A 57,466-nucleotide genomic window follows, 5' to 3' on the forward strand; every position below is an offset into this window, starting at 1 on the left:
CCTTCGCAGGTAAATCCGAGTTTTTCGGGGCCAGTAACAAAAAATAATTCCATAACTAATCTTTGTTTCGCATCTAGTTTTCAAGGAATATCCTTGAATGTTTGGTGATGATGGCGGAGGGGTACCACACGTTCCCATACCGAACACGACCGTTAAGCCCTCCAGCGCCGATGGTACTTGGACCGCAAGGTCCTGGGAGAGTAGGACGTTGCCAAGCGAACCAAAGACACTGTAGTGACTTGATCACTATGGTGTCTTTTTTAATATGAGATTTTTACACCATTTAATTTTAATGTACATATAATAACCAACCAAGATTAAATTTAACTTTATCAGTATAGTTTAAAAATATTTTTTCTAAGATCAATTTAGAAGTTTAAGAGGATAGATAATGTGGCATAATGATAGAAAAAGCAAGGGTGGGAAGTCTATGGAGAGTAAGTTAGACTATACCTGTATAGTATGTGAAAAGCAAAATAAGAATGGCATCATGATATGTACTGAATTTATATGTAATCGTTGTGAATCTGAAATTATACGTACAGATGTAACGGATGCAAAGTATTCATTTTATATTAAAAAGTTAAAAAGAATATGGTATAAAAATATTATTTAATTACAAGTTTTTTAACTTTAAGAGCTATTCTATATAATAAGTGACCGTCTCAGATTTGGCGGTTTTTTTTTGACGTATTGGATGATATTATTTAATATAGTCATGATTTTATAAAGAACTACAATATTTCATGGAGGTAATGTTTGTAAATGGATCAACGTAAAGCTCCTATATTTGATATGTTGAAACAATACCATATGGAGCAATATGCTAGTTTTCATGTACCAGGACACAAGTTTGGACTAGATTTAAATAAAGAAGAACGATACTATTTTGAGCATATTATGCAAATTGATTATACTGAAATTACTGGTTTAGATGATCTTCATGATCCCCAAACTATTATTAAAGAAGCATTGGAACTTGCTGCAGATTGTTTTGGTTCTGAGCAAAGTTATTTTTTAATAAATGGGAGTACTGTAGGCAATCTTGCCTTGATTTTATCTGTATGTGGAAGAGATGATATCATCATCTTGCAAAGAAATGTACATAAATCTATAATTAATGGACTTATTTTAGCTGAAGCAAAAGCTGTGTTTTTACCTCCTAATATAGATCCCCAAACAGGACTAGATTTAGGTGTATCAATAAATCATTTAGAAAAAGCATTGGCTCAGTACCCTGAAGCAAAAGCTGTTCTGCTTACGAATCCAAATTACTATGGTATTGGAATGAGGTTGAGAAGGTTCGTTGATTTAGTACATAAATATCATATTCCAGTACTAATAGATGAAGCACATGGGGCTCATTATGGATTTCATCCTAAATTACCGGATTCATCATTATCCTGTGGTGCAGATGCTGTTGTTCAATCTACTCATAAAATGCTAACATCAATGACAATGAGTGGTATGCTTCATGTTCAAGGAAATAGGATTGATAGAGAAAGATTAGGTCGGTTTTTAACCATGCTGCAAAGCTCTAGTCCATCGTATCCTTTAATGGCTTCACTTGATATCAGTAGAAGATGGATGAACACCAAGGGAAGAGAGAACATAATAAACGTAAAATCCACTATTCTAACCTTTAAAAAAGAAATGGAAATGTTGCAATGGTTTGAGATTGTGGATATTGGAAAAGACTATGGAGAGGATTATACACAAGATCCTTTTAAAATTTTAATACATGATCTTACAGAAACTTTATCGGGCTATGATTTGCAAAAGTCGTTAGAAAAACGAGGCTGCATGATTGAGATGGCAGATCCTAAGTTTATATTAATCGTATGTAGTGTTTCTACAAAAAAAGATGATATAAATAGACTGCTAAAGGCATTAAAGGATTTATCAGTTCAGTTTAATTTAAAAAAGAAGGAACTGAGTAAAAATATAACGAATATAAGTAATGAAATGGCTTTCCCAGATTTAAGTCTACCTGTAAAATTGGAAAATCACTTTGAAAATACGAAGGTAGTAAAATTAGATGAAGCATTGAATTTAAGATCTGCTGAAATGATTATTCCCTATCCTCCAGGAATTCCTTTACTTTATCAAGGTGAAATCATTACACAAGAAGCGATATATAAGATAGAACAATACATAAATTCAGGAGCTCATTTTCAAGGTTCGAAAGAAATTATAAATCATCAAATATCCATTTTAAATTAACATACAAAAATTCAGTCAACAAGGAGGTTTTTTGTGAACGGTTTATTTATAACATTTGAAGGACCAGATGGTTCAGGTAAAACCACTCAAATACAACAACTAGCCAATACATTAATCAAACAAGGTTATGACGTGATTACAACAAGAGAACCAGGAGGGACAAGAATCAGTGACCTACTTAGGAACATACTCTTATCAACAGAATATCAAGAAATGAAAGATCAAACAGAAGTACTTTTATATGCTGCGTCTAGATCACAGCATGTACATGAAGTTATTGTTCCAGCATTACAACAGAATAAAATTGTGTTGTGCGATCGTTATATTGATGCGAGCATGGCTTATCAATCTGTTGGATTAGGGATTGCTAAAAAAACAATTAAAGAAATTAATCACTTTGCTAGTTCTGGATTACAACCGAAAAGAACATATATGATGGATGTAAGTGTGAAGGAAAGTAAGAATAGATTATCTCAGAGAACAAATAAAAAGGGTGAAATAATTTTAGATCGTATAGAACAAAAAGCCCATGATTATCATAAAAAGGTAAGAGAGGGTTTTTTACAAATAGCCAAGGAAAATCCAGATAGAGTATATTTGATAAATGCCAATCAACCTATTGATGTTATCTCAGAGGAAATATTAGAGGATATGACCAAATTATTAGCAAATAGAATGTCCAGTTAAAGATGGTTTACTTTTTTGGATCTCGTCATCACTCTGATGAAAATCATTAGTAGTTTAAACTATTTTAAAGTATAATAGTAGGAGGGATTAAAATGAAATTAATTATTGCAGTAGTACAAGATAAGGACAGTAACCGATTGTCTAACGCATTAATTAAATCAAACTTTCGAGCTACAAAATTAGCAAGTACTGGTGGATTTTTAAAAGCGGGTAATACCACTTTTATGATCGGCGTTGAAGATGAAAAAATAGATGAAGCAATTGGTGTCATTAAAGCAAACTGTAAGGTGAGAGATCAGTTAGTATCCTCTGTTTCGCCTGTTGGAGGAACAACTGATTCGTATATCCCATTTCCAATTGAAGTACAAGTAGGAGGAGCTGCAGTATTTGTTGTACCTGTGGAAAAGTTTGAACATTTTTAAAGGTAGGTAAAATGAATTGAAGATAAACTCTGGTTTACGTTCCTTACAAAAAAATGCATTGCTTACAGATCAAGCAAATCAAAATTCAATTACAATGAAAAATTTTTCCGAAACGTTGCAGCACCAAGAAAGATTTGCATCAAGTGAACAATTAAAGCAAGCCATTCTTCAAATAGAAATACAAGGTAAACGATTATCAAAATCCATGACCGTTCGCGAATTATTTGCATATAAGAAACTCGTAAAACAATTCATGGATGAGACTGTTCGAAATGGAATCCAGCTTAAAGATAAAATAGGCAAAGATCGACGAGGAAGAGGAAGAAGATATAAACTTTTAGAAGAAGTAGATCAATCATTGTTAGAAATGACAGACGATTTATTGCAAAGTGAAAAAGGTAGAATTGAAATATTAGAAAAAGTAGGCGAAATAAGAGGAATGTTGATCAATATATTATTTTAATGGGAATGAATATTAAGGGGTTATAACATGTCTTTTCATGAAATTTTAAATCAAAATAAGGTGAAAAAGAAACTTCAGAACGGACTAAGGATGAATAAAATTTCACATACTTATTTGTTCACAGGACCTTCAGGCACAGGGAAAAGTAAAATGGCCTTGAATTTTGCAAAGGCTATTTTTTGTATTCAAAATAAAGATGATGCTTGTGATCAATGCATTGAGTGTAAAAAATTTGAACATGGGAACCATCCACAACTTCGTCTTATAGAACCAGATGGAAATCATATAAAAATAGAACAAATTCGTGATCTACAAAAAGATTTTTCATATAAAATGAATGAAAATCAAGTGAAAATATATATATTATTTCATGCGGATCAATTAACAATACAAGCAGCAAACAGTTTACTGAAATTTTTAGAGGAACCTCAGTCTAACGTGATTGCTATTTTAATTGCAAACAATGGACATGCTATTTTACCAACGATTCGATCACGTTCACAATGGATATCATTCCAGCCATTATCTCCAGACAAGATGGCTGATCAATTAATTTCAGAAGGGTTTTCTAGAGAGTTAGTTTACAGTGCAGTACATTTAACATCTGGCCTGGAAGAAGCTAGGCAGTTTATCCAATTAAATTCGTTTGCAGAAATTAGAGGCATAATGATACAATTAGCTAAGGAAAGTTTAAATAAGTTTTCCGTTGCGAGCATTACAGCACAACAAAAAATATTTAAATCCAACCTTACAGACGAGCTGAATATACTTTTAGATTTATTTATACTATGGTTTAAAGATATCATTCACATACAAAGTGGGCGAAAGGAAAGACTTGTTTTTGAAGACGAGCTTGCTTGGTTAGAAAAAAATGCCTTCACACGTCAGATGGCCGAGTGGATTCAATGTATGGAGGTTACAGTAAATACAAAAAAGAAACTTCGATTTAATGTAAATCCTCAGTTAGCTCTTGATCAATTTATGATTCAAATTAAGGGGGGTTGAAATGTACTCAGTGATTGGGGTTCGCTTTAAAAAAGCGGGCAAGATTTATTATTTTGATCCTACGAATCATCCCGTAAAAAAAGATGATCATGTGATTGTTGAAACAGCGCGCGGTATAGAATACGGAACAGTAGTCATTGGGGAAAAACAGGTCGATGAGTCAGATATTGTACTTCCCTTGAAGAAAGTGATTCGTATAGCAAAATCAGCAGATGTTAAAGTGATGGAAAGTAATAAAAAAGATGCTAAAGAGGCTTTTTATGTTTGTTTAGATAAAATTAATCAACATCAATTATATATGAAGTTAATTGATGTAGAATATACTTTTGATAGGAATAAAATCATATTTTATTTTACAGCAGAAGGAAGAGTAGATTTTCGAGAGCTAGTTAAAGACTTGGCAAGTATTTTTAAAACACGTATTGAATTAAGGCAAATTGGAGTAAGAGATGAGGCTAAGATGTTAGGAGGCATTGGTCCTTGTGGAAGAACATTGTGTTGTTCAACATGGCTAGGTGATTTTGAACCCGTTTCCATCAAAATGGCAAAAGATCAGAGACTCTCCTTAAATCCAACGAAAATTTCTGGTCTATGTGGTAGGCTCATGTGTTGTTTAAAGTTTGAACACGATCAATATGAGAGTGCTAAAAGCGATCTACCTAAAGTTGGAAGTTTTGTGATTACCTCATTGGGTGAAGGTAAGGTTATTTCTATTAATCCAGAAAAAAGTTTAGTACAAGTTAAAATTTTCGAAATGGAAAAAGTGAAAGAATTATCACTTGAAGATGTTGTTGAACAAGAATAAATGCAGTTTTCTTAAACTGAGGTGGAATTGTGGAGAAAAAGGATATCTATGCACAGGCCAATGAACTAGAACAGCATTTAGGCGATATATATAAAGATATTGGCGAAATGAAAAAAAAAATTGTACAATTGTTGGAGGAAAATAAACGATTAAGTTTAGAGAATCAACAATTAAGAAGTATGTTGAAAACAGACCAGACTGATAAAGATAAAATAAAAGAGGAAAATCCTCCTTCTCTAGTTATAGGTGAAGGATATGATAATTTAGCTCGTTTGTATTATGAAGGATTTCATATTTGTAATGTATATTATGGACACCTTAGAACAGAAGGTGACTGTCTCTTTTGCTTATCATTTTTAAACAAATAGAATTAAATGTAAAACCGCAGGGCGTTTCCTGCGGTTTTACAAATTATAAATAATATAAGGATTTTTAAATAAAGGAACTAATTATGAAACAAAACATACCTTTAATGAAGGACGAAAGAATTGATGATTTATTAACTCAAGATTTAAAGATTATCCAAAGTGAAGAGGTTTTTAGTTTTTCGATGGATGCTGTATTACTCGGACGTTTTTGCTCTGTTCCAATAAGAGGGAATATTTTAGATTTATGTTCTGGTAATGGTGTAATCCCATTATTGTTGTCTACTAGAACAAAAGCTCAGATTACAGCAGTTGAAATTCAAAAAAAGTTAGCGGATATGGCTGTAAGAAATATAAAAATGAATGATTTATCCGATCAAATTTCTATCATTCAAGGTGATTTAAAACAGGTACATACACAATTGGGTTATGGTAGGTTTGATTTGGTTACAGTGAATCCACCCTATCTTCCAGCATTCTCAGGAAAACTAAATGATAATGAATTTATTGCTAATGCACGTCATGAAATTTTATGTACATTAGAAGATGTTATTTCAGCTTGCAATAAACTTGTTAAGAGTGGTGGTAAGGTGGGTCTAGTACATCGTGCGTCTAGACTAGCGGATATTATTGTTTTAATGAGACAATACAAAATTGAACCGAAACGTATTCGATTGATACATCCAAGGATAGGTGAAGAAGCAAACATGGTGCTTGTAGAGGGAATAAGAAATGGAAAAGCGGATATGCACATATTAAACCCATTGATTGTTTATGATAAACACAATCAATATTGTGATGAGTTAATGGAAATATATTATGGAGATGCTACAAAATGAACATACAAAAAAGTTTTTTAGAAGATGAAAAAAATAAAGGTTGCCTTTACTTAGTAGGCACACCGATAGGAAATTTAGAAGATATCTCTTATAGAGCTCTAAGAATATTACAAGAAGTAGAGTGTATTGCTTGCGAAGATACAAGACAAACGAGAAAACTTCTGTCTCACTTCCAGATTTCAACGAGATGTATTAGTTATCATGAGCATAATAAATATGCAAGTGGAAAAGAAATCGTACGCCTTATTCAGCAAGGTAAAGACATTGCGTTGGTCAGTGATGCTGGTTTACCGGTTATTTCAGATCCTGGCAATGAGTTAGTTCAGTTAGCTATAGAATCCAATCTTTCAGTAATCCCTATTCCTGGCGCAAATGCTGCATTATCTGCTCTAATCATCTCTGGATTATATACAAATCATTTTCTGTTCTATGGATTTTTACCTCGAGAAAAAAAAGATAAAAAAGAAAAAATTCAAGAAATGTTAGAGACGAGAGGAACTATTATTTTTTACGAGTCTCCACATCGATTATTAAATACACTAAACTTAATGTTAGAAGTGTGGGGAGATCGTCGTATTTCCATTGCAAGAGAAATAACTAAAAAATATGAAGAAATAGTCAGGGGATCATTAGAAGAATGTATCAGTTATATGGAGGACATGAAAGTTCAAGGTGAATATTGCATCGTTGTTCAAGGGAATATTGAAAAAGTAGAAAAGAAAGATGAATTATGGTGGAGTTTATTATCTATTCAAGAACATTTGGATCATTATATTAATCAGAGGTTTGATAAGAAGGAAGCCATGAAAAAAGTCGCGATAGATCGCAAGGTATCTAAGAGGGATATATATAATCATCTCCTTTAAGAAAAAAAATCCTGCCGTTTGATTATAATTATTTATATAACGGCAGGAGACAAAGGAGATATGAAAAGGTTAGAATTAACTAAATCTTATTCTATTATATACTAAATAATTTCTTTTGTCACTGAATTATCTTTTTTGCTAGCATTAAAAATTTCAATTAGTTCAGGAATAATTTCTTTACTGATCATTTTTCCTTTGAAATAAACTAAATCATTTGCATTACCGGTAAAAATACATGCTGGCTCATACTTTTTTAACATGACCTTTTCCCCGTCAACATATATTTCTAACGCGTCTTTTTCTGCAATACCTAAAGTTCTGCGTAGTTCAATTGGAATAACTACACGGCCTAATTCGTCAACTTTTCTAACAATACCTGTAGATTTCATAAATTTATTCCCCTCTCTTTATTATTAAACGTCAATTTTCGACAATATTTTCATCCCTTATGATACTAATGTTTGCCAAATTAGTCAATACTTCTTTAATCAAGAATTTGTAAATTTCTAAATAATGTATAGTACTTTTATATTTATGCAACAAATCTGGATTTCAGGACGAAAAAAAGTGAGTTTTTTATGTATTTAAATTCACGTTATAGTTTTTATTTGAATTCGACAAACATTCATTATAAATGTAGAAATTTGTCGAAAAATATTTAAACAATAAAAAGATATATTTCATTTTACCATATATTTATGTAGACTATGGATTAGGATTATATGAAGGGAGTTTAATAATGTTAATTGATACACATGTACACTTAAATGCAGAACAATTTAATGAAGATCGTGAACAAGTCATTGAAAGAGCGAGACAAAACGGAGTTTCAATAATGATCAATGTAGGTTTCAATCGTGAGACGATTCCAGAAACGATTGAACTGTCAGAAAAATATGACTTTATCTATGCAATAGTTGGATGGCACCCAACAGATGCCATCCACATGACTCCTGACGATTTGAATTGGATAGAATCTTTATGCAATCACAAAAAGGTAGTAGCTATAGGAGAAATAGGGTTAGATTATTATTGGGATACTTCACCAAAAGATATTCAACAGGAAGTATTTAGAGAACAGATCCGATTAGCACGTAAAGTGAATAAACCTATCGTGATTCATAATAGAGATGCACATCAAGATGTTGTAGATATTTTAGCTGAAGAGAATGCTGCTGAAGTAGGTGGCGTGATGCATTGTTATTCAGGGAGCTGGGAAATTGCCCAGAAGTGCTTGGATATGAACTTCTACATATCATTTGGGGGACCGGTCACTTTTAAAAATGCAAAACAGCCAAAGGAAGTGCTTAAAAATGTACCTTTAGATAAGTTGTTAGTGGAAACAGACTGTCCCTATTTAACTCCTCATCCTTATCGAGGAAAAAGAAATGAACCTGCTTATGTGAAATATGTTGCAGAATCAGCTGCTGAATTAAAGGATTTATCATTTGATGAAGTAGCACGAATTACAACGAATAATGCTAAAAAATGTTTTCAAATATAATTTGTATTCGTATTAAGCAGTTAAATAGAGATAATCAGTGTAAAATTTAAGATTAGGGGGTTAAAACATTTCATTTTCATGGAATTTACCGTTTTAACCCTCTAATCTTTTCTTTTTGGAGTTTTACATTCTTAGGATAAGTTAAGTATGATCTTAAAGAAACAATTGCAATAGTTTAATATATTTTTCCAACTGATTAAGAATTATTTTTTTCTTAATTGCATAATAATTATTGTTTTCACAATTTTTTGAAATTTTTGAAATACAAAGGTTTTAAGGGGGAATTGGATGAGAGTCCGTAATAAAAAAACTCTCACAGCTTTACTAGCTTCTGGTTTAATTACTGTCGTGATTATTCTATGTTGGGTTTTATATGTTTTTAATTCAAAAGAAATATATTTAGTCATTAATGATGAGGAGAAGGTTATTCAAACAAAAGAGGATGTATTAGAGGATTTATTAAAGGAACAGAATATCATAATTGAAGCAAATGATGAAATTTCAAAACCATTGGATACGATTTTAAAAGATCAGGATAAAATTATGATTAATTTCGCAGTTCCTGTATTAATAAAAGCAGATGGCCAAAGTGAACTGGTGTATACGACAGCTGATACTGTAAAAGAAGTGATTGAAGAACAAAATATTGAATTAGGCCCTCAAGATGAAGTATCTACTTCTCTAGATGCTAAAGTAATGGAAAGTTTAGAAATAAAAATCACAAGAATTGAAACAGCTATTGAAGCTGTACAATCACCGATTGCTTACGATGTTGTTACGATTGAAGATCCAACATTACAAGAAGGTAAGGAAGTCATTGTACAAGAAGGCAGTGAAGGAGTACTTCTTACAAAAACAGAAAAAGTAACAAAAGATGGTAAAATTATTTCAGAGAAAATCATTCAAGAGGTAGTTCAAATTGAAAGTACAAATCAAATTTTGGCAAAGGGAACTTTAAAGCCAATTGTTAAATTAACAAGTTCTTCACCAGATGTTGCTGAAATTACAGTAAATGGCAATACATTTGGTTACAAAAAAGTATTAAATAATGTGAAATTAACTGCTTATGATGCTGGATTGAAATCTACTGGTAAAACGAAAGAACATCCTCAATATGGTATTACTTACACAGGAACAACGGTGAAGGAAGGTCATACTGTTGCTGTAGATCCAAATGTCATTCCTCTAGGATGGTGGATTTATATCGAAGGTTATGGTTTTAGAAGAGCAGAGGATATTGGTAGTGCGGTAAAAGGTAAAAAGGTAGATATTTATTATGATGATGAGAATTTTGTGGAAGCTTTTGGTACAAAGAGGGGCTATACTGTTTATGTTATTGGTCCTAATAAACCTTAAGGGTAATTTTTTAGATTTCTAATAAAGATAGACCGTATATCCAATTGACGGTCTATCTTATATTGCTATCTAACTTTCATTTACATAATCTTCAAAGTAAACACCATCAAACCAAGCAGTACTGTTAGAATTCACTAAGAATACTAAATCAGATATTATCAAATTATCCTCATTTATTTCAACATATTGTAAATTACTAAGTTTTAAATCTACAGAATAGGTTGAACTTCCGTCTGGAGTTATTTTCATACTTACGTTGTTAGTAAGTTTAGAACTAACACGAGTACTATAACCATTATGTTCATAACTATAATCTGTATAATTTTTGTCAACAATAGAAATGTCATGTGTACTATTCATCGTGAAATTGATTTTTTGATAACTATTAGGACTACGATAATAAACAAAATCAATCATGTAATAGTCAATATTATTTTCTGTTGAAGGTGCCTTAAAGGTTAACGTACCCTCTATAAATCCTTTTCTAGGATCTTTGTCTTCAAAGGATATATTAGTTACAATTAAATCTGATTCATCTTTAACAGGTACATTATTTATATCTTTAAGATCCTCAAAACCATGAAGAGCTTCTTTTGCTATTTCAATTTTTGGAGGTTCACCCCCATCGGATGGATTAGGAGTGACTTCAATATCGTCGGGGATATGCACTATAATTTCATTACTTTTATATTCTTTTCCATAAGAATCCGCAGCCAATATGATAAAATGATATGTTTCTCCTGCTTGTACTGAATGATACAAGTATGGATTGCCATTATCAGATAATCCAATATACCTACGCATGCCAAAAGATTCATATTTACGAAAAGGATTGGAATCGCCTTCTTTAAAGGATACATAACTATATCTTTTAGGTAATTTTTCAGTATCCCATTCTATTCGGAGGGAAAGTTGTTCCTCGTTATTTAGTTCAGTAACTCTTAGATTTTTAATGAATTCTGTATCTTTTAAATATGGAAATTGTTCAGAAAACTCTGTTTCCTCCATTTTCACTTCCATTTGATTCATATAATCATTCATAAATTTTGATAAATCATCTGTTAAATTGAATGTTTTCAAAACGTCATTCTTTGTATCTTCAAATTGTACTTTCACTTTATTTACATTCTTATTAATACTTAACGCATCTGTTAAACCAACCGTTCCAACCCCAATAAACAAAATGATAGCCATCATTGTCCATCTCCAAGATGATTTCTTAAACCTTTTTATCATCAATACTCTCCTTTTTATATTAGATTTATTTTTTGACATTCCCACAGATATTGGAACCAGATTTTGTTTTGATAGTTTTGATAAAACACTAATGATGGTTTTTCCATATGCTATTTGCTCATTTTTTTTAAGGTGAGATAAAACATGGGCATCGCAAGCTAATTCACAGTCAGATCTCATTTTGTAAAAAGCGTACCAAATGAAAGGATTAAACCAATAAATAGCTTGAAGTGTTAGGGTTATCCAATTTATTAAAATATCCTTTTTTTTAAGATGAACAAGTTCATGTAAGAACACATATTTTATTTCCTCTTTTGATAAACTCTCTATCATTTCTTTTGGAAGGATCAACTTGGGACGTATCAAACCAATAATTGAAGGTGTGTTTAATGTTTTGTCATATATAATTGAAAGTTTAGCTTTAACTTTTAGTGTTTTTTTACACGATTCTAAAAGCTCTATTATTTCATGGTTTGCACATTTGGTTTTTTTGGATAACGTCCAGTGAAATCGAATATGTATTACAAGAATATAAATGAAAATAATTAGGGTTCCGATGAGCCATATATAACCTATATTTTGAAAAGTAAACTTGTGTAAGATGTTTTGTTGTACAGGCTGCTCGTAATTTGTATGATTTTTTATTCCTTGCTCTGAATTATCACTCGTCGTTGACAAAGAATTACTAATTAAGTTGTTCTCTTGTGTTAATTTAATATCATTGCTGTTGTTTGTATACATCTTACTTAGATTTTTTTCTTGAATTGTTTGCTGCGATTCTTGATTCAAAAAATTGAAGATATTTACTGGACTTTCAGGTGAGTAAGGGATTATTAATCTTATAATGACAATAAGCCATATGTAGTAATGCCAATGAGCACTTAGCTTGTCTTTAAATACTCTTTTTATTATTAGAATAATTCCAATGACTAAACTCCCCATAAGGGATAGGGATAGGATAGTTTGAAATATATGTGTTAGATTCAATTGTTTTCACCATCCTTAGTAAACTTGCAGTATCTATTCTCTTTTTTCTTCTATTATCTTTTTTAATGCTTCAATTTCTTAGTATGTCAGTTTCTCATCATTTATGAAATTAGTTATAAACATCTTTAGTGATCCAGAGTACACTTTTTTTAAAAATGAAACTGTCTCCATTTCTTTACATTCTTCCATAGTGAATAATGGGAAATATAAATGAAATCGAGTGTCCTTTTTTACTCCAACAGCTTCTTTTTTTACTAGTCTACTTATCAATGTATGAACAGTTTTTGGGCTCCAACTCATACTATTTAAATGTTGAATAATTCACTTGAAGATCTTGGTGAATAAACCCATAATACCTCCATTACTTTCCATTCTGCATCTGATATTTTGGGTAAATCCTTAATAATTATCTCCTCCTTACAATTGTAGTCTATTTACATACTACAACTGTAGTCATTGTATGTCAATAATATAATTTTTAAGTATTTAATTTGATAATTTTAGACTTTCTTGTTTAAGGAAACACATATCATATATACTTGGATGAGAAATAAAGAAGGGATCAAAAAGATGATTAGAGAAATGATTGTGGTTGAAGGAAAGGACGATACCACTGCAATACAGCGAGCAGTTGATGCAGACACAATTGAGACAGGTGGCTCAGCAATTAATAAAGAAGTGATTCAAAGGATCAAATTAGCTCAGGAACGAAGAGGCGTAATTATTTTTACAGATCCTGATCATGCAGGTGAACGAATTAGAAAAATCATTTCTTCTAAAGTAAAAGGGTGTAAACATGCTTTTTTGACTAGAGAAGAGGCAAGTTATAAAGATGATATTGGGGTTGAAAATGCTTCAATAAAAGCTATAAAAACAGCACTTGAAAATGTAAAAACAGAGTTTACGGATATAGAAGAACAGATCTCTTGGCAAGACCTTATTGATGCAGGTCTTATCATTCATTCTCAAGCTGCTAAAAGAAGAGAGGAATTGGGTAAAATATTAGGGATTGGATATTGTAACGGAAAACAATTTTATAAAAGATGTAAAATGTTTCAAATTACAAAACAAGAATTTGCCAATGGATTACGACAAATTAAGTTAAAGGATTGAATTAAGCTGATGGACAACATACGTATAGATAAAATTTCATTACCTAAAAATACAAAAGAGATTATAAAGAAATATGGTTTTTCGTTTAAAAAGAGTTTAGGTCAAAATTTTTTAATTGATCAAAATATTCTAGAAAAGATCGTAAATGCAGCAGAACTGGATCAAAGTAAAGGTGCTTTGGAGATTGGACCAGGTATCGGAGCATTAACACAATCGTTGGCTCATTCAGCTGGAAAAGTAACAGCAATTGAGTTAGATCAACGGTTAATTCCAATATTAAACGATTTACTTCAACCATATGATAATGTTGAAGTTATTCATGGTGATGTGTTAAAGCTAGATCTAAATTCTATTTTTAAAGAACATTTTAGAGATCAAACAGAGATAAGTGTAGTTGCTAATTTACCTTATTATGTGACTACCCCAATCATAATGGCTTTGTTGGAAAAACAACTGCCTATAGAAAATATTGTAGTTATGATCCAAAAAGAAGTTGCCGAAAGAATGGTTGCATCACCCGGAAGAAAAGATTACGGTAGCTTGAGTATAGCTGTCCAATATTATTGTGAACCAGAAATGGTATTAACTGTTCCAAACACGGTTTTTATACCACAGCCTAATGTTGATTCGGCAGTGATTAGATTAAAGCGACGTAAGAAACCCATTGTTCAAGTAGAGGATAGTGTATTTTTTTTCAAGGTAGTTCAGGCTAGTTTTGGGCAAAGAAGAAAAACGATAATTAACAACTTAATCTCTAATCTTTTTACTAAAGATGATAAACAAAAGTTAATTTCCATATTACAATCCTGTGACATTGATCCCTCAAGACGTGGTGAAACATTAAACATAGAAGAATATGCAAGGTTAAGTAATGTGCTTTTAAAAGTATAACTTACCCTCTGTCCTACAAGCATAAAATCACATCCCTTATTTTATACACAAAAATAACATCTACTCCATAGTATAGATGAGGAGGGGTGAGATGATGTATCGAGGAGATTTAGTAACTAGAAAGTCTTATGGTGAAGATGTTGTATTTGAAATTATAGATATAAACAGACAAAACGTATTTTTAAGTGGGGTTGAATATCGCTTGGTAGCAGACTCTCCTATTACGGATTTAAATAAAGTGGTTGATTATCGTTTAACTAAAGATTACATGAGATCTCATTCTAAAGTGGAGCAAACGCAAAAAATGATCCAGCGGTACAGAAGAGAACAGCAAGAGGCAAATTTGCATACTATGATTATCAGAAGTGAACAAGATGATGAAGCGGAATTAAAATCATACTTTGAAGTACCGGGTAAAGTGCTTCATTTGGACGGTGATTCACGTTATTTAACTAAAAGTCTTGAATTATATAATAAGTTACGAGTTCCAGTTGAAGGACATTATTTTCGTGAGAAAGATATGCCTGAACAATTGTATGAACTATTACCAAAAGTGAAGCCAGATATATTAGTGATAACTGGGCATGATAGTATGATTAAAAATCGCAGAAATAGAGATGATTATAGTTTAGATAGTTATAAAAACTCTCGTAATTTTGCTAAAGCAGTAAAAATAGCTAGAGAATATGAAAAAAATAAAGATACACTTATGATCGTTGCAGGTGCTTGTCAGTCACATTTTGAAGCTCTTTTACAAGCAGGTGCTAATTTTGCTAGTTCACCCCAACGAATATTAATTCACGCTTTAGATCCAGTTCAAATAGCCTCCAAAATTTCATATACCTCAATTAAAGATACTGTGAATATGTTAGATGTAATTAGTTACACGATTAGTGGTATAAAAGGAATAGGTGGTATTGAATCTAGGGGGAGTTATAGAATCGGGCTTCCTAATATTAAAAACAATGAAAATAATCATTGACAATAACTTTGTTTCACTGATATAATTGTTTAATTTGACTTTCCACAATCCTTTAGATATAATGGATTAGGAAAGAGGTGGTAGTTGGACATGTCAAAAAATTCATTGTCAGAAATAAAACGCAGCTTGGAGACCCATGTTGGGGCTAAAATAATGTTAAAAGCAAATGGTGGACGAAAGAAAACCATTGAAAGAACAGGTGTGTTAGAAGAAACCTACCCTTCTGTATTTATTGTTAAATTAGATCAGGAACAACATGCCTTTAAAAGAGTATCTTATTCCTATGCAGACATATTAACAGAATCTGTAGAAGTTACAGTATGCAATGATGAGGGACAAGTTAAAATTACTTACATTGAACATTAACATGTAACATATGCATGCATAGTATATATGATTTATTCATAAGCAAAACCTGTGAAGGTTTTGCTTTTTTTTGTGCTTTTGGATGACAGCTTTACCATTCAATGATTACTGGATGAATTAGGATACTGATATGTGGATATTTCCTTTACACAAGAGTATCTTATGCTCCAATTTGTCACATACTATCCTACAAAGAAGTTTTTATTTTGTTCTTAGAAGGCCAATATGTTGAGGAAGCAAAACTAAAAAATGCTTAATTTTTATGAAAGGGGTAATCATAATGGGAAGAAGACGAAGAGGAAATGTGATGTCAGAACAGTTTAAATATGAGCTTGCAAAAGATCTTGGTTTTTATGAAACTGTACAACGTGAAGGTTGGGGAGGTATAAAAACAAAAGATGCTGGAAATATGGTAAAAAGAGCTATACAAATAGCAGAACAGGTTTCTAATAAACAATCATAGTTCATGAATTAAACTAAAGCACCTATTTATTGCTTTAGTTTTTTTGTATAAGTCAATTGTACTCCAATAACACCTTCCTTATTAGGTTGAACCCGTATAATTCATTCATAGTGCTTTTTATAAAATCATTTGTTATATTATATAGAGTAATATAATTCATTTTTAAGGTGAGAGATTTGATTTATTAGCCCTTGATAGAAAGGGGTAAGATAAATAATATGTTTCCCGCCCAGTTGTATTACGTTGGAGAAATATATCATCTATTTATAAACGACGATGACACCAACAGGCCCTAAAGTACATAAAATGCACGACTAGAAGTTTAACTAACTACAGTAAGGGCCATTGAAAAGGTTCACTTTATTGTAATTGAAGAAGGTGTTTTTAATGAAAATATATGAAAAAGCTCCCGCTAAAATTAATTTGTCATTAGATGTGTTAAGAAAAAGAGAGGATGGTTACCACGAAGTTGAAATGATTATGACAATGGTAGATCTTGCAGATCGATTGGAAATGTCTGAGTTATCAAGAGATACCATTATCATTACCAGTCAGGCGGGTTATATTCCTCTAGATGAGAAAAATTTAGCCTTTCAAGCTGCGCGTTTAATAAAGGAAAAGTTTGATGTGAAAAAGGGAGTTTATATCCATTTAGATAAAAAAATACCTGTTTCAGCAGGTTTAGCTGGTGGGAGTAGTGATGCTGCCGCAACACTTAGAGGGCTAAATAGATTATGGGAGTTAAATATTCCACTAAACGATTTAAAAAAATTAGCAGAAGAACTAGGTTCAGATGTCCCTTTTTGTATTGAAGGTGGTACGGCAATAGCAAGGGGAAGAGGAGAAATATTAGAAAAAATATCATCTCCTCCTCAATGTTGGGTTATCCTTGCTAAACCTCCTATAAATGTATCTACACCTGATGTGTATAGAAGATTAGATGTAAATAAAATTAATAAACATCCATCAACGGAAGTTTTAAAAAATGCAATTGAAAACAAGGATTTTCAGCAGATTTGCCATTCCCTTGGCAATGTGCTTGAAGAAGTCACAATCCCTATGTATCCTCAGATTAATCAGTTAAAAGAAGTCATGTTACGTTTGGGTGCGGAAGGAGTTTTGATGTCGGGTAGCGGGCCGACTGTATTTGGCCTTGTTTCTAAACAATCAAAAGTGAAAAAAATATATAATGGTTTACGTGGCTTTTGCAACAACGTATATGTGGTCAGAATATTAACATAGGTTTATTATTTTAGTAAAAACACGTATAATAATGATATATTTAAAATTAATATTCGGTTAATACAGGAAGGGATGTTATGAAGAAGTTAAAAAGAAGTGCAAGATTGGTTGAAATGACCCAGTATTTATTAATCCACCCCCATTTACTCATCCCGTTAACCACCTTTGCAGAAAGATATAACGCTGCTAAATCGTCGGTAAGCGAGGATCTTGCAATTATCAAAGAGGTGTTTGAATCAGAAGGTTTGGGTAAACTTCACACATTAGCTGGGGCTGCTGGAGGAGTGAAATACATCCCTAAAATCCCTAAAGACTTATCACTTGAAATGATGAAGAAGATTTGTAAACTTCTTGAGGAACCAGGGCGAATTTTGCCTGGTGGTTATTTATATATGTCGGACATATTAGGACAACCTGTATACATAAATGAAATAGGAAAGATGTTTGCATCTATTTTTTCAAATCTAGAAATTGATGTGATTATGACCGTTGAGACAAAAGGGATTCCCCTAGCTTATGCAGTTGCTTCCTATTTAAACTTACCAGTTGTCATTGTTAGAAGAGATAATAAAGTGACGGAAGGTTCTGCTGTAAGTATTAATTACGTTTCTGGATCTAATAAAAAAATAAGAATGATGACTCTTTCTAGAAGAGCTTTAAAAGAACAATCAAAGGTACTGATTATTGATGATTTCATGAAAGCTGGCGGAACCATTCAAGGAATGAAGGATTTATTGGAAGAATTTAATGCTAAAGTTGTTGGTGTTGGTGTTTTTGTTGAGTCAAGGGAGGAAGGATTCGACGATCATTTAATCACAGACTATGTGTCTCTTGCTAAAATAACAAGTGTAGAATTAAAATCCAAAAAAATCTCTGTTTACCCAGGTAATTATTTTGATAATGAATAAAGGAGACTATAAAATGACAATACAATCTGTACATACTGATTCAGCACCAAAGGCGATAGGACCTTATTCTCAAGCTGTAAAAGTAGATCGGTTTATTTATACCTCTGGTCAAATACCTCTTGATGTGAAAGGAAACATTATAGAAGGTGGTATTAAAGAACAGACTCATCAAGTATTTAAAAATTTAGAAGCAGTATTACTCGAAGCAGGGGCATCATTGCAAAACGTTGTAAAAGCGACAGTGTTTTTAAAAGATATGAACTTCTTCATAGATGTAAATGAAATTTATGCATCTTATTTTGGTGATCATAAACCTGCTCGCTCTGCTGTAGAAGTCGCAAGACTACCAAAAGATGTATTAGTGGAAATAGAATTGATAGCTTTTGTATAACATATTTTATTGATAGAAATTTTAAAACTATTATTTTTACAGAACTTACATTTTTTATAGAAGATTTAAGTTTTTGTCACAAAAACATTAAAATTTTTAGAAAAAAAGAAGGAATTATCATAAATTTGTGGAAGTATTAACCAAGTCTTTTTAATAAAAGGTGGTGAACACAAGTGCAAATTACTGATGTAAGACTCCGCCGAGTTAATTCTGAAGGAAGAATGAAGGCGATTGCATCGATCACTATTGATAACGAATTTGTTGTTCATGATATTCGTGTTATCGAGGGGAACAATGGGATGTTTGTAGCGATGCCGAGCAAAAGAACCCCGGATGGAGAGTTTAGAGATATTGCTCATCCAATATCTTCACCAACTCGTGAGAAGATTCAGTTAGCAGTATTAGAAGAATATGACAATGCTTCTACAGAAGAAGATGGAGTAATTGAAGAGGGAGCATAAGAACGCTGTGAAAAGAGAGCTGAGTGCTCTCTTTTCACTTTAATCATAACATATAGCTTTATTATGTTATGATTAAATAAAGATTATTGATATGAACTCAATTTATTTATCTTATTTTCATATTCTATTCAGTCTTTTTTTGTATAATATAAACTGATATATAAGATCAGTTAATAGGACATGAAAGTAAGGTCAACACAAAGGAGCATAAAAAATAAATTGGTTTATAATCTTATATTATAAATGCGAAATAAAGGAAGGTTTTTTGATTTGGAACTATTATCAATTGTATTGGCAGCTGGCAAAGGTACAAGAATGAAGTCAAAGTTACATAAATTATTACACCCTGTTTGTGGGAAACCCATGGTAGGGCATGTGATAGATGTTCTGAAGGAAATCCAGTGTAATAGAATTGTCACAGTAATTGGACATGGAGGGGAAGCAGTACAATCCTATTTAGGTAATCAAGTGGAATATGCTGTCCAAGAGAAGCAATTAGGTACTGGTCATGCTGTATTGCAGGCAAAGGCTTTATTGGAGAACGAGGAAGCGACCACGATCGTTATTAATGGGGACGGTCCACTAATTACAGCAAAATCACTAACTAAATTTATAGAGGTTCATAAAGAATCGAATGCAGCAGCTACTATATTAACTGCAGAATTAGATAATCCTCATGGTTATGGAAGAATTGTTAGAGGGGACAATCAACAAGTTACTCATATTGTTGAGCAAAAAGATTGTTCACCGGAGGAAAATGAAATAAAAGAAATAAATACTGGTACGTATTGTGTAAACAATAAAAAACTGTTTCAAGCCTTAAATCAAGTAACAAATCAAAATGCCCAAGGAGAGTATTATTTAACAGATATTATTGGAATATTAAAACAACAGAAAGAAAAGATAGAAGGTTACGTTTTAAAAGATCCAAATGAATCTTTTGGGATCAATGATCGTATTCAGTTAGCACAAGCAGAAAAAATTATGAAAGATCGTATCCTTCAAGAACATATGAGAAATGGAGTTACCATTATTGATCCTTTGAATACTTATGTTGAAGCAGAGGTCTTAATCGGTATGGATACAACACTATTGCCAGGAACAAGAATAACAGCCAATAGTCATATCGGTTCCTCCTGTATTATAGGCCCTAATTCTGAAATACAAAGCACACAAATTGGCGACTATGTTACAATTAAACAATCTGTAGTAATTGATTCTTTTGTTGAGAATCACACTACAATAGGTCCTTTTGCCTATTTAAGACCTGGTTCTAAGATTGGTGAACATGTAAAAATAGGTGATTTTGTAGAAATTAAAAATGCAACCGTTGACCATCATAGTAAGATATCTCATTTAAGTTATGTTGGTGATGCAAAAGTAGGGAAAAATGTGAATATTGGATGCGGTGTAGTGACCGTAAATTATGATGGCTTTCGCAAACACGTAACGGAAATCGAGGATGAAGCATTTGTAGGTAGCAATGCTAATTTAATTGCACCTATAAAAGTAGGCAAAGGGAGTTATGTTGTTGCTGGTTCCACATTAACAGAGGACGTTGAAGAAGACAGTGTTGCCATTGCAAGAGTAAAGCAAACGACAAAAAAAGGATATGCAAGTAAGTTAAAAAATCGTATTAAAAATAAAACTAACAATTAAAATGAGGTATAAAAGCGTGAAATGGATCGTAGGATTAGGTAATCCTGGTAAATTGTATGAAAGAACAAAACACAATCTTGGGTTTATGATCATCGACCGATTTGCTGAATTAAATGATATTAAAATCTCAAAGAAAAAATGTAAATCTTTGATTGGGGAGGGGAATATAAAAGGCCAAAAGGTAGTGTTAATCAAGCCAATGACATATATGAACCTTTCAGGTGAAGCAGTAAGAGCTTACATGGACTATTATCAAGTAGACCTAGAAGACATGATAGTAGTATATGATGATTTAGATACTGAATTTGGGAAAATAAGATTGAGATATAAAGGCAGTGCTGGTGGAAATAACGGGATTAAATCGATGATTGAACATACAGGCACTCAGTCTTTTAATCGAATAAGAGTAGGAATCTCACGCCCACCTAAAGGGATACATATTCCTGATTATGTTTTGTCTAATTTTAACAAAAATGAACTAGAGACTTTAGATGAAATGATTTCAAAATCTTGTGATGCACTAACACATGCACTAGAAGAACCATTTGAAAAAACGATGGCAAAGTTTAATTAACGGAATTTGGCTAAAAATTTAAAGAATTGAACATACTGATAATAATTCACATGTCGGGAGGCATCATGATTTATGTCAGTAAAATATATTTGTCGCCACTGCCAAACCAAAATAGGTGAGATCTCAAACGGGGATGTAAATGAGATGCGTCTAGGATTTCATTTGTTAACTCCTGAAGAAAGAAATGAAATGGTTTCATACAATCAACATGGTGATATCACCGTTAAAGTTGTGTGTGATTACTGTAAAGAAGCGTTAGATAAAAATCCAGAGCTATCATTGATATCCAACCCATTGCAATAGAGTCATTTTTTATGGATAATATGAACATTGATTAAACTGGTTTTATAGTCTTAGCAGTTTTCAGCTGAGGCTTCTTTTAGTGTGAGGGGGGTAGAATTTGAAAAGAATTATTCAATCATTTACTAAAGATACCAATGTACAGTCTATTATTAATGGAATTCACTCAAATATGAAAGAGCAGCTTGTATCAGGTTTGGTTGGTTCTTCGAGACAAATGGTGTTAGCAGCATTGTATTCAGAAATGAATAAACCCATGATGATAGTGACACATAATCTATTTCAAGCACAAAAAATATACGAAGATCTTAAAGAGTGCTTTTCGGATTCTGAACTTCTTTTATATCCGGCAAATGAACTGACTTTAACAGAATCTGCAGTTGCTTCTCCTGAAATGATAGCGCAAAGACTTGAAGTATTATCAAAATGTTCTCTTGGTTTTAGAGGAATTCTTATTTCACCTTATGCTGGGATAAGGAAATTTCTTCCAACACCAGAAGCAATGAAGGATGCCCATATTCAATTAAAAGTGGGAGAAGAACTAAATCTGGATGTATTTAAAAAACAAATGACTTTACTAGGTTATGAAAGAGTAGAGCGGGTTGAAGCTAAAGGGGACATGAGTATTCGTGGTGGCATTATCGATTTTTACCCTATGACTTCTTCGACTCCTTTTCGCATTGAATTATTTGATGAAGAAATAGATTCTATAAGGTCATTTGATATATCTGATCAAAGATCCATAGAAAAAGTATCCACTATTGTAATCACTCCTTGTGAAGAGTTAATTGGAGATGAGGGTCGATTTCAGAATGCTGCTAAACATGCAAGTAGTGTATTAGATGAATATTTAAACAAAATAAATGATTCACAACTAAAGGAAAAGCTTACCTCATCGATTACTAACGAAATAGACTTCTTAAAGAATGAATCTTATTTTAAAGATATTTACAAATATAGTACTTTTATATATCCAGAAAGAAAAACTTTATTGGATTACATGCCAGATGACTCACTTATCGTGGTCGATGAGCCTTTACGTTTGCTTGAAACAGTGAAACAACTGGAGAAAGATGAAGCAGAATCCATAACAACTCTACTAGAACATGGGAGGACTATTCCTGCTTTTGCTCTTGCAGAAGAATACAATACTCTTATGAAATCAAAACCGTTTCCAATGGTTTATTTCTCTTTGTTTTTAAGACAGATTCCTCATGCTCATCCACAAAATATTGTGAATTTCACCTGTCGTCCCATGCAAAATTTCCATGGTCAAATGAATGTTCTAAAATCAGAAATTGAACGTTGGAAAAAAGCAGGGACAGAGGTCATTATTCTAGCAAACGGTGAGGAAAGAATTGAAAAGGTTAAGCGGGTATTAACCGATTATCATATTGAAGAACCTAGTATTATAAACCATAATTTAACAAGTGGATTCGAGTTTCCTTCTGAGCATCTTGCTGTTATTACAGAAGAGGAAATGTTTAATAAAAAACATCGAAAAATTAGAAAAACAAATAAAAGGGTCCAAAATGCTGAGAAAATTAAAAGTTATTTAGATTTAAGACTAGGTGATTATGTTGTTCATGTGAATCATGGAATTGGAAAATATGTAGGTATTGGAACACTGGAGATTAACGGAATTCATAAAGATTATATTCATATTATGTACGCAAATGATGATAAGCTTTCTATTCCGATTGATCAACTAGATCTTGTACAGAAATATGTGAGTTCTGAAGATAAAGAGCCTAAAGTATACAAACTTGGTGGTACAGAGTGGGCAAAAGCTAAAAATAAGGCTCGAAGTTCTGTAAAGGATATAGCTGATGATCTCATTAAATTGTACGCAGCTAGACAAGAATCTGATGGTTATAGTTTTAACAAAGATACTACATATCAGGCGGATTTTGAAAGTATGTTTCCATATGAGGAAACCGCTGATCAGCTAAAATCCATTCAAGAAATAAAAGAGGATATGGAGAAAAGACAACCTATGGATCGATTGTTGTGTGGTGATGTTGGTTACGGGAAAACTGAAGTTGCTATCCGTGCAGCGTTTAAAGCAGCCATGGAAGGAAAACAAGTGGCTATTTTAGTTCCTACAACCATATTAGCACATCAGCATTTTGAAACTTTTCAAGAGCGGTTTACTGGATATCCGATAAAAATTGATGTGTTAAGTCGTTTTAGAAGCAGAAAAGAGCAGAAGGAAACGATGAAAGGGATCAAAAATGCAACAGTAGATGTTGTCATAGGAACACATCGTTTGTTATCCGCAGATATTGTCTTTAAAGATCTTGGACTTCTTATCGTAGATGAGGAACAACGATTTGGCGTATCACATAAAGAAAAGTTGAAACGATTAAAAACGAATGTAGACGTGTTAACCTTAACTGCCACTCCAATTCCAAGAACTTTACACATGTCTATGTTAGGTGTTAGGGATTTATCAGTTATTGAAACACCACCTGAGAATAGATTTCCAGTACAGACTTATGTTGTGGAACATAGTCATACGCTTGTCAGAGAAGCCATTGAAAGAGAATTAGCGAGAAATGGACAAGTATATTATTTATTTAATCGTGTGCAAGGTATTTCTCAAATGGCAGAACAAATATCTGCCCTTGTTCCAGACGCTAGAGTTACGGTTAGTCATGGTAAAATGTCAGAACAAGAATTGGAAAAAACAATCCTTGATTTTCTAGATGGTGAATATGATGTGTTGGTCAGTACTTCCATTATAGAAACAGGTGTAGATATTCCAAATGTAAATACATTGATTGTTCATGATGCAGATAAGATGGGGTTATCCCAACTCTATCAATTAAGAGGAAGAGTTGGACGATCCAATAGAGTGGCTTATGCTTATTTGACCTATCAACGAGACAAGGTTTTGAACGAAGTGGCTGAAAAAAGATTACAGGCAATTAAGGAATTTACTGAGCTTGGCTCGGGTTTTAAAATTGCAATGAGAGATTTGTCTATTCGTGGAGCAGGGAATTTATTAGGTGCAGAACAACATGGATTTATCGCTTCTGTTGGATTTGATTTATATTCACAAATGCTAACTGATGAAATTGCTAAGAAAAAAGCCGCGTTGCATGGTGATGTGATTGAACCTGTGAAGGAAATCATTACACAAATTGATATTGGAATCGATGCATATATTCCACCAGAATATATTTATGATAATATGCAAAAAATTGAAATCTACAAAAAAGTAGCGTCATTGCGGGAGTTAGAAGAAGTAACCGATTTGTACGACGAGCTTGTGGACCGTTTTGGTGACATTCCCGATGCAGTTTCTAATTTATTGGCAGTAGCTAAGCTAAAAGCGTATGGATTAATGTATTCCATTGTTTCTATCACTAGAAAGAACGATGATATTGTGATGCAGATGGATGACTCACAAAATGGTAAAATTGATGGTCAAAAACTGCTTAAATTAAGTTCACAATATCAGGGGAAAATAAAACTTATTCCAGGACAAAAAATACAAATTGTTATAAAAGGAAAAGGACTGGAGTCTGATCAAGTCCTAGATTTGATGGAACAGTTTTTGATAAAATATAAAGAAGTGTTTAATGACAAGGAGGAACTACAAAATGCAGCAAGGTAAATGTAAATGGGTCACAGGATTAATGCTCACATTATCACTAGTGTTAATCATTACTGCATGTGGACAAGAAAGTGAAGAAGAAAGTGATGTAGATGATGTAGGAACAGATCAAGTAGAAACGTTTGAACCAACAAAGGATACAAATAATGTAGCAGAATATGAAGGTGGGGAAATAACTTTAGAGGAGTATAACGCTTTTACAGGTGTAATGAAATTGTTATATTCACCTGAATATTTTGATCAACTTCAGTCAACGCCAGGGTTTAATAATAATTTAATTCAGCAGCTGGTTGCTTTTGAATTATTGGAAGCAGAGGCAGATGATGAAACGAAAAAGGAACAACAAACAATATCAGAAACAAATTTAGAGGAATTTATAACACAATATGAAGCAACTAATGGAGAAGGTTCGTGGGAGACTGGATTAAAAGATGTAGGCATCGAAGAGGAAGATTTTAGAAATTTTATTCAGCTTTCTAACATTTCTCAGGAAGTGCTAAGTAAAGATATTTCTGAGGAAGAAGTAAAAGTTGAATATGATCGTATTCTAGCTGAAAGTCCAGCAGAGTTAGTTGCTCAAGCAACTGTCAGTCATATTTTAGTAAAAACGAATGACCCTAATACAGGAGAAGAAACCAGAACTGAAGAGGAAGCTCTTAAAATTGTGGACGAGATTAATGCAAAGTTGGATGCAGGAGAAGATTTTGGAGCATTAGCTAAAGAATACTCAGAGGATGAGGGTTCCAAAAATAATGGTGGTACTTATGAAAATGCTAATATAAATAATTGGGTGGAAGAGTTTAAACTGGCAGCTGCTGAACAGCCTATTGGTGAAATCGGCGAGCCTGTAAAAACCGTTTATGGTTATCATATTATCAGAGTAGAAGATCGTACGGAATTATCTTTTGATGAAGTAAAAGAAGGAATTCTTGGAAGTTTAGTACAGCAAAAACTTCAAGATTACAGTACAGAAAAGGTTTCTAATTTAATTACAGGGGTAAGCATCCCATAGGTAATAGTGAATATCATTAACAGCATATATAAGGAAGATCTTTTGTTTTGATGGTTTGTGTAAACTCCATTCTAACAAGTAAAGATCTTCCTTTTCTATTTATTCATAAGAAGAATTTTGTGAATGAACCAATTATGATCATAATTTGTTAACTTTTTGTGTATAAGAATTTGGGAGAAGATGTATACTATGGACGTAAACCCAACACAAAAGATATCCAGTTTAAATAAAATCTTCCGTGAAAGTGAGGCATCATGAACATGAAAGCTACTGGAATTGTACGTCGTATAGATGATTTAGGCAGAGTTGTGATACCCAAGGAAATTCGTCGTACTTTGAGAATTAGAGAAGGAGATCCATTAGAGATTTTTGTTGATCGAGATGGTGAGGTCATCTTAAAAAAATACTCACCTATAGGCGAATTGGGTGATTTTGCACGGGAATACGCTGAATCACTTTTTGAAAGTACAAATCATATTGCAATCATTTCTGATCGCGATACGATCATCTCGGTCTCTGGTGGAGCAAAAAAAGACTATTTGGAAAAGCGTATTGGCTCCTTACTTGAAGAAAGCATGGAACAGCGTAAAACCATTTTCCATGATACATCCGGAGAATACGAAGTATGTAAGGATATGCGTGAAAACTTTTCCTCCATCGTCATTTCTCCAATTGTTACAGGCGGAGATCCAATTGGAACCGTTATTTTAGCAAGTAAAGAAAATGACTCAAAAATGAGTGATTTGGAAGTCAAAATGGTTGAAACGGCAGCTGGGTTTTTAGGAAAACAAATAGAACATTAATTTCTAAATTAGTGAAAGCTTCCCGCTTATTTATAAGTTGGAAGCTTTTTCTTTTTTCCTATATAATATAGGATGTTTAACAATTTTGTTATGTTAAAAAAGTTACATCATTAAGGATTTTTATAGTTAGGAGATAGAAATGTCACGATCCACTTTACTTAGAGGTGTTACTCTGTTAGGGGCAGCGGCTATTATATCCAAGCTGTTGGGTACACTTCAAAAAATTCCAATGCAAAATATAGGTGGAGATGAGGCATTTGGTATTTATAGTGCAGTATTTCCTATATATACTTTAATTATTTTTCTAGCGACAGCAGGATTTCCAGTTGCTATTTCAAAATTTGTCTCTGAGAGTCTGGAAAGAAAAGATAAAGCAGAAGCGGTTCAAATTTTAAAAGTATCTTGTATCATTTTATTTCTTTCTGGATTGTTCTTCTTTTTACTTCTTTTTTTTGGGGCACCGTTCATTGCAAAAGCTATTGATAATATGCATACTGTAAAAGCCATTCAAAGTATTTCCATAGCCTTGTTATTTGTACCCTTAATGTCAGCAATTAGAGGTTATTTTCAAGGTAAACAAAACATGCTCCCTACAGCTATCTCTTTAATTACAGAACAAACAATACGTGTTGTCATTATGATCGTTTTATTATTGTTTCTTACTTCACGTGGCTATTCTAGTGAGTGGATTGCAGCTGGAGCAACTTTTGGTTCACCAGTAGGTGCTTTAGCAGGGTTAATGGTTATAATGGTAATATGGACAATGGAAAAAAATAATCTGCAAATAGATGATGCTAAATTTAAATCCGGTTTTTCAAGTTCAGTTTTGCACATTAGCAAAAAACTCATTCGTTATGCCATACCAGTGTGCTTAGGTGCTATTGTGGTGCCAATTTTAGGTATCGTTGACTCCTTTACACTACCTAGATTGATAAGAGTATTCCATGGTTTAGATGAATCACAGGCAATAGAGCAATTTGGCATCTATGCACGTGGATTAACGTTAGTACAACTAGTTTCCATGATTTTCAGCTCTATCTCCGTTGCACTTGTACCTTTAATGGCACAATTCAAACTGCAAGGTCAATTAGATAAAATTAAGATTCACACTGAATTATCGATTCGTTTTACTTGGCTTATCGGAGTTGCTGCATCATTTGGATTGTTTTTTTGTATTAAACCTATATCCATTATGCTATTTGAAAATGAGTTGGGTACGTTAAGTGCCTCTATATTATCCTTTACGATTGTATTTAGCGTATTGAATATCATCTCTACAAGTATATTACAAGGTTTAGGATCACCAGTGATACCAGCCATAAATCTTTTGATAGCTGCGGTCGTAAAGGTTTTGTTAAATGTTTTATTTGTTGCTGTTTGGGGTATAGAAGGAGCTGCGTTATCTACAGTAATAGCTTTTCTTATTGCAAGTATTTTAAATTTAATCACATTATGGAGAAAAACAGAGTTCTCATTGAAATGGTCGAATTATTTGATGAAACCAATCCTATCTATTGGCTTAATGGGTGCGTCCATTTACTTTGTGAACTATGGATTACATTTTGTTTTTTCAAACTTCATAATGGGATTAGGCCACCGTCTGAATGCCACAGTGATCTCATTATTTTCTGTGACTATAGGCGCGATGATCTATTTATTTAGCCTTTTTATTACACTTACCATTAGTGAGGATGATTTGAAACATATGCCAAGTTTAGGGAAAAAAATCAGACCATTTCTCTTTAAAAAATAAATTGAGGAAGTGAAGTTATGGCATTATCTATTACTATTGTTGGCTTAGGATCAGGGGATGAAAGTCAACTAAGCTTAGGGATTTGGAGGAAAATTAAACAATCTGATCAACTCTACTTAAGAACGAAACAACATCCGGTTGTGCAATTTTTAAAAGAAAATAAAATTCACTTCCAATCTTTTGATCACCTATATGAATCCTTTGATTCCTTTCCTGAAGTATATAAGGCTATTGTTAAGGAACTTACACAAACTGTTATAACTAACAAAAAAGATGTTGTATATGCTGTTCCAGGACATCCTATGCTTGCAGAATCTACAGTTCAGTTATTAAAACAACAATGTATGGAGTATGAAATAGAACTACATATTTTAGGTGGAGAGAGCTTTCTTGACCAATCTTTTTTAAGATTTGGTTTCGATCCAATTGAGGGATTTCAGTTGTTGGATGCCACTGATATGAAATCTTCCATATTACAACCACAATTACATACCATTATTGCACAAGTTTATGATTCTTTTGTGGCCTCAGATGTAAAATTAACATTAATGGAGATTTATCCAGACGATTATGAAGTTGTGGTTGGTCATGCGTTAGGTGTTAAAGGGCAAGAACAGATACGTAAAATTCCTTTGTATGAATTAGATCACGATCAAACGTACGGTAATCTATCTCTTATTTGGGTACCTTCCAGCTCTGATGAAAAGTTGTTCAATAAAAGCTTTGATCGACTGCGAGAAATTGTTAATATATTAAGGAGTCCTGATGGGTGTCCTTGGGATCGGGAACAAACGCACCAAAGCATAAGGAAAAATTTAATTGAAGAAACTTATGAGGTGCTAGAAACGATTGATGAACAAGATTCTGAAGCCATGTGTGAGGAACTGGGTGATCTTTTAATGCAGGTGATGTTACATGCACAGATGGAAGAAGAGTTAGGCAGTTTTACAATTGATAATGTTGTTTCAGGTTTAAACGAGAAGTTGATACGCAGACACCCTCATGTTTTTGGAAATAATTCAGCCAGCAATTCAGAAGAAGCTTTGCAAAATTGGGATCAGATGAAAAAAGAAGAGAAGAAGAGAAAAGGCATAGACGTTGAAAACCTTTCCCTTTTATCAGGTGTTCCCAGTGGTTTACCTAGTTTGATGAAAGCAATGGAATATCAAAAAAGAGCGGCAAAAGTTGGATTTGATTGGGAGACAATAGATCAAGTATTTAAAAAGGTAGCAGAAGAGATTAGAGAGTTAAAGGAAGAAATTGAAAATACTAATGATCCAGATCGGAAAAAGGAGGAGCTGGGAGACGTATTATTTTCCTTGATCAACTTATCTCGTTTTTTAAAAATTGATCCTGATGAAGCCATTAGTTTGGCAAATCAAAAGTTTTTTTATAGATTTTCCTATATTGAGAAGGAATTACGTTTAAGAGGAGAGAAAATTGACAAGACTAGTATACAAGTAATGGAAGAAATTTGGCAAAAAGCAAAATCAAAAGGTTAAAAAATAGTCCAATAGTAGTATATTTAAAAAAAAATTTACTTTTCAGCAGGATTTTCCTTAAAAATAAAGAATTAGTTAAACCGGGAAAGGTTATCTTTCAAAAAAATGATATGGCGTATAATATTAGGAGGTTTCTTAAAATGAACAAAGCTGATTTAGTTAGTAATATTTCAGAAAAAAGTGGATTATCAAAAAAAGATGTTGAAACAGTACTTAACGGATTTCTTGGAGAAGTAACAAGTGCATTAACAGCTGGAGATAAAGTACAACTTATTGGATTTGGTACGTTTGAAACTCGTAAACGTGCTGGTCGTGTTGGACGCAATCCCCAAACTGGTAAGGAAATTACAATTCCTGAAACTGTAGTACCAGCATTTAAGGCGGGTAACAAGCTTAAAGAAGCCGTAAAATAATGCGATTAGACAAGTTTCTTAAAGTTTCACGACTTATAAAACGTCGAACGGTTGCTAAAGAGGTAACTGACCAAGGAAGAGTATGGATTAACGGGAAGGTTGCTAAAGCAAGCAGTTCGATTAGAGAGAATGATGAGTTAACCATTCATTTTGGACAAAAAACAGTGACAGTTCGCATTCATAAAATTTCGGAAACATCTCGAAAGGATGAAGCGAATGAAATGTATACTGTTTTAAAAGAAGAAATGAATAAACCAAAAGACGGCATATTATAAGAAGAAGAGACTGATTTTTTAATTAGTCTCTTTTTTTATTTATATGAATGTATAACTTTTCCAACTTTATATTTAACTAAGTGCCTCCTAGTTCATGGGTGGATTGGTGCAATTGTTTGTCCCAGCACGTCCCATGATCTTAAATTACCTATACCATTGTTTTCACTTTTGTAGGTTATTTTAGTTGTTCTAAAACTTAATTTTGTCCCATATGGTAATGGTAGAAGGGAGGTACATGCTATGAAGGAGCAAACGGGACAAAAAAGACAAGAAATAAAAATGTTAAATAGGAAACTTCTTGAAATTTCTGGAGTAAAAAACGTAGAGAGTTTTGATAGTCAGGAGTTTTTGTTGGATACTGAGTATGGTTTTTTGACAGTAACAGGAGAGGATTTGCATATTAAAAACTTAAACCTAGAGCAAGGTTTAGTTGCAATAGAAGGCAGAGTGAATACTACAGCATATTTAGACGCTACAAGCTCAAAACCTAGAAGCTTTATTAGCAAATTATTCAAGTGAGTCTTTCTTCTCAGTTTATATCCCTATTGATGATGATAATAAGCGGTATGATGTTAGGAATAATTTATGATATATACCGGGTTGTAGCGTCTCAAATTTATTTTCGTCGATGGCTCATTTCCTCTTTAGATGTTGTATATTGGATACTATCTACTTTATTTGTCTTTCGAATGTTGTATTTAAGTAATTCAGGAGAAGTGCGTTTTTATGTATTTCTTGGACTAACACTCGGAATCATCTTTCACTATGTTTATTTTAGTCCATTAACGATAAAAATAATAATATTAGTCATTAGATGGATAAAAGCACTTATTCATTTTGTCAAAAAATTGTTTTCTATTTTCATCATTATTCCTATTAAAATGATTTATAGGTGTATACTTATTTTGTTAGGTATAATTATGGCAATCTCTATTTTCCTTTGCAAATTTATGTTACAATTATTGTATCCAATTTGGAGGGTTTTAAAATGGTTGCTAAAGCCGTTTAAAACAAATATATTAAAATGGTTTCGCCCTATTTTAAAAAGATTTACAAGAAGATAAAATGGATGAATCAGGAGGATTTTAGATGAATGGACGTCATCCTCAGGAAATAAAACCAAATATTGGATTTAGAAGACGATTCAAATTATTAATTGTGATTTTAATTTCTTTTATGAGCTGGGCAACAATGACAATATGGAATCAAGCTCAAGTATTGGATGCAAAGAATGAACAGCGTATCCTTCTTGAAGATCAGTTAAAAGAAACACAAAAATTAAATGATGAATATAATAATGAAATCACACGTTTACAGGATCCTGAATATATTGAACAAAGGGTTAGAAAAGATTTACAAATGACACAAGAAGGTGAAACACTCTTAATATTAACTAAGTGAGTTAACGAAGGTTATTGACTAGATATACTCTGAATACTATAATACTACTGAAAGTATCTATAAATATGAAGCTTACATTTGATCTGTTATTGAAATGGTCTCACCAATAAAGAATGATTGGAAGACTTCGCTGAAAGGTCACCAAAAGGTGGTTTTCTTATATTTTTAAGGGAGGAACAATTTATTTTATGTCAATTGAAGTAGGCACCAAGTTGCAGGGAAAAGTTACTGGTATAACAAATTTTGGAGCTTTTGTGGAATTATCTGAGGGAGTCACTGGACTAGTACACATTTCAGAAATTGCAGATAATTTCGTGAAAAGTGTGAGTGATCATCTAAAAGTAGATGATGTTGTTACTGTGAAAGTGATTGAAGTGAAGGATGGCAAAATTGGACTATCTATTCGTAAAGCTGTAGATAAACCCTCACAACCACAGAGAGGTGCACAAAAGGGTCCACAGCAGAGAGGTGCTCGATCTAAACCTAAAAAATTAAATCTTTCCTTTGAAGATCAAATGGTAAAGTTTTTAAAAGACAGTGAAGAACGCATGTCTTCTTTAAATCAAAAGAAAAATGACAGACGTGGAAGAAAAGGGGCTAAACGCTCTTAATAATATAAATTGAAAAGTGCTAATCACAAAGCACTTTTTTTATTTTTATTTTTTTGGTATATATTTACTTCTTATTTATGCTTTTTTTTATCATTATCGACACGAATATTTAATAAAATAGTGTTTAAGATGGATTAATTTGCAACTATACAGGGGCCTGATATGAAATCAGGTCTTTTTTGTCGGTTTTTTTTTTGAAACTACTACCTCATTTTGACAAACTTTCTAGTAGATACCTAATATACTAGAGACACTTATCTCTATATAGGTGGTGCAATAAGTATGAAATTAATCCCTTCAGTTCAGTTGAAATCTAGAAAGTATAACTTGATCAAGTCTTCATTTTACAAAATGACGTCAGAAAATTCTCTAATACAGATTTTAAAAAATCAAAAGACAACGATATTACTTTTAGTGATGGCATTTTTGTTAGGCCGTTCAGTTATACTAGAGCAATTTTCACCCTTTGCTATTTCATATTTTGGTGTTCTTTATTATTTAAGAAGAGACTTAGTGTATTGGACAGGTCTTTGTCTATGTGTAGGAGCAATATCATCATCCTTTATGATCTCAAATGCTATTATTGTGCAGATGTTGGTATTTTATTTTTTACAAATGGGGTTTGAGAAATTAGAAAAGAGAGATTTATCTTATTCTCCTATCATTATATTTTTAACTAGTTTTTTTGTTCATGGATTTTATCTATTTTTGTTTAAAGGTTTTACATGGTATGGTGGGATGTCCGTTATTGTAGAATCTGTGTTAAGCTTTATTTTAACCCTGATATTTATACAAGCGGTGTCTATATTTACAGTTTCCAAAAAAAAATATCAATTAAAGAGTGAAGAAGTGATTTGTCTTACTATATTAATTGCATCTGTTCTTACGGGGGCGGTTGGATGGTTTATTGCAGACATTTCAGTAGAACAAGTATTATCCAGATATCTCGTTTTATTATTCGCATTGGTTGGGGGAGCTTCACTGGGTGCATCTATTGGTGTTGTTTCAGGCATTATACTTAGCCTAGCAAATGTAAGTGCTGTTCACCAAATTAGTTTATTAGCCTTTTCTGGTTTATTAGCAGGTCTAGTAAAAGAGGGCAATAAGATAGCAGTTGCTATAGGAATGTTGTTAGGCACTTCAATATTAGCAATGTATAATAGCGAACAGTCAGAAATTTTGGTATCCATTTGGGAAACTTTAGCTGCAATCGTATTGTTTATATTAACACCGAAAAGTTTTATTCAAACTATTGCGAAATATGTACCTGGTACAAAAGAACATATTAAAACTCAGGTTGATTATGCTAAAAAAGTAAGAGAGTTAACAGCTCAAAGGGTAGGGCAATTCTCTGAAACATTTCGACAGCTATCCAGCAGTTTTGTGCAACTAGGTGAAAGTGAAAAAAATAAAGGTAATGATGAACAGATAGGAATGCTCTTAGATTCCGTTTATCAGCGCACTTGTACTACTTGCTGGAGACAAAAACAGTGCTGGGAAGAAAAGTTCAACAGCACTTTTAATTATATGAATGACATGTTGATGCAAATAGAAAATAATTCTAATATTGGAAAAAGAGATATCCCAATAGAATGGAAAAATAGTTGTATAAAAACAGAACAAATGTTGGATGTTATGAAAAACCATTATGATATGTTGAAACAAGATGTACGTTGGAAGCAACAAATTAAAGATAGTAGGCAAATTGTTGCAGACCAACTTATAGGAGTTTCACAAGTGATGGAGGATTTGGCGGATGAAATTAAAAGAGAGGGTCAAGAATTAAATTTGCAAGAGGAACAAATTCGTCAAGCATTAGAGGAATTAGGATTATCCATCTATAGTGTGGATATCATCAGCTTGGATCAAGGAAATGTGGATATTGAAATGGTACATCAATACACAAAGGGTTTTGATGAAAGTCGGAAAATCATAGCCCCTCTTTTATCAAATATATTAGGAGAAAATATAGCTGTATTAAAAGAGGAGTCAGTAAAGGAAGGTTATCATGTAGTAACTTTTGCATCTGCTAAACGATATGAAGTGATTACAGGAGCAACAGAAGTTGCAAAAGGGGGAGAATTGCTTTCAGGAGATAATTATAGCATCTCAGAGTTAGGAAATGGGAAGTTTGCCGTTTCCATAAGTGATGGAATGGGCAACGGTATACGGGCACATAAGGAAAGTATAACTGCTCTAAGTATTCTTGAACAATTGCTTCAGTCAGGCATGGATGAAAAGATTGCAATTAAATCTGTAAATTCGGTACTATTTTTAAGGTCCTCTGATGAAATGTTCGCAACGATTGATGTGGCATTAATTGATTTATATACCGCAAAAACTACATTTTTAAAAATTGGATCTACACCTAGTTTCATTAAACGAGGAGATGAAGTGATAACGATATCTGAAAATAACTTACCTGTAGGTATTTTACATGAAATAGATGTTGATATAATAGAAATGCAGATGCAACCCAATGATATTATCATTATGATGAGTGATGGCATTTATGATGCACCTGGCTTAGCTAATAATAAAGAACTTTGGATGAAACGAAATATACAAAATATGCAGACCGACGATCCCCAGGACATTGCAGATTGTTTATTTGAGGCCATTGTTCGTCAAAATCATGGAGAGATACTTGATGACATGACCGTTGTTGTAGCTAGACTTGATCAGCATATACCTGAATGGTCTACATTTCGTTGGACCGGCCAGACACAAATTGAGAGGCCTTCAAAAACGGTAGGCTAGTGTTAACTGGTTTGGAGGGAAATTTAGGTTTTAAACCTTCATCAAATGGGAATAATAGAAAATAATATCTTTGTTTCTATTAATCTATTAGTTTGGAGGTTTTGATCATATGGTACAACAAATTATCGTCATTACAGATGGGTGTTCAAATGTGGGATTAGATCCAGTGACGGCAGCAGCCCAAGCTCGTGAAGAAAATATCATTGTGAATGTAATAGGTGTTGTAGACGAGGGAGATTTTGGACTGCGAGGTACAAGAGAAATTGAAGAGATGGCTAAAGCTGGTGGAGGATTAAGTAAAATCGTTCATTCAAAACAATTATCTCAAACCGTTCAAATGATGACTCGTAAAACAGTCGTACATACAATTCAGCAGGTTGTGAATGAAGAATTACAGCATATCATAGGATCAACAACCTCATTAGAAGACTTGCATCCCAACCAAAGAGAGAAAGTAGTAGATGTAATAGAAGATTTGGAAGAAAATATGCTTTTACGGGTAGTATTACTCGTAGATGCCAGTGCGAGTATGAAACCTAAAATTAATGCAGTTGAAGATGCAGTTCATGATTTGATGTTAAGTTTACAAGCTAGAGAAGGTAAAAGTGAGGTTTCATTGTTTCATTTTCCTGGATCAAAAAATAAAAATGAACCTGCAGAAATGGATTTGGATTGGTCCACAGAATATGCAATTATGAAACGGTTATTTTATAAAATAAATATGAGGGGTGCAACACCCACAGGACCTGCACTATTAAAAGTGATTGAGTATATGGTTCATAAACATTCAGATGATGAAATAAAAAGGTTGGCAGGAATGAAAGACGTACATAAAAAGGGTGCGATGTTAAGTGACTACATCGTATAAATCAACAAATACTACTGTTTTACATGAGGGTTTTAAAATTCAGGGGAAGTGGAATAAAAAAAATTATGAAATCCAACGTTTGCTTGGAGAAGGTACAAGTGGTAAAGTCTATTTAGTAAACTATAATCAGAATGTATTTGCGATGAAGATCGGATTAGACGAAATAAGTCTTCAGTCTGAAATTAATGTAATAAAAAAAATAAATAAAAAACTTGAACCAGATAAGAAAATATTTATAGATTCTGATGATTTTGAGTTGAATGGTAAGATCTACTCTTTTTATATTATGAAATATATTCAAGGGTTAGATGCTAAGTTGTTTTTAAATTCAAATGGTCAGCAATGGTTTCATTTAGTAGGGTTAAATATTTTAAATCAATTACAAAAACTACATCAGATGAATTTCATATTTGGGGATTTAAAAATTGAAAATGTGATTGTTTCTGAGTTTGGGAAAGTGACATTAATAGATTATGGGGGAGTTACTCCTAAAGGGCGCTCTATTAAGCAGTTTACAGAAATATATGATCGAGGTTACTGGATAAATGGGACAAGAAAAGCAGACGAAGCTTATGATATTTTTTCCTTTGCTATTTTATGTTTAATTTTAACCGGTGCGCTTTCTATTTCAAATTTAACTTCAGAGAAAAGAAGTGGTTCATATTTATTAAAAAGAGCTAAAACAAACCCACACTGTAAACGTATGATCCCATTTTTAGAGAAAGCGTTAAACGGAACATTTTCATCAACGAGATGTGCGCGTGAGGAATGGAAAAAACTAATGTATGGTAATGGTTTTGAAAATTCAAATTCAATTGAATTACCATGGTTAAAACCAGCATTGGCTTCTTCCATTTTTGTGTTAGTTGTGACTGTTTACTTTAGTTTTATTTATTAACACAACGTGGCAATTCTGACACAGTAATTCACCATTTCATCAGTGTAATAAGGAGTGAACATATGGGGTTAGTTCAAAACATAGAGAAACTCATCAAAGAAAAACATTTATTTGAAGTTGGTGAAACAATCATTGTTGCTTTATCGGGTGGTCCTGATTCAATGGCATTGCTTCATATTTTACATACTCTTTCATCAAAGTGGAATTTTAAGTTAATCGCAGTACATATTAACCATCAGTTTCGTGGATCGGAGGCAGATCAAGAAGAAATATTGGTTCAACAGTGGTGCAATGATTTAAAAGTTCACTGTGAAATTGGAAAAATAGATGTCCCTGCTTATATAGAACAAACAGGAAAAAATGCACAAGTTGCTGCAAGGGAAAAAAGATATGATTTTTTATTTCAAATAGCTAAAAAATACGGTTCCAGGAAAATAACTTTAGCACATCATGCTAATGATCAAGCAGAGACAATATTGATGAGATTGATACGTGGTACAGGGCCTGAAGGATTAGCTGGAATTTCCATGAAAAGAATGGAAAATAAAATGAATCTCATTCGTCCATTGTTACATATATACAAATCAGAAATTCTTTCATACTGTCATTATAACCAATTAAATTATACTCTAGATAGTAGCAATCAACAAAGGAAGTATTTCAGAAATGAAGTTAGATTGGATGTAATTCCATATTTAAAGAAATATAATCATAAGTTGGAACAATCCTTAAATCGTTTGTCAGATATGATGTCTGAAGAACAGAGTTTCTTGGACCAGGAAACGAATAGATACTTTAAGGAAATCATAAAGGAAAATCAGTATGGTTTTTATTTTTCTAGAAAGACTTTTATTTCCTTACACATTGCTTTACAAAGAAGACTGATTAAACTAATATTAAGTTATCTTTGTTCTGAGCCCTATTTATTTGATTATAAAATTATAGAAATGAGCCGAGTTGCAATAGAACAAAATGCTACATCCACAATGAGCCTTGATATTAGTGAGCAGATTTTTTTTATAAGAGAATATGATCAAGTTGAGTTTTCTAATCAAAAACCGAACAATGATTTATCATTTAGTTATCAAATTGAGGAAAACACAAACCAACTTGAAGTATTGGAAGCAAACGCATTATTTCAGTTTACAGAACAAACAGTTTCAAAAAGCGACCTAGATCATTTAATCAATGGTCGATTAAATACGGAAGTCATATTTGATATGAATCAACTTTTTTTCCCACTTTACATTCGAAATCGAAAACCAGGAGATCGAATGAAACTAAAAGGATTAAATGGAACTAAAAAAGTAAAAAATATTTTCATTGATGAAAAAATTCCACCTTCCAAGAGAGAGAAAATTCCACTATTGGTTGATGCAAAACAGCAAGTTCTATGGATTCCTGGAATTCGTGTTTCCAGCCATGCTGTTTTGGAAGAAAAGACTTCACGTATTTTACATATTCAATATAAAAATTCCATACTTTAATTTATAGGAGGTTAGTTTTTTGCATAACGATATAAAAAAGACATTATACAGCGAAGAGCAAATTCAAGAAAAAATTAATGACCTAGGTCAAATGATTACAAGAGATTTTAAAGAAAAAAACCCTTTGGTAATTTGTGTATTAAAAGGTGCTTTTATTTTTATGTCAGACTTAGTTAAAAAAATAGACATTCCTCTGGAAATAGATTTTATGGCCGTTTCTAGTTACGGTCAGTCTACCAAATCATCAGGTGTTGTAAAAATTGTTAAAGATTTAGATGTCCCTGTTGAAGGTAGGGATGTTCTTATTGTAGAAGATATTATTGACAGCGGTCTAACGTTAAGTTATTTAGTAGATGTTCTGAAAGGTAGAAATGCTTTATCAACTACCATAGTGACTTTATTTGATAAACCAGGAGGAAGAACAGTAGATCTAGAGGTTGACTATAAAGGGTTTATATTACCTAATGAATTTGTTGTTGGATATGGCTTGGATTATGCGGAAAAATATCGTAACCTTCCTTATATAGGAATATTAAAAAATGAAGTTTATTCACATTCTTAATGATGTAATTCAAAAAGGTTTATTCACACCATTTCATGGCTAAGTTGTGAATGAAAGTTAGGATATGTTAAAATAGATAATGTGCTTTGTAGAGGAGGTAGGGGATGAAAAATCGATTCATTCGCAACACTGGATTTTATTTATTAGTTGTATTAATTATTATTGGTATTGTTCAATTTATTAGTGGTCAAAACGAACAGGTGGAGGTTTTGAACTACTCTCAATTTGAAGAGCAATTATTAAATAATAATATTCAAGAAGTATCTTCGCAATTTGATGGATATACTACGAATTTAGAAGGGACATTTGTTAACCCGATAAGTGATACAGGATCTAAAAATTTTCAGCTTTATGGTCCGGACACCGATGCACTTGATGAGTTGTTGAAACAGCATACAGAGGTTGAGTACAAACCGATGGAAACACCAAGCGTATGGGTGACATTGTTGACATCACTTATCCCGTTTATCATTATCTTTGTTATATTTTTCTTCTTGCTTAATCAAGCTCAGGGTAGTGGCGGCAAAGTGATGAACTTTGGTAAAAGCAAAGCCCGTTTATATAATGATGAAAAGAAAAAGGTAACTTTTAATGATGTAGCTGGGGCAGATGAGGAAAAACAAGAGCTGGTAGAAGTTGTTGAATTTTTAAAAGATCCAAGGAAGTTTTCGAATTTAGGAGCAAGAATTCCAAAGGGACTTTTATTAGTTGGACCACCAGGGACAGGTAAAACGTTACTTGCACGCGCGGTTGCTGGAGAAGCAGGCGTTCCATTCTTTTCTATAAGTGGTTCAGATTTTGTAGAAATGTTTGTGGGTGTTGGTGCATCTCGCGTTCGTGATTTATTTGAAAATGCAAAGAAAAATGCGCCATGTATTATCTTTATTGATGAAATTGACGCTGTTGGTAGACAACGTGGAGCAGGATTAGGTGGAGGTCATGATGAGCGTGAGCAAACCTTAAATCAGCTTCTTGTTGAAATGGATGGTTTTGGTGCAAACGAAGGGATCATTATCGTTGCAGCAACCAATAGACCGGATATTTTAGACCCGGCACTTTTACGTCCTGGACGTTTTGACAGACAAATTACAGTAGATCGTCCTGATGTAAGAGGACGTGAAGCAGTATTAAAAGTACATGCTCGGAATAAACCAATTTCAAAAGATGTTAATTTAGAAACATTGGCTCGTTATACTACTGGATTTACAGGAGCTGACCTAGAAAACTTATTAAATGAAGCCGCTCTTATTGCAGCCCGAAGAAATCGTAAAGATATCAGCATGAGTGAATTGGATGAAGCATTTGATCGAGTAGTTGTAGGTACTGAAAAGAAAAGTCGTGTGATCAGCGAAAAAGAAAAACGTACCATTGCATATCATGAAGCAGGTCATACCATTATTGGTTATTTTGTTAGAAACGCAGATATTATGCATAAAGTTACGATTGTTCCAAGAGGACGTGCTGGGGGTTATGCAATGATGATCCCTAAAGATGGGGAAGATCGTATGCTGAATACAAAGAATGAGCTTTTAGATAGAGTAACCGGATTGCTTGGTGGAAGGGTTGCAGAAGAATTATTTATAGGTGAAGTTGGCACAGGTGCTTATGATGACTTCAAAAAAGCAACAGGTATCGTTAGAGCCATGGTCATGGAATATGGAATGAGTAAACTGGGTCCAATGCAATTTGGTCAAACACAAGGACAGGTCTTTTTAGGAAGAGATATTGGCCATGAACAGAACTATAGTGATGCTATTGCATATGAAATTGATCAAGAAATGCAAACCATGATTCGAGAGCGATATGATCAAGCAAAAGAAATTTTAACCAAATATGAAGATAAAGTACATCTTATTGCCAAATCATTATTAAATTTAGAAACGTTAGATAAAGATCAAATTACTGAGATTATTGAAGAAGGGAAAATTCTTGAACGTAAACTTGGTGAACATAAAGATGTTCAGGTGAATAGTTCTAAAGATAGTGATGACGATGTTAAAGTCAACATTCAAAAACAAGATGATCAAGATGACTCTAATAAACTTAAATTTGATAAAAATAATGATGATAAAGACGATACAGATGACAAGTCATAAAAATAAATAAAAGTTAGTATTAATGATAAAATCCGGAGTGTACTTTACACTTCCGGATTTTTCTTTCCCTATTTTTATTGACATGATGGTTCAGGTTGTGTACATTAGTTGTAAAATTTGATTTAGTAAAGTAACATGGTTTTAAACATAATAAATTAAAAGTATTTGCATTTATTTGTTCATTTTTTCACAAAGTCATATAGAGGGGTGTGGATTTAAATGGAAGCTTTGGCTTTAGAGAGAAAAGCGGAACGGAATCAGCAGTTGAGAGAAAGACTTCTTGAATTAAAAAAGGAAAAAAACGCTATTATATTAGCACATTATTATCAACGTGATGAAATACAAGAGGTAGCAGATTTTCGTGGAGATTCATTTTTATTAGCACAAAAAGCAGCGGAAACAGATGCAGATGTTATTGTTTTTTGTGGTGTACATTTTATGGGTGAAAGTGCTAAAATATTAGCTCCAGATAAAACTGTCATCATACCTGATGAAAGAGCAGGTTGTCCTATGGCTGACATGGTTAATGTAGAAGGGTTACGTGAATTAAAACGTAAACATCCTGATGCAACAGTGGTAACTTATATTAATTCATCAGCAGAAATCAAAGCAGAAACTGACATATGCTGTACCTCAGCAAATGCAGTGAAAGTGATTCAGTCTTTAGACACAGATGAAATTATTTGGGTACCAGATAAAAACCTAGGTCATTACGTATCACAATTTACGGACAAAAAAATGATTCTTTGGGAAGGTTATTGTAATACTCATGATATGTTAACTGTTAAGGATGTAGAAGAAATGAAAGCTAAATATCCTAATGCAGAGTTTGTTGTACATCCAGAGTGTAGACCAGAGGTTATAGAGATAGCAGATTTTGTGGGTAGCACAACGGGCATTTTAAAGTATTGTAAGGAATCTGAATGTCAAGAGTTTATCGTTGGTACAGAGGACGGTACAGGGTATCAGCTTCGTAAGGATAGTCCTAATAAAAAATTCCATTTTGCAACAAAGTTTTTAGTTTGTCCGAATATGAAAGTGAATAATTTAAAAAAATTAGTGCGTTCTTTAGAGGATATGAAACCACAGATTTATGTTCCACCTCACATAGCAGAGAAAGCAAAATTATCATTACAGAGTATGCTAGAAGTTAAATAATTGACCATTTTTATAATAGTTCATAGCCCCGCAAAAGTAATAAGATGAACCTTCAACCGTTTCACTTCACTTTTGTGGGTGTTTCTTTTTATAACCTCTTAGAGAGGCTCCAATTGGGGCTTTTGTTTTATGCACGAATTTATGTTGAAGAGAATAGGTGATAAGAATGATCCCTCAATATTTAGTTGATTTTTCAATAGATCAAATACCACATATACATACAGATGTTATCGTAATTGGTTCAGGGATTGCAGGTTTATTTACAGCAATCAAGGCAAGTAAAGACAGTGATGTTGTTATGATTACTAAAAAAACGTTATTAGACAGCAATACTCGATATGCTCAAGGTGGGATTGCTGCGGTTATGAATGAAAAGGATTCTCCTGCTTATCATAGACAAGACACATTAATTGCTGGAGCAGGTTTATGTTCCGTAGAGGCAGTGAATGTTCTTGTACATGAAGGACCTGATGGTGTGAAAGATTTGATGAAACTAGGCACTCAATTTGATGAGGAGAATGGTGAAATTGCCCTCACGAAAGAAGGGGCTCATAGTCAAAGACGTATTTTACATGCACATGGTGATGCAACAGGAGCTGAAATCGTACGAGCTTTATCAAATCAAGTCAGTGATAGAGAAAACATTGAAATGTGGGATGACCATTTTGTTATTGATTTGATTACGAACGATGGAGAATGTTGTGGGGCACTTGTCCAAAAACCAGATGGTGAACGGGTTTATGTACAGGGTAAAGCTGTGGTTCTATGTACAGGAGGCTCAGGGCAGCTCTTTCGGTATACAACTAATCCAATTATTGCAACTGGTGATGGTGTGGCGATGGCATATCGTGCAGGTGCTCTAATTAAAGATATGGAATTCATACAATTTCACCCAACCGCTTTATATTACCCAGGAGCTCCCCGGTTTTTAATTTCTGAAGCGGTTAGAGGAGAAGGTGCTGTATTAAGAAACATTAAAGGTGAACGTTTTATGGATCAATATCATACTCAAATGGAGTTGGCACCACGTGATGTGGTAGCAAGAGCAATTGTGAGCGAAATGGCAAAGACAAATTCTACCTTTGTTTATTTAGATATTTCTCATGAATCTCCAGACATGGTGAAACATCGTTTCCCAACCATTTATCAATTTTGCTTAGATTATGGATTGGATTTAACGATAGATTGGATCCCTGTGGCACCAGCTGCACATTACATGATGGGTGGAGTGAAAACAGATTTAAATGGAGAAACTTCTGTCAAAAGGTTATTTGCCTGTGGGGAAGTATCTTCAACTGGCGTTCATGGAGCAAATCGTTTAGCAAGCAATTCATTATCAGAAGCGATTGTTTTTGGAAGAAGAATTGTAAACCAAATCAATCAACTTTCTCCTTTGAAACACGTTCCTAAAATAAAAGTGGAGACAGATCGTAAATATAATACCCAGGCTGTGGTTGAAAGAAGATTAAAGCTGCAAAAAATTATGCTTAGGTACGTAGGTTTAGAAAGAACGCTAAAAGGATTAGATAAAGGACTTGCAGAATTAAAACGGCAATTACCTGTATTTGAATCACATCTTACAAAGTTAGAAGAATTCGAATTTGTTAACTTATTAACCTGTGCTATGCTAACAGCTGAAGGAGCAAAGGTAAGAGAAGAAAGCCGTGGTGCACATTATAGAGAAGATTTTCCTGAAAGAGATGAAATCGTATGGCGTAAACATATATTGCATCATCGTGATCAAGGTATAGTAGAGGAGTGTATTGAGCATGATTGAAGGAAGTATGGAACGAATAAAGGAAAATATAAAAGAATGGTTAAAGGAAGACATAGGTACAGGTGATGTAACAAGTGTATGTACAGTCCCATTCGAACATCAATCTGTAGGGTTCATTCATGCGAAAGAATGTGGAGTGCTTGCAGGATTGCCAATCGCGAAACTAGTATTTGAAATTGTAGATCCAACTATAAAATTTAATGAAAAAGCAGCAGAGGGTTCCTTTTTAAATAAGGGAGATACAATCGTAACAGTAGAGGGGAACACAAGGAAGATACTAATGGGTGAAAGATTAGCTCTCAACTTATTACAACGTCTTTCTGGAATAGCTACCAAAACAAATACATATGTCACAGAAGTAAATAATTTATCTGTTAAAATTGCAGACACAAGAAAAACGACTCCTGGTCATCGTTTATTAGAAAAATATGCGGTTAAAGTTGGTGGTGGATACAATCATCGGTTAGGATTGTATGATGCAGTTATGATTAAAGACAATCATATAAAAGCAACAGGCAGTGTGAAAAATGCAATTCAATCTGCAAGAAAACAAATCCCACATACGATGAAAATTGAAGTGGAAATTGAAGAGTTAGACCAAATAAAAGAAGCTTTAGCTGCAGATATTATATTGCTGGATAATATGTCAATTGAACATATGACTAAGAGTGTAAATTTAATAAAAGAACAATCTTCTCATATTATTGTGGAAGCTTCTGGAGGAGTAACCCTACAAACTGTTAAAGAAATTGCTTTAACTGGAGTGGACGTTATATCTGTTGGGGGACTAACAACTTCAATCCAGAATATAGACATTAGTTTAGATTTAAACGAAAAGAAGGTGAGTGCGTTTTGATTTTTGTCATAGATGTTGGAAATACCAATATTGTATTAGGTTTATACGAAGGTAAAAAATTATTACATCATTGGAGATTGAGTACCAATCGTTCAGCTACCGTTGATGAGTATGGCATTATGATACATAATTTATTTCATCATGCAAAAATTGAAAAAGATCAGATTAAAGGTATTATTATTTCTTCCGTTGTACCTCCATTAATGTACGTATTAGAAACATTATGTACAAAATACTTAAATAAAGAACCATTGATTGTAGGACCTGGCATCAAAACAGGGTTAAACATTCGTTATGAAAATCCAAGGGAAGTTGGGGCAGATCGAATCGTCAACTCCGTTGCAGGGATTGAGTTATATGGTGCTCCACTCATTATCGTTGATTTTGGTACAGCAACAACATTTGATTATATTGATGATAAATCTCAGTATATCGGAGGATTAATCGCACCTGGTATTGGGATTTCTACAGAAGCATTGTATCAAAAAGCAGCTAAGTTACCTAGAATTGAGCTAGTTAAACCAAAACATGTAGTTGGAAGAAATATGGTAACTTCTATGCAAGCGGGTATCATATATGGGTATGCTGGTCAGGTTGATGGGATTGTGGAAAGAATCCAAGAAGAATTTACAACAAAACCAAATATCATTGCAACTGGGGGATTAGCAGAACTAATATCAAACGAATCTAAATCAATTCAACGTACTAATCCTCTATTAACACTAGAAGGATTAAGAATAATTTATGAACGTAATGAATTGCCATTTACTTCTTAGGAGGAATTAACAAAATGAACGATTATCTTATTCGTGGTACAGCTATGGACGGGAAAGTACGTGCATTTGCTGTTCATACAACAAATCTTGTTGACGAGCTTCGTCAAAGACAGGAGTCATGGCCAACTGCAACTGCTGCATTAGGAAGGGCTGCGTCTGTAGGGGTTATGATGGGTGCAATGTTAAAAAATGAAGAAAAGCTGACAATTCAGATCAAGGGGAATGGACCGATGGGTCAAATTGTCGTAGATGCGAATGCTCATGGTGAAGTTCGTGCTTATGCAGATCATCCACATGTCCATCTGCCTAGCAATGCTCAAAATAAATTAGACGTTGCAGGTGCCGTTGGTAGAGAAGGTGCGATATATATTATAAAAGATTTAGGATTAAAGGAACCTTATAAAGGAAGCATCCCTATTATATCAGGAGAATTAGGGGAAGATTTTACATATTATTTTGCCAAATCTGAACAAACCCCTTCAGCTGTATCTGTAGGAGTATTAGTAGATCAGGATACATCTATTAGAAAAGCGGGCGGATTCATTATACAGCTAATGCCAGGATTAAGTGATGAGGAAATTACAACTATAGAACAAAGTTTAAGTCAAATTAAACCAGTAACAGAATTGCTGGAAGAGAGCAAGACATTGGAGCAAATTTTACAAGAGGTTCTCCCTTCAGTTCAAATCATGGATCAAATGGATGTGAAATTTAGATGCCAATGTAACAGGGAAAAAGTCCAAGATACATTAGTTAGTTTAGGAGAAGTTGAATTGAAAAAAATCATTACTGAGGATGGACAAGCAGAGGTTGTTTGTCATTTCTGCAATGAAAAATATCAGTTTAATGCAGAAGATTTAGAAAAATTAATTCAAAAATAGACAAATAGTTCATATTGACATTTATAATGCAAATTGATACTATAATCTTATAAAACCTACTAATTTAGTCGGAAATAAATTTTTATATAAAATCACATATGTAAGGTTTAGAAAAAATACGGGAGGAAATAAAATGTCTAAAATTGTAAATAACATTACAGAGGTCATTGGCAACACACCTTTGGTTCGTTTAAACAGAGTAGTTCCTGAGGATAGTGCAGAAGTTTATGTGAAATTAGAATTTCAAAACCCTGGAGCAAGTGTTAAAGACCGTATTGCAATCAACATGATTGAAACGGCTGAAAAAGAAGGATTGTTAAAATCAGGTGACACGATTATTGAACCAACTAGTGGAAACACGGGCATAGGGTTAGCAATGGTAGCAGCAGCTAAAGGTTATAAAGCTATCCTTGTTATGCCTGAAACGATGAGTATGGAAAGACGTAACTTATTACGTGCTTATGGTGCGGAACTTGTTCTGACTCCTGGTCCAGAAGGAATGAAGGGTGCTATTAAACGCGCTGAAGAGATTCAAGCTGAGAACCCTAACTACTTTATGCCTCAGCAGTTTAACAATCAAGCAAATGTACAGATTCATGTGAAAACAACAGGTCCTGAAATTGTAGAGGCAATTCATTCTCTTGATGGAAAATTAGATGCGTTTATTTCAGGTATAGGTACAGGTGGAACGATTACTGGAGCGGGTCAAGTGTTAAAGGAAAACTTCCCTAATGTAGAAATTGTAGCAGTTGAACCAGCAGCATCTCCTATACTTTCTGGAGGTAAACCAGGACCACATAAAATCCAAGGTATTGGAGCAGGATTCGTTCCAGAGATCTTAAATACAGACATTTTTGACGAAGTGATTACAGTTGAGAATGAACAAGCGTTTGAAACTTCTCGTGAAGTGGCAAAAGCTGAAGGTATTCTTGGTGGAATTTCTTCTGGGGCTGCGATTTATGCAGCACTTCAAGTGGCTAAAAAACTTGGTAAAGGTAAAAAAGTCGTTGCAGTGGTTCCAAGTAATGGTGAGCGTTATTTAAGCACACCACTATATCAATTCGAATAGTGCTGAAAACGGAATTTATTAAACATCGATTGAGACTTCAAGAAATAATAAAATCATTCATTATCTAGTCCTTCGCAAGAGGGACTTTTTATTTTTATCTTTTTCAGATATACTAAGTAATCAATATGAGTAATATGAGTTACACATTGAGTTAAATAAATTAAACAAACTCGGGGGTAGTAATCGTGATTTTAACCTCTTTTAAGCAGTGGAAATATTGGGCAAATAAATATACGATGCTCCCATACATACAAACATTTCCTTTACCTAATGTTGATGTGATTTCTTGGGAAAAAGCTTGGGAGAATTGTTCAGATCATGCGTTTGTATTAGAAAGTGGCAAAACAGGTCAATATACTTTCTTAGGTTTACAGCCTTTTTCAACTATATTTGGCAGCAATAATAAAGGCATTATTACTGATCAAAATAACAATAAAACTCACCTACAAGGGAAACCTTTGGATTTAGTAAAAAACTGGATGAAAGATTATGTTGCTCCTAAAATTGAAGGGGCTCCTAAGTTTATTGGAGGTTGTGTTGGTTATTGGAGTTATGATGTCATTCGCTCAATCGAAAAAATACCAAATCTATCAAAAGAAGATTTAGAACTTCCAGACTATTATTTTATGATGATGGATGAGTTATGGATTATAGATCAAAAAAATAAATGTCTGTATTGTGCAATTCATTTTCCTTTAACAGACAAGAATATAAACGAGGAGATGCTTCATTTTCATTATTTAAAGGCTAAAGAAAAAGTGGGACAGATGAAGAAAATTTGGGATGATATCATAAATATAAACGATAATCACCCATCTTATGAAAGAAAGAAGATATTTCAAAGTTCAGTTGAAAAAGATCAACTGCATATTGATGTGGAATCGATTGAAGGAATTGAAAAATCTCTTTCAAAAGATGAGTATATGGAAGCAGTTAAAAAAATTCAACAGTATATATCCCAAGGGGATATTTTTCAAGTAAATTTATCACTGCGACAAAACCGACGTTTAAATAGTTCGCCAGAAGAACTTTATGAATGGTTGCGAATATTAAATCCATCACCATACATGAGTTTTCTAAAATGTCCAGATTTTCATCTTGTTTCGGCATCTCCAGAGTTATTAGTTAAACTTGAGGATAATATTGTAAGTACAAGACCTATTGCAGGCACTAGACGCAGAGGGAATAACAATGAAGAAGACAAGGAACTAGCAGAAGAACTAATATTGAATGAGAAAGAACGTGCAGAACATGTGATGTTAGTTGATTTAGAAAGAAATGATCTTGGTCGAATTTCTAAATTTGGTACAGTAAAGGTTAAAGATTTTATGGAAATAGAATATTATTCACATGTCATGCATATCGTTTCAGAGGTGCAAGGTGAATTAGCGGAAGGTAAAGATGGTTATGACGTCATTGCAGCAACATTTCCTGGTGGTACCATTACTGGAGCACCAAAAATTCGAACGATGGAAATAATTGAAGAGTTAGAACCAGTTAGGAGAGGTCCATATACAGGTTCCATCGGTTGGATTGATTATAATGGGAATATGGAATTCAATATAATAATACGCACACTAGTTATTTTAGATCATATTGGATATATACAAGCAGGAGCCGGTATTGTCATTGACTCTAATCCCTATAGAGAATATAAGGAAAGTCTAAATAAAGCAAAAGCATTATGGAAAGCAATTCAATACAGTGAATTAATCCATCAAGTTTAAAAAGGGGGCGCATATAGAATGATACTTGTCATTGATAACTATGATTCATTTACTTACAATTTGGTACAATATTTAGGTGAAATTGGACAAGAGGTTATCGTTCATAGAAATGATGAAATCAACATTTCAAAAATAGAACAGTTGCAACCTGATCATATTTTGATTTCTCCAGGTCCATGCACACCTAATGAAGCGGGAATCAGTTTAAGTTTAATTGATCATTTTAAAGGGAAGATTCCTATTTTGGGTGTTTGTTTAGGTCATCAGGCAATCGGACAAGTTTTTGGTGGGGAAGTGGTTAGAGCTGAACAACTTATGCATGGCAAAACCTCTCCAATTTTTCATGATGGTAAGACGATATTTGAAGGCATTCCATCTCCTTATACTGCAACGAGATACCATTCTTTAATTGTCCGTAGAGAGTCACTTCCAGATTGTTTAGAAATTAGTGCTGAAACAGAAGCAGGAGAAATAATGGGATTAAGGCATAAGAAATTTAACATCGAAGGTGTACAATTTCATCCTGAATCGATTATTACAGATCATGGTTTACAATTATTAAAGAACTTTATCTCCCAAACAAATGTGAAGAGAGAGCAAATAAATGAAAGTTAGTATAAATGGGACAATACAGGACGAAAAAGAGGCCGTGATATCTATATTTGATCACGGTTTTCTTTACGGTATGGGTTTATTTGAGACGTTTCGAACTTATGATGGAATGCCCTTTTTAATTGAGCAGCATTTAAATCGGTTGAAAAGAAGTTGTGAAATGATCGGAATAAATTGGGTGCCTGATAAAAACCGTATTCTACTCCAAATAGAAAGATTGCTTGAAGTCAATGGATTAAAAGATGGATATATACGATATACCATTACAGCTGGTGAAGGGAATTTAGGATTACCTATAGATGAATATTCCAAGAATAATGAGATCATTTATATCAAGGCCCTCCCTGATATGAGCGTGGACCTATATAAATATGGTAAAGCGATTCAACTTTTAAATATTAAGAGGAATACACCGGAGACAGACATTCGTTTAAAATCACTACATTATATGAATAATATTTTAGCAAAAAAAGAAATGAATGAGATTGCAAAAGATAAAACAGCTGAGGGATTATTTTTGACGGCTGAAGGTTACTTAGCTGAAGGTATTGTAAGTAATATTTTTTTCATACGCGATCAAGTTTGGTATACTCCATCCATTGACACTGGAATTTTACCAGGAGTTACAAGAGGTTATGTAATTAAATGGTTGAATAAGATAGGGATTCCTGTAAATGAAGGTAGATTTTTATGGGAGGATTTAATGGCAGCAAATGAGATTTTTATAAGCAATTCTATTCAAGAGATCGTTCCCATTACAACACTATATGATTTGAATGGTAAAAAAATGGATGTAGGATCAGGACAAGTCGGTTTTGAAACAAAGGAATTGATTAGAAAATACAAATCAGATATAGGAGGATACAAATGAGACGGAATTTATTTATATCGAGATCTAGACCTCAAGTTGCTTCTCGTAAATTAAATTGTAAGGACCGATCAATAACGTTAGGAGAAAAAACATTAATCATGGGTATCTTAAATGTAACTCCGGATTCTTTTTCTGATGGTGGGAAATATATAAGTGAAGAAACAGCAGTAGAAAGAGCTTTGAAAATGATTGAAGAGGGAGCGGATATCATTGATGTGGGGGGCGAATCTACTAGACCTAATGCCGAGGCTGTTCATGTAAATGAAGAATTACAACGTGTTATTCCGATTATAGAGACATTAAAAGATGTGATCCATGTTCCAATCTCTATTGATACTTACAAAGCTGAAGTAGCTGACAAAGCCTTAAATGCTGGAGCACATATTGTGAACGATGTATGGGGTTTAAAAAAAGATAGGGATATGGCTTCTGTTATTGCAAAACATCAATGTCCAGTGATTATCATGCATAATAGAAATGAAATAGGATATGATCATTTTATTCAGGATGTTATTTTTGATTTACATGAAAGTATTAACATTGCTCATCAAGCAGGGATAAAAAATGAGCAAATTATTTTAGATCCAGGTATCGGTTTTGCAAAGACTTCTGATGAAAATTTAATTCTAATGAATCACTTGAGTGATATTGTTTCAATAGGATACCCTGTTTTATTAGGAACTTCAAGAAAGTCTATGATTCGTAATGTATTGGATTTACCTTCTACCGATGTTGTTGAAGGTACAGCGACTACAATTGTTTATGGTATGATGCAAGGATGTCAAATCGTTCGTGTCCATGATATTAAAGAAATGAAACGAGTAACAACAATGACGGATGCAATGTTATTAAAAAGTGATTGAAATATGAAGAGGGGGTTTTATAATTGGATAAAATGATAATGGAAAAGATGGAGTTTTACGGTTATCATGGGGTTTTTCCTGAGGAAAGAAAATTAGGCCAGAAATTTTACATAGACACTACCTTTTTCTTTGATTTACAATTAGCTGGGAAGAGTGATGATTTAAATCAAACGATTAATTATGCGGAAGTATATGATGTGATCAAAGGTATTGTTGAGGGACATTCATATCAACTTATTGAAGCTTTAGCAGAAAATATTGCAAGTATAGTATTGAAAACTTATACTAAGATCAAAGAAATTACAGTTAAGGTTACAAAACCTAATCCACCTTTTGATATTCATTTTTCAGGTGTTACTGTTGAAATCCATCGAAAGAGTGTGTAAAAATGAATGAAAACAAAAAAAAGAATATGGCTTATATAGGGTTAGGGTCAAATATAGGTGAGAGAGAAACTTACCTTAAAGATGCAGTGCAGCAATTAAACAATTTTCCTATAGAAGTGATAAGATGCTCAAATATATATGAAACTGATCCTGTAGGGTATACAGATCAGGATGCTTTCTTAAATATGGTTGTTGTGGTTACAACTACGTTTTCTCCCAAACAATTACTACAACAATTAGCAGGAATTGAAAAATCATTATTAAGACAAAGAGTCGTTCATTGGGGGCCAAGAACCATTGACTTAGATTTACTGTTGTATGACAATGTTCAAATAAACACAGATCAACTTATCGTTCCTCATCCACGGATGAATGAAAGGTTGTTTGTACTTATCCCACTCTTGGATGTGATTCAAGGAGAAGAAGAAAAACAACAAATTCAAATGACTGTGGATCAATTAATGGAACTTGAGGGTGAGAGTAAAGGAGTAAGGCTTTGGAAAAAAACCGAGTGGCTCAACGCATTAGAGCTTATAGAAAACTGAAGGGTTACACTCAAAATGAACTAGCAGTAAAAATAGGTATTTCAATTAGTAAATTAGGCTCTATTGAACGCGGATCGATTAAACCTGATGAAAAGACCATTCAACTAATATCAGAAGCGTTATACATAGATGCTGATGAATTAAAAAGTGAACTCTAAATTGAAAGGAATAGAAAAATGTTACAGATTGGAAATATCCAAACCCAAAATAATGTTGTACTTGCTCCTATGGCAGGAGTTTGTAATCCAGCATTTAGACTGATCGCAAAAGAATTTGGTGTTGGATTAGTATGTGCTGAAATGGTAAGTGATAAAGCAATTTTACACGGAAACGAAAGAACAATGCAAATGTTATTTGTGGATGAAAGAGAAAAACCTCTTAGTTTACAAATTTTTGGAGGCGATAAACATTCGCTTGTTGAAGCGGCAAAAGTAGTTGATCAGAATACGAATGCAGATATTATAGACATCAATATGGGATGTCCAGTACCCAAAATTACAAAATGTGACGCTGGTGCTAAATGGTTACTAGATCCATCTAAAATAGAAGAGATGGTTTCTGCTGTTGTAAAAGCGGTATCTAAACCAGTCACAGTTAAAATGAGAATGGGCTGGGATGAAGAACACATATACGCAGTTAAAAACGCACAAGCTGTTGAGCGTGCAGGTGGGAAAGCTGTAGCTGTTCATGGAAGAACACGACAACAATTGTATACTGGTAAAGCGAATTGGGATATTATAAAAGAAGTCAAACAGTCGGTACAAATCCCAGTAATCGGCAATGGCGATGTGTTTACACCTGAAGATGCAAAACGTTTGCTTGATTATACTGGATGTGATGGAGTTATGATTGGGAGAGCGGCATTAGGTAATCCATGGATGCTTTATCGCACGATCGAGTATTTAACGAATGGTGAGTTATTACCTGAACCTGATATAAATGAAAAAATGCGTATTGCAATGTTACATCTAGATCGTTTAGTTGATTTAAAAGGTGAGCATGTTGCTGTAAGAGAAATGCGTAAGCATATGGCATGGTATTTAAAAGGTTTACGTGGTTCTGCAAAAGTTAAAGATGAAATCATGTCGGAAACCACAAGAGAGGGCATGAATACCATTCTTAAAAATTTTGTTGAATTTCAACAGCAAAAAAGTGAGAACATGGATAATAATGTCGTAATTCATTAGATTTTTTTAAATAAGCAACCCTTTATTGACTTTTTAACATCCTTACCATATAATCAACCATTAGAATAAAATATGAAACAACCCTTGAATTAAAGAGTCATCATGAATCTGTCATCATGGGCTGAAACTTTAATATATTAAAATAGAGCAATTTCTATTTGCTGAGTGGAAGCAAATATGAAAAATACTTAAATGACAGGAGATTTCAATATGTCTGATAAAGAAGTAATTCTTACCCCAGAGGGTTTGAAAAAGCTAGAGGATGAATTAGAAAATTTAAAATCAGTAAAACGTAGAGAGGTTGCTGAAAGAATTAAGGTAGCTATCGGATACGGTGATATTAGTGAAAATTCTGAATATGAAGATGCAAAAAATGAGCAAGCATTTATCGAAGGACGTGTGATTACACTTGAAAAAATGCTTCGTAATGCACGTATTATTAATAATGATGATGTAGGTACTGATAAAGTGAACATCGGTTCTCGAGTGGTTTTAAAGGATGTTGAGTATGGAGATGAAGTTGAATATGCTATCGTTGGTACAGCAGAATCTGACCCTTCTCAAAATAAAATTTCCAATGAAAGCCCGGTAGGGAAAGCGATTCTAGGTAAAGAAAAAGGATCTGTAGTAGATGTAAATGTACCCGCTGGCGTGATACAATACGAAATCATTGATATCATGAAATAGTTTATTCATTATCCCATTTACAAAAAAGCTTCCGATAATCGCTTCCTTTGGAAGCTTTTTTGTGTAATATTAGTGAAATTAAAGGAGTGGAGTTATAAGTGAGCCAAGAATTGGAACTAAATGAGTTGTTACAAATACGTCGCAATAAATTAGATGAACTTAAAAGTTTAGGGATAGACCCATTTGGTGGTAAGTTTGAGCGTACACATACAGCAAATGAAATTATTTCTGATTATTCCGAGTATACAAAAGAAGATTTACAGGAGAAAAATCAAGAAGTTATTATTGCAGGTCGTATTATGCAAAAACGTGGTATGGGTAAAGCTGGTTTTGCTCATATTCAGGACATTTCAGGTAAAATTCAAATTTACGTTCGTAAGGATACGGTTGAGGAAAATCAATTTGAAGGCTACAAGATGTTAGATATTGGTGATATTGTTGGGGTAAAAGGGTTTGTTTTCAAAACAAAAACAGGAGAGATTTCTGTTAAAGCAACTGAAATTACCGTTCTTTCCAAATCTTTGTATCCGTTACCTGAAAAGTTCCATGGACTAAAAGATGTAGAGCTGAGATATCGTCAAAGATACGTGGATTTAATTATGAATCAAGACGTACAAGAAACATTTATTCTTCGTTCAAAAATTATTCAGTCCATGCGTGAATATTTAAATCAAAAATCATTCTTAGAAGTAGAAACCCCTACGCTTCATGCCATCGCAGGAGGTGCAGCTGCGCGTCCTTTTATTACTCATCATAACGCGTTGGACATGCAGTTATATATGAGAATTGCCATAGAATTGCATTTAAAAAGATTAATTGTTGGTGGTTTGGAGAAAGTTTATGAAATTGGACGAGTATATCGAAATGAAGGAATCTCAACACGTCATAATCCAGAGTTTACTATGCTTGAACTTTATGAAGCTTATGCAAACTTTGAAGATATCATGCAACTAACAGAGGAAATGATTGGCCATATAGCTGAAGAAGTTTTAGGTACTAAAGTAGTTGATTATCAGGGAGTTAAAGTGGATCTAGGTACTCCATGGAAAAGAATTTCAATGGTAGAATCCATTAAAGATGTAGTGGGTGTAGATTTTAGTGTTCAGATGACAAATGAGGAAGCACATCAGCTTGCTAAAGAACACAATGTGAAAGTAGAACCAACGATGTCATATGGACATATTGTTAATGAATTCTTTGAAACATTTGTTGAAGAAACATTAATTCAACCTACATTTATTTATGGACATCCTGTAGAAATTTCACCATTAGCTAAAAAGAACGAAGCAGATCCTAGATTTACAGATCGTTTTGAATTATTTATTGTTGCTAGAGAACATGCAAATGCATTTACCGAATTAAATGATCCAATAGATCAAAGAGAAAGATTTGAGTCTCAAATAAAAGAGCGTGAACAAGGTAATGATGAAGCTCATATGATGGATGATGATTTTATTAGAGCTTTAGAATATGGAATGCCACCTACTGGTGGATTAGGAATTGGAATGGATCGTCTTGTCATGTTATTAACTGATTCAGCATCCATACGAGATGTATTATTATTTCCAACGATGAAAGAAAAATAATATAAATACCTAAAAAAGTGAAGAAAGGCTTCGGAGCATAAACTTAATACTTTTCGGGGACGCCAGAGCTAACAAAGGTGAAACAAAAAACCGTTAAAGTTTATTCCAACAATTATAGTAGTTTTATCACCCATGTTATTTCATTTTTAGCAAAAATTGTTCTCGCTTTTTAGTGGGAACAATTTTTTTATAAAAAGTACTTGCAATATATAAAAGGATCATGTTATATTATTAAAGTCGCCGCTGAGGCGGACGACAAAAATTAAAGAAAAATGCTTGGTAATAAAGCATTCTTTGCACCTTGAAAACTGAAT

The 57,466-nt window shown here is 33.3% G+C and carries 60 protein-coding genes and 1 rRNA gene; 58 read left to right on the forward strand and 3 right to left on the reverse strand.

The features are described from left to right. Positions 1 to 100: 100 nt before the first annotated feature. The 11 genes from rrf to rsmI all read left to right on the forward strand — a co-directional run bounded on the left by rrf (position 101) and on the right by rsmI (position 7,675). Positions 101 to 217 (forward strand): 5S ribosomal RNA (gene rrf / locus ERL59_RS17810). Positions 218 to 391: 174 nt separating this feature from the next. After that, the gene (locus ERL59_RS17815) at positions 392 to 616 is read left to right on the forward strand and encodes a sigma factor G inhibitor Gin (RefSeq protein ID WP_407925738.1); all 225 of its coding nucleotides are present in this window, start codon (positions 392 to 394) and stop codon (positions 614 to 616) included. Positions 617 to 765: 149 nt separating this feature from the next. Then, a complete protein-coding gene (locus ERL59_RS17820) occupies positions 766 to 2,223 on the forward strand; it encodes an aminotransferase class I/II-fold pyridoxal phosphate-dependent enzyme (protein WP_160647596.1) in 1,458 nt (485 codons plus the stop codon). Between the two features lie 33 nt (positions 2,224 to 2,256). After that, the gene (tmk, locus tag ERL59_RS17825; RefSeq protein ID WP_160647597.1) at positions 2,257 to 2,910 is read left to right on the forward strand and encodes a dTMP kinase; all 654 of its coding nucleotides are present in this window, start codon (positions 2,257 to 2,259) and stop codon (positions 2,908 to 2,910) included. A 92-nt stretch (positions 2,911 to 3,002) separates the two neighbouring features. After that, positions 3,003 to 3,332: a cyclic-di-AMP receptor gene (locus ERL59_RS17830; protein ID WP_160647598.1), complete on the forward strand. Its 330-nt coding sequence runs from the start codon at positions 3,003 to 3,005 to the stop codon at positions 3,330 to 3,332. 16 nt (positions 3,333 to 3,348) lie between these two features. Then, a complete protein-coding gene (locus tag ERL59_RS17835; RefSeq protein ID WP_160647599.1) occupies positions 3,349 to 3,795 on the forward strand; it encodes a YaaR family protein in 447 nt (148 codons plus the stop codon). 27 nt (positions 3,796 to 3,822) lie between these two features. After that, a complete protein-coding gene (gene holB / locus ERL59_RS17840; RefSeq protein ID WP_160647600.1) occupies positions 3,823 to 4,800 on the forward strand; it encodes a DNA polymerase III subunit delta' in 978 nt (325 codons plus the stop codon). Position 4,801: 1 nt separating this feature from the next. Further along, positions 4,802 to 5,605, forward strand: coding sequence for a PSP1 domain-containing protein (locus ERL59_RS17845; RefSeq protein WP_160647601.1), 804 nt, complete (start codon positions 4,802 to 4,804; stop codon positions 5,603 to 5,605). Positions 5,606 to 5,634: 29 nt separating this feature from the next. Then, positions 5,635 to 5,973 (forward strand): DNA replication initiation control protein YabA, encoded by a 339-nt coding sequence (yabA, locus tag ERL59_RS17850; protein WP_160647602.1) that lies wholly within the window; start codon positions 5,635 to 5,637, stop codon positions 5,971 to 5,973. Positions 5,974 to 6,056: 83 nt separating this feature from the next. After that, entirely contained in the window at positions 6,057 to 6,809 is a 753-nt protein-coding gene (locus ERL59_RS17855) for a tRNA1(Val) (adenine(37)-N6)-methyltransferase (RefSeq protein ID WP_160647603.1), read from the forward strand. Next, positions 6,806 to 7,675: a 16S rRNA (cytidine(1402)-2'-O)-methyltransferase gene (gene rsmI, locus ERL59_RS17860; protein WP_160647604.1), complete on the forward strand. Its 870-nt coding sequence runs from the start codon at positions 6,806 to 6,808 to the stop codon at positions 7,673 to 7,675. The genes ERL59_RS17855 and rsmI overlap by 4 nt, the downstream gene beginning before the upstream one ends. Positions 7,676 to 7,776: 101 nt before the next feature. Here the strand turns inward: rsmI and ERL59_RS17865 are convergent, their stop codons facing one another. After that, positions 7,777 to 8,064, reverse strand: a complete 288-nt coding sequence (locus tag ERL59_RS17865; RefSeq protein ID WP_160647605.1) for an AbrB/MazE/SpoVT family DNA-binding domain-containing protein — start codon at positions 8,062 to 8,064, stop codon at positions 7,777 to 7,779. Positions 8,065 to 8,414: 350 nt separating this feature from the next. Between ERL59_RS17865 and ERL59_RS17870 the strand changes: the two genes are divergently transcribed. Together ERL59_RS17870 and ERL59_RS17875 are read left to right on the forward strand one after the other, a co-directional pair. Then, the gene (locus tag ERL59_RS17870; RefSeq protein ID WP_160647606.1) at positions 8,415 to 9,179 is read left to right on the forward strand and encodes a TatD family hydrolase; all 765 of its coding nucleotides are present in this window, start codon (positions 8,415 to 8,417) and stop codon (positions 9,177 to 9,179) included. A gap of 288 nt (positions 9,180 to 9,467) precedes the next feature. Beyond that, complete coding sequence (locus tag ERL59_RS17875; RefSeq protein WP_160647607.1) at positions 9,468 to 10,535, forward strand: 3D domain-containing protein; 1,068 nt, start codon at positions 9,468 to 9,470, stop codon at positions 10,533 to 10,535. A gap of 69 nt (positions 10,536 to 10,604) precedes the next feature. Here the strand turns inward: ERL59_RS17875 and ERL59_RS17880 are convergent, their stop codons facing one another. Next, positions 10,605 to 12,758: a M56 family metallopeptidase gene (locus ERL59_RS17880; protein WP_160647608.1), complete on the reverse strand. Its 2,154-nt coding sequence runs from the start codon at positions 12,756 to 12,758 to the stop codon at positions 10,605 to 10,607. A gap of 78 nt (positions 12,759 to 12,836) precedes the next feature. After that, positions 12,837 to 13,058 carry a BlaI/MecI/CopY family transcriptional regulator gene (locus tag ERL59_RS21630; protein ID WP_407925739.1) on the reverse strand — a complete coding sequence of 74 codons (222 nt, stop codon included), beginning with the start codon at positions 13,056 to 13,058 and terminating at the stop codon, positions 12,837 to 12,839. Positions 13,059 to 13,328: 270 nt separating this feature from the next. Between ERL59_RS21630 and rnmV the strand changes: the two genes are divergently transcribed. The 45 genes from rnmV to lysS all read left to right on the forward strand — a co-directional run bounded on the left by rnmV (position 13,329) and on the right by lysS (position 57,152). Continuing rightward, positions 13,329 to 13,871 carry a ribonuclease M5 gene (gene rnmV / locus ERL59_RS17890; RefSeq protein ID WP_160647609.1) on the forward strand — a complete coding sequence of 181 codons (543 nt, stop codon included), beginning with the start codon at positions 13,329 to 13,331 and terminating at the stop codon, positions 13,869 to 13,871. 9 nt (positions 13,872 to 13,880) lie between these two features. After that, positions 13,881 to 14,762: a 16S rRNA (adenine(1518)-N(6)/adenine(1519)-N(6))-dimethyltransferase RsmA gene (gene rsmA / locus ERL59_RS17895; RefSeq protein WP_160647610.1), complete on the forward strand. Its 882-nt coding sequence runs from the start codon at positions 13,881 to 13,883 to the stop codon at positions 14,760 to 14,762. A gap of 94 nt (positions 14,763 to 14,856) precedes the next feature. After that, positions 14,857 to 15,744, forward strand: a complete 888-nt coding sequence (gene yabG / locus ERL59_RS17900; RefSeq protein ID WP_160647611.1) for a sporulation peptidase YabG — start codon at positions 14,857 to 14,859, stop codon at positions 15,742 to 15,744. A gap of 90 nt (positions 15,745 to 15,834) precedes the next feature. Beyond that, on the forward strand, positions 15,835 to 16,110 hold the full coding sequence (gene veg / locus ERL59_RS17905; protein ID WP_160647612.1) for a biofilm formation stimulator Veg: 276 nt from the start codon (positions 15,835 to 15,837) through the stop codon (positions 16,108 to 16,110). A gap of 280 nt (positions 16,111 to 16,390) precedes the next feature. Then, on the forward strand, positions 16,391 to 16,573 hold the full coding sequence (locus ERL59_RS17910) for a small, acid-soluble spore protein, alpha/beta type (RefSeq protein WP_160647613.1): 183 nt from the start codon (positions 16,391 to 16,393) through the stop codon (positions 16,571 to 16,573). 387 nt (positions 16,574 to 16,960) lie between these two features. Next, positions 16,961 to 17,815: a 4-(cytidine 5'-diphospho)-2-C-methyl-D-erythritol kinase gene (ispE, locus tag ERL59_RS17915; protein ID WP_160647614.1), complete on the forward strand. Its 855-nt coding sequence runs from the start codon at positions 16,961 to 16,963 to the stop codon at positions 17,813 to 17,815. Positions 17,816 to 17,892: 77 nt separating this feature from the next. Continuing rightward, complete coding sequence (purR, locus tag ERL59_RS17920; protein ID WP_160647615.1) at positions 17,893 to 18,723, forward strand: pur operon repressor; 831 nt, start codon at positions 17,893 to 17,895, stop codon at positions 18,721 to 18,723. A gap of 13 nt (positions 18,724 to 18,736) precedes the next feature. Continuing rightward, complete coding sequence (locus ERL59_RS17925) at positions 18,737 to 19,114, forward strand: RidA family protein (RefSeq protein WP_160647616.1); 378 nt, start codon at positions 18,737 to 18,739, stop codon at positions 19,112 to 19,114. 173 nt (positions 19,115 to 19,287) lie between these two features. Next, positions 19,288 to 19,575 carry a septation regulator SpoVG gene (gene spoVG, locus ERL59_RS17930; RefSeq protein WP_160647617.1) on the forward strand — a complete coding sequence of 96 codons (288 nt, stop codon included), beginning with the start codon at positions 19,288 to 19,290 and terminating at the stop codon, positions 19,573 to 19,575. Positions 19,576 to 19,845: 270 nt separating this feature from the next. After that, the gene (gene glmU / locus ERL59_RS17935) at positions 19,846 to 21,234 is read left to right on the forward strand and encodes a bifunctional UDP-N-acetylglucosamine diphosphorylase/glucosamine-1-phosphate N-acetyltransferase GlmU (protein ID WP_268894522.1); all 1,389 of its coding nucleotides are present in this window, start codon (positions 19,846 to 19,848) and stop codon (positions 21,232 to 21,234) included. A 16-nt stretch (positions 21,235 to 21,250) separates the two neighbouring features. Then, entirely contained in the window at positions 21,251 to 21,808 is a 558-nt protein-coding gene (gene pth, locus ERL59_RS17940) for an aminoacyl-tRNA hydrolase (RefSeq protein WP_160647619.1), read from the forward strand. Between the two features lie 72 nt (positions 21,809 to 21,880). Beyond that, the gene (locus ERL59_RS17945) at positions 21,881 to 22,111 is read left to right on the forward strand and encodes an anti-sigma-F factor Fin family protein (protein ID WP_160647620.1); all 231 of its coding nucleotides are present in this window, start codon (positions 21,881 to 21,883) and stop codon (positions 22,109 to 22,111) included. A gap of 97 nt (positions 22,112 to 22,208) precedes the next feature. Next, positions 22,209 to 25,730: a transcription-repair coupling factor gene (mfd, locus tag ERL59_RS17950; RefSeq protein ID WP_160647621.1), complete on the forward strand. Its 3,522-nt coding sequence runs from the start codon at positions 22,209 to 22,211 to the stop codon at positions 25,728 to 25,730. Further along, positions 25,717 to 26,742, forward strand: coding sequence for a peptidylprolyl isomerase (locus ERL59_RS17955; protein WP_160647622.1), 1,026 nt, complete (start codon positions 25,717 to 25,719; stop codon positions 26,740 to 26,742). The genes mfd and ERL59_RS17955 overlap by 14 nt, the downstream gene beginning before the upstream one ends. Positions 26,743 to 27,002: 260 nt before the next feature. Next, the gene (spoVT, locus tag ERL59_RS17960) at positions 27,003 to 27,545 is read left to right on the forward strand and encodes a stage V sporulation protein T (RefSeq protein WP_160647623.1); all 543 of its coding nucleotides are present in this window, start codon (positions 27,003 to 27,005) and stop codon (positions 27,543 to 27,545) included. A 139-nt stretch (positions 27,546 to 27,684) separates the two neighbouring features. Further along, positions 27,685 to 29,298 carry a putative polysaccharide biosynthesis protein gene (locus ERL59_RS17965; RefSeq protein WP_160647624.1) on the forward strand — a complete coding sequence of 538 codons (1,614 nt, stop codon included), beginning with the start codon at positions 27,685 to 27,687 and terminating at the stop codon, positions 29,296 to 29,298. A 17-nt stretch (positions 29,299 to 29,315) separates the two neighbouring features. Further along, entirely contained in the window at positions 29,316 to 30,800 is a 1,485-nt protein-coding gene (yabN, locus tag ERL59_RS17970; protein WP_160647625.1) for a bifunctional methyltransferase/pyrophosphohydrolase YabN, read from the forward strand. Between the two features lie 110 nt (positions 30,801 to 30,910). After that, on the forward strand, positions 30,911 to 31,213 hold the full coding sequence (locus ERL59_RS17975; RefSeq protein WP_407925740.1) for an HU family DNA-binding protein: 303 nt from the start codon (positions 30,911 to 30,913) through the stop codon (positions 31,211 to 31,213). Further along, entirely contained in the window at positions 31,213 to 31,488 is a 276-nt protein-coding gene (locus tag ERL59_RS17980; protein WP_160647627.1) for an RNA-binding S4 domain-containing protein, read from the forward strand. The genes ERL59_RS17975 and ERL59_RS17980 overlap by 1 nt, the downstream gene beginning before the upstream one ends. Before the next feature lie 240 nt (positions 31,489 to 31,728). Beyond that, positions 31,729 to 32,007, forward strand: coding sequence for a sporulation protein YabP (gene yabP / locus ERL59_RS17985; RefSeq protein WP_160647628.1), 279 nt, complete (start codon positions 31,729 to 31,731; stop codon positions 32,005 to 32,007). Next, positions 32,004 to 32,552, forward strand: a complete 549-nt coding sequence (gene yabQ, locus ERL59_RS21635; protein WP_160647629.1) for a spore cortex biosynthesis protein YabQ — start codon at positions 32,004 to 32,006, stop codon at positions 32,550 to 32,552. Before yabP ends, yabQ begins: the two co-directional genes overlap by 4 nt. Before the next feature lie 25 nt (positions 32,553 to 32,577). Next, positions 32,578 to 32,889 carry an FtsB family cell division protein gene (locus ERL59_RS17995; protein WP_160647630.1) on the forward strand — a complete coding sequence of 104 codons (312 nt, stop codon included), beginning with the start codon at positions 32,578 to 32,580 and terminating at the stop codon, positions 32,887 to 32,889. A gap of 188 nt (positions 32,890 to 33,077) precedes the next feature. Beyond that, a complete protein-coding gene (locus ERL59_RS18000; protein ID WP_160647631.1) occupies positions 33,078 to 33,500 on the forward strand; it encodes a S1 domain-containing RNA-binding protein in 423 nt (140 codons plus the stop codon). A gap of 282 nt (positions 33,501 to 33,782) precedes the next feature. Beyond that, positions 33,783 to 36,260: a stage II sporulation protein E gene (gene spoIIE / locus ERL59_RS18005; RefSeq protein WP_160647632.1), complete on the forward strand. Its 2,478-nt coding sequence runs from the start codon at positions 33,783 to 33,785 to the stop codon at positions 36,258 to 36,260. Positions 36,261 to 36,369: 109 nt separating this feature from the next. Next, the gene (locus ERL59_RS18010; protein ID WP_160647633.1) at positions 36,370 to 37,128 is read left to right on the forward strand and encodes a vWA domain-containing protein; all 759 of its coding nucleotides are present in this window, start codon (positions 36,370 to 36,372) and stop codon (positions 37,126 to 37,128) included. Beyond that, on the forward strand, positions 37,112 to 38,026 hold the full coding sequence (locus ERL59_RS18015) for a protein kinase family protein (protein WP_160647634.1): 915 nt from the start codon (positions 37,112 to 37,114) through the stop codon (positions 38,024 to 38,026). The genes ERL59_RS18010 and ERL59_RS18015 overlap by 17 nt, the downstream gene beginning before the upstream one ends. Positions 38,027 to 38,088: 62 nt before the next feature. Continuing rightward, entirely contained in the window at positions 38,089 to 39,513 is a 1,425-nt protein-coding gene (gene tilS / locus ERL59_RS18020; protein ID WP_160647635.1) for a tRNA lysidine(34) synthetase TilS, read from the forward strand. Positions 39,514 to 39,532: 19 nt separating this feature from the next. Then, positions 39,533 to 40,075 carry a hypoxanthine phosphoribosyltransferase gene (hpt, locus tag ERL59_RS18025; RefSeq protein WP_160647636.1) on the forward strand — a complete coding sequence of 181 codons (543 nt, stop codon included), beginning with the start codon at positions 39,533 to 39,535 and terminating at the stop codon, positions 40,073 to 40,075. Positions 40,076 to 40,179: 104 nt separating this feature from the next. Next, positions 40,180 to 42,171 carry an ATP-dependent zinc metalloprotease FtsH gene (ftsH, locus tag ERL59_RS18030; protein WP_160647637.1) on the forward strand — a complete coding sequence of 664 codons (1,992 nt, stop codon included), beginning with the start codon at positions 40,180 to 40,182 and terminating at the stop codon, positions 42,169 to 42,171. A gap of 219 nt (positions 42,172 to 42,390) precedes the next feature. Continuing rightward, the gene (nadA, locus tag ERL59_RS18035) at positions 42,391 to 43,329 is read left to right on the forward strand and encodes a quinolinate synthase NadA (protein WP_160647638.1); all 939 of its coding nucleotides are present in this window, start codon (positions 42,391 to 42,393) and stop codon (positions 43,327 to 43,329) included. 166 nt (positions 43,330 to 43,495) lie between these two features. Then, a complete protein-coding gene (gene nadB / locus ERL59_RS18040) occupies positions 43,496 to 45,106 on the forward strand; it encodes an L-aspartate oxidase (protein WP_160647639.1) in 1,611 nt (536 codons plus the stop codon). After that, positions 45,099 to 45,962, forward strand: a complete 864-nt coding sequence (gene nadC, locus ERL59_RS18045; RefSeq protein WP_160647640.1) for a carboxylating nicotinate-nucleotide diphosphorylase — start codon at positions 45,099 to 45,101, stop codon at positions 45,960 to 45,962. The genes nadB and nadC overlap by 8 nt, the downstream gene beginning before the upstream one ends. Next, positions 45,959 to 46,738: a type III pantothenate kinase gene (locus ERL59_RS18050; protein ID WP_160647641.1), complete on the forward strand. Its 780-nt coding sequence runs from the start codon at positions 45,959 to 45,961 to the stop codon at positions 46,736 to 46,738. The genes nadC and ERL59_RS18050 overlap by 4 nt, the downstream gene beginning before the upstream one ends. Before the next feature lie 14 nt (positions 46,739 to 46,752). Then, positions 46,753 to 47,619, forward strand: coding sequence for an Hsp33 family molecular chaperone HslO (gene hslO / locus ERL59_RS18055; RefSeq protein ID WP_160647642.1), 867 nt, complete (start codon positions 46,753 to 46,755; stop codon positions 47,617 to 47,619). 133 nt (positions 47,620 to 47,752) lie between these two features. Further along, positions 47,753 to 48,688 carry a cysteine synthase A gene (gene cysK, locus ERL59_RS18060; RefSeq protein WP_160647643.1) on the forward strand — a complete coding sequence of 312 codons (936 nt, stop codon included), beginning with the start codon at positions 47,753 to 47,755 and terminating at the stop codon, positions 48,686 to 48,688. 185 nt (positions 48,689 to 48,873) lie between these two features. Then, positions 48,874 to 50,415: an anthranilate synthase component I family protein gene (locus ERL59_RS18065; RefSeq protein WP_160647644.1), complete on the forward strand. Its 1,542-nt coding sequence runs from the start codon at positions 48,874 to 48,876 to the stop codon at positions 50,413 to 50,415. Between the two features lie 18 nt (positions 50,416 to 50,433). Beyond that, positions 50,434 to 51,030 (forward strand): aminodeoxychorismate/anthranilate synthase component II, encoded by a 597-nt coding sequence (gene pabA, locus ERL59_RS18070; RefSeq protein WP_160647645.1) that lies wholly within the window; start codon positions 50,434 to 50,436, stop codon positions 51,028 to 51,030. After that, positions 51,020 to 51,898: an aminodeoxychorismate lyase gene (gene pabC / locus ERL59_RS18075; RefSeq protein ID WP_160647646.1), complete on the forward strand. Its 879-nt coding sequence runs from the start codon at positions 51,020 to 51,022 to the stop codon at positions 51,896 to 51,898. Before pabA ends, pabC begins: the two co-directional genes overlap by 11 nt. Beyond that, positions 51,895 to 52,761, forward strand: a complete 867-nt coding sequence (gene folP, locus ERL59_RS18080; protein WP_160647647.1) for a dihydropteroate synthase — start codon at positions 51,895 to 51,897, stop codon at positions 52,759 to 52,761. The genes pabC and folP overlap by 4 nt, the downstream gene beginning before the upstream one ends. A 23-nt stretch (positions 52,762 to 52,784) precedes the next feature. Then, complete coding sequence (folB, locus tag ERL59_RS18085; protein WP_160647648.1) at positions 52,785 to 53,147, forward strand: dihydroneopterin aldolase; 363 nt, start codon at positions 52,785 to 52,787, stop codon at positions 53,145 to 53,147. Between the two features lie 2 nt (positions 53,148 to 53,149). Further along, a complete protein-coding gene (gene folK, locus ERL59_RS18090) occupies positions 53,150 to 53,692 on the forward strand; it encodes a 2-amino-4-hydroxy-6-hydroxymethyldihydropteridine diphosphokinase (protein ID WP_160647649.1) in 543 nt (180 codons plus the stop codon). Further along, a complete protein-coding gene (locus ERL59_RS18095) occupies positions 53,644 to 53,850 on the forward strand; it encodes a helix-turn-helix domain-containing protein (protein WP_160647650.1) in 207 nt (68 codons plus the stop codon). The genes folK and ERL59_RS18095 overlap by 49 nt, the downstream gene beginning before the upstream one ends. A gap of 18 nt (positions 53,851 to 53,868) precedes the next feature. Next, entirely contained in the window at positions 53,869 to 54,879 is a 1,011-nt protein-coding gene (gene dusB / locus ERL59_RS18100; RefSeq protein WP_160647651.1) for a tRNA dihydrouridine synthase DusB, read from the forward strand. Between the two features lie 210 nt (positions 54,880 to 55,089). Then, on the forward strand, positions 55,090 to 55,566 hold the full coding sequence (greA, locus tag ERL59_RS18105; RefSeq protein WP_160647652.1) for a transcription elongation factor GreA: 477 nt from the start codon (positions 55,090 to 55,092) through the stop codon (positions 55,564 to 55,566). Between the two features lie 98 nt (positions 55,567 to 55,664). Continuing rightward, complete coding sequence (lysS, locus tag ERL59_RS18110) at positions 55,665 to 57,152, forward strand: lysine--tRNA ligase (protein WP_160647653.1); 1,488 nt, start codon at positions 55,665 to 55,667, stop codon at positions 57,150 to 57,152. The last annotated feature ends 314 nt before the right edge of the window (positions 57,153 to 57,466 follow it).

The organism is Chengkuizengella marina, from assembly GCF_009910845.1.
Taxonomy (GTDB): Bacteria; Bacillota; Bacilli; order Paenibacillales; family KCTC-33759; genus Chengkuizengella; species Chengkuizengella marina.

What these genes read in the sequence shown, in the direction of transcription:
- ERL59_RS17815 (WP_407925738.1), top strand. Translation starts at nt 392, where the DNA reads ATGTGGCATAATGATAGAAAAAGCAAGGGTGGGAAGTCTATGGAGAGT.
- ERL59_RS17820 (WP_160647596.1), top strand. Translation starts at nt 766, where the DNA reads ATGGATCAACGTAAAGCTCCTATATTTGATATGTTGAAACAATACCAT.
- ERL59_RS17830 (WP_160647598.1), top strand. Translation starts at nt 3,003, where the DNA reads ATGAAATTAATTATTGCAGTAGTACAAGATAAGGACAGTAACCGATTG.
- holB (WP_160647600.1), top strand. Translation starts at nt 3,823, where the DNA reads ATGTCTTTTCATGAAATTTTAAATCAAAATAAGGTGAAAAAGAAACTT.
- ERL59_RS17845 (WP_160647601.1), top strand. Translation starts at nt 4,802, where the DNA reads ATGTACTCAGTGATTGGGGTTCGCTTTAAAAAAGCGGGCAAGATTTAT.
- ERL59_RS17855 (WP_160647603.1), top strand. Translation starts at nt 6,057, where the DNA reads ATGAAACAAAACATACCTTTAATGAAGGACGAAAGAATTGATGATTTA.
- rsmI (WP_160647604.1), top strand. Translation starts at nt 6,806, where the DNA reads ATGAACATACAAAAAAGTTTTTTAGAAGATGAAAAAAATAAAGGTTGC.
- ERL59_RS17865 (WP_160647605.1), bottom strand. Translation starts at nt 8,064, where the DNA reads ATGAAATCTACAGGTATTGTTAGAAAAGTTGACGAATTAGGCCGTGTA.
- ERL59_RS17870 (WP_160647606.1), top strand. Translation starts at nt 8,415, where the DNA reads ATGTTAATTGATACACATGTACACTTAAATGCAGAACAATTTAATGAA.
- ERL59_RS17875 (WP_160647607.1), top strand. Translation starts at nt 9,468, where the DNA reads ATGAGAGTCCGTAATAAAAAAACTCTCACAGCTTTACTAGCTTCTGGT.
- ERL59_RS21630 (WP_407925739.1), bottom strand. Translation starts at nt 13,058, where the DNA reads ATGAGTTGGAGCCCAAAAACTGTTCATACATTGATAAGTAGACTAGTA.
- rnmV (WP_160647609.1), top strand. Translation starts at nt 13,329, where the DNA reads ATGATTAGAGAAATGATTGTGGTTGAAGGAAAGGACGATACCACTGCA.
- rsmA (WP_160647610.1), top strand. Translation starts at nt 13,881, where the DNA reads ATGGACAACATACGTATAGATAAAATTTCATTACCTAAAAATACAAAA.
- yabG (WP_160647611.1), top strand. Translation starts at nt 14,857, where the DNA reads ATGTATCGAGGAGATTTAGTAACTAGAAAGTCTTATGGTGAAGATGTT.
- veg (WP_160647612.1), top strand. Translation starts at nt 15,835, where the DNA reads ATGTCAAAAAATTCATTGTCAGAAATAAAACGCAGCTTGGAGACCCAT.
- ERL59_RS17910 (WP_160647613.1), top strand. Translation starts at nt 16,391, where the DNA reads ATGGGAAGAAGACGAAGAGGAAATGTGATGTCAGAACAGTTTAAATAT.
- ispE (WP_160647614.1), top strand. Translation starts at nt 16,961, where the DNA reads ATGAAAATATATGAAAAAGCTCCCGCTAAAATTAATTTGTCATTAGAT.
- purR (WP_160647615.1), top strand. Translation starts at nt 17,893, where the DNA reads ATGAAGAAGTTAAAAAGAAGTGCAAGATTGGTTGAAATGACCCAGTAT.
- ERL59_RS17925 (WP_160647616.1), top strand. Translation starts at nt 18,737, where the DNA reads ATGACAATACAATCTGTACATACTGATTCAGCACCAAAGGCGATAGGA.
- ERL59_RS17945 (WP_160647620.1), top strand. Translation starts at nt 21,881, where the DNA reads ATGTCAGTAAAATATATTTGTCGCCACTGCCAAACCAAAATAGGTGAG.
- ERL59_RS17955 (WP_160647622.1), top strand. Translation starts at nt 25,717, where the DNA reads ATGCAGCAAGGTAAATGTAAATGGGTCACAGGATTAATGCTCACATTA.
- spoVT (WP_160647623.1), top strand. Translation starts at nt 27,003, where the DNA reads ATGAAAGCTACTGGAATTGTACGTCGTATAGATGATTTAGGCAGAGTT.
- ERL59_RS17965 (WP_160647624.1), top strand. Translation starts at nt 27,685, where the DNA reads ATGTCACGATCCACTTTACTTAGAGGTGTTACTCTGTTAGGGGCAGCG.
- yabN (WP_160647625.1), top strand. Translation starts at nt 29,316, where the DNA reads ATGGCATTATCTATTACTATTGTTGGCTTAGGATCAGGGGATGAAAGT.
- ERL59_RS17975 (WP_407925740.1), top strand. Translation starts at nt 30,911, where the DNA reads ATGGCGTATAATATTAGGAGGTTTCTTAAAATGAACAAAGCTGATTTA.
- ERL59_RS17980 (WP_160647627.1), top strand. Translation starts at nt 31,213, where the DNA reads ATGCGATTAGACAAGTTTCTTAAAGTTTCACGACTTATAAAACGTCGA.
- yabP (WP_160647628.1), top strand. Translation starts at nt 31,729, where the DNA reads ATGAAGGAGCAAACGGGACAAAAAAGACAAGAAATAAAAATGTTAAAT.
- ERL59_RS17995 (WP_160647630.1), top strand. Translation starts at nt 32,578, where the DNA reads ATGAATGGACGTCATCCTCAGGAAATAAAACCAAATATTGGATTTAGA.
- ERL59_RS18000 (WP_160647631.1), top strand. Translation starts at nt 33,078, where the DNA reads ATGTCAATTGAAGTAGGCACCAAGTTGCAGGGAAAAGTTACTGGTATA.
- spoIIE (WP_160647632.1), top strand. Translation starts at nt 33,783, where the DNA reads ATGAAATTAATCCCTTCAGTTCAGTTGAAATCTAGAAAGTATAACTTG.
- ERL59_RS18010 (WP_160647633.1), top strand. Translation starts at nt 36,370, where the DNA reads ATGGTACAACAAATTATCGTCATTACAGATGGGTGTTCAAATGTGGGA.
- tilS (WP_160647635.1), top strand. Translation starts at nt 38,089, where the DNA reads ATGGGGTTAGTTCAAAACATAGAGAAACTCATCAAAGAAAAACATTTA.
- ftsH (WP_160647637.1), top strand. Translation starts at nt 40,180, where the DNA reads ATGAAAAATCGATTCATTCGCAACACTGGATTTTATTTATTAGTTGTA.
- nadA (WP_160647638.1), top strand. Translation starts at nt 42,391, where the DNA reads ATGGAAGCTTTGGCTTTAGAGAGAAAAGCGGAACGGAATCAGCAGTTG.
- nadB (WP_160647639.1), top strand. Translation starts at nt 43,496, where the DNA reads ATGATCCCTCAATATTTAGTTGATTTTTCAATAGATCAAATACCACAT.
- nadC (WP_160647640.1), top strand. Translation starts at nt 45,099, where the DNA reads ATGATTGAAGGAAGTATGGAACGAATAAAGGAAAATATAAAAGAATGG.
- hslO (WP_160647642.1), top strand. Translation starts at nt 46,753, where the DNA reads ATGAACGATTATCTTATTCGTGGTACAGCTATGGACGGGAAAGTACGT.
- cysK (WP_160647643.1), top strand. Translation starts at nt 47,753, where the DNA reads ATGTCTAAAATTGTAAATAACATTACAGAGGTCATTGGCAACACACCT.
- pabA (WP_160647645.1), top strand. Translation starts at nt 50,434, where the DNA reads ATGATACTTGTCATTGATAACTATGATTCATTTACTTACAATTTGGTA.
- pabC (WP_160647646.1), top strand. Translation starts at nt 51,020, where the DNA reads ATGAAAGTTAGTATAAATGGGACAATACAGGACGAAAAAGAGGCCGTG.
- folP (WP_160647647.1), top strand. Translation starts at nt 51,895, where the DNA reads ATGAGACGGAATTTATTTATATCGAGATCTAGACCTCAAGTTGCTTCT.
- folK (WP_160647649.1), top strand. Translation starts at nt 53,150, where the DNA reads ATGAATGAAAACAAAAAAAAGAATATGGCTTATATAGGGTTAGGGTCA.
- dusB (WP_160647651.1), top strand. Translation starts at nt 53,869, where the DNA reads ATGTTACAGATTGGAAATATCCAAACCCAAAATAATGTTGTACTTGCT.
- greA (WP_160647652.1), top strand. Translation starts at nt 55,090, where the DNA reads ATGTCTGATAAAGAAGTAATTCTTACCCCAGAGGGTTTGAAAAAGCTA.